Annotated in this window: 50 protein-coding genes (1 of these 50 running past the window's edge); 35 read left to right on the top strand and 15 right to left on the bottom strand. The window is 56.8% G+C overall.

The genetic code is table 11. The features are described from left to right. Nucleotides 1-247 precede the first annotated feature (247 nt). The 6 genes from fabB to IEV54_RS14905 form a co-directional block, all read right to left on the bottom strand. The gene (gene fabB, locus IEV54_RS14930; protein ID WP_150278910.1) at nucleotides 248-1,465 is read right to left on the bottom strand and encodes a beta-ketoacyl-ACP synthase I; all 1,218 of its coding nucleotides are present in this window, start codon (nucleotides 1,463-1,465) and stop codon (nucleotides 248-250) included. 11 nt (nucleotides 1,466-1,476) lie between these two features. Further along, nucleotides 1,477-1,992, bottom strand: a complete 516-nt coding sequence (gene fabA, locus IEV54_RS14925) for a 3-hydroxyacyl-[acyl-carrier-protein] dehydratase FabA (protein WP_150278911.1) — start codon at nucleotides 1,990-1,992, stop codon at nucleotides 1,477-1,479. Between the two features lie 255 nt (nucleotides 1,993-2,247). Then, nucleotides 2,248-3,816: a class I adenylate-forming enzyme family protein gene (locus IEV54_RS14920; protein WP_150278912.1), complete on the bottom strand. Its 1,569-nt coding sequence runs from the start codon at nucleotides 3,814-3,816 to the stop codon at nucleotides 2,248-2,250. A 130-nt stretch (nucleotides 3,817-3,946) separates the two neighbouring features. Beyond that, nucleotides 3,947-5,878: an ATP-binding protein gene (locus tag IEV54_RS14915; RefSeq protein ID WP_150278913.1), complete on the bottom strand. Its 1,932-nt coding sequence runs from the start codon at nucleotides 5,876-5,878 to the stop codon at nucleotides 3,947-3,949. Continuing rightward, nucleotides 5,875-6,831, bottom strand: a complete 957-nt coding sequence (locus IEV54_RS14910; protein WP_150278914.1) for a hypothetical protein — start codon at nucleotides 6,829-6,831, stop codon at nucleotides 5,875-5,877. The genes IEV54_RS14915 and IEV54_RS14910 overlap by 4 nt, the downstream gene beginning before the upstream one ends. Before the next feature lie 30 nt (nucleotides 6,832-6,861). Further along, nucleotides 6,862-9,048, bottom strand: coding sequence for a TonB-dependent receptor (locus IEV54_RS14905; protein WP_188434474.1), 2,187 nt, complete (start codon nucleotides 9,046-9,048; stop codon nucleotides 6,862-6,864). A 146-nt stretch (nucleotides 9,049-9,194) separates the two neighbouring features. On the opposite strand from IEV54_RS14905, the gene IEV54_RS14900 reads away from it, so the two are divergent. The 7 genes from IEV54_RS14900 (at nucleotide 9,195) to IEV54_RS14870 (ending at nucleotide 15,293) form a co-directional block, all read left to right on the top strand. Then, nucleotides 9,195-10,238 carry an NAD(P)H-dependent glycerol-3-phosphate dehydrogenase gene (locus tag IEV54_RS14900; RefSeq protein ID WP_150278916.1) on the top strand — a complete coding sequence of 348 codons (1,044 nt, stop codon included), beginning with the start codon at nucleotides 9,195-9,197 and terminating at the stop codon, nucleotides 10,236-10,238. Between the two features lie 2 nt (nucleotides 10,239-10,240). Next, entirely contained in the window at nucleotides 10,241-10,579 is a 339-nt protein-coding gene (locus tag IEV54_RS14895) for a DUF4389 domain-containing protein (RefSeq protein ID WP_150278917.1), read from the top strand. Next, nucleotides 10,576-11,046: a phosphohistidine phosphatase SixA gene (sixA, locus tag IEV54_RS14890; protein WP_150278918.1), complete on the top strand. Its 471-nt coding sequence runs from the start codon at nucleotides 10,576-10,578 to the stop codon at nucleotides 11,044-11,046. Before IEV54_RS14895 ends, sixA begins: the two co-directional genes overlap by 4 nt. A gap of 154 nt (nucleotides 11,047-11,200) precedes the next feature. Next, nucleotides 11,201-12,886 (top strand): AMP-binding protein, encoded by a 1,686-nt coding sequence (locus IEV54_RS14885; RefSeq protein ID WP_150278919.1) that lies wholly within the window; start codon nucleotides 11,201-11,203, stop codon nucleotides 12,884-12,886. A gap of 37 nt (nucleotides 12,887-12,923) precedes the next feature. Then, nucleotides 12,924-13,343, top strand: coding sequence for a hotdog fold thioesterase (locus IEV54_RS14880; protein ID WP_150278920.1), 420 nt, complete (start codon nucleotides 12,924-12,926; stop codon nucleotides 13,341-13,343). A gap of 177 nt (nucleotides 13,344-13,520) precedes the next feature. Beyond that, on the top strand, nucleotides 13,521-14,384 hold the full coding sequence (locus IEV54_RS14875; RefSeq protein WP_150278921.1) for an alpha/beta hydrolase: 864 nt from the start codon (nucleotides 13,521-13,523) through the stop codon (nucleotides 14,382-14,384). A gap of 63 nt (nucleotides 14,385-14,447) precedes the next feature. Then, the gene (locus IEV54_RS14870) at nucleotides 14,448-15,293 is read left to right on the top strand and encodes a DUF4892 domain-containing protein (protein ID WP_150278922.1); all 846 of its coding nucleotides are present in this window, start codon (nucleotides 14,448-14,450) and stop codon (nucleotides 15,291-15,293) included. A gap of 19 nt (nucleotides 15,294-15,312) precedes the next feature. Here the strand turns inward: IEV54_RS14870 and IEV54_RS14865 are convergent, their stop codons facing one another. Further along, nucleotides 15,313-17,760: a penicillin acylase family protein gene (locus tag IEV54_RS14865; RefSeq protein ID WP_188434473.1), complete on the bottom strand. Its 2,448-nt coding sequence runs from the start codon at nucleotides 17,758-17,760 to the stop codon at nucleotides 15,313-15,315. Nucleotides 17,761-17,860: 100 nt separating this feature from the next. On the opposite strand from IEV54_RS14865, the gene IEV54_RS14860 reads away from it, so the two are divergent. The 4 genes from IEV54_RS14860 to IEV54_RS14845 all read left to right on the top strand — a co-directional run bounded on the left by IEV54_RS14860 (nucleotide 17,861) and on the right by IEV54_RS14845 (nucleotide 21,958). Further along, a complete protein-coding gene (locus IEV54_RS14860) occupies nucleotides 17,861-18,883 on the top strand; it encodes a patatin-like phospholipase family protein (protein WP_150278924.1) in 1,023 nt (340 codons plus the stop codon). Nucleotides 18,884-18,935: 52 nt separating this feature from the next. Then, nucleotides 18,936-19,973: a selenide, water dikinase SelD gene (gene selD, locus IEV54_RS14855; protein ID WP_150278925.1), complete on the top strand. Its 1,038-nt coding sequence runs from the start codon at nucleotides 18,936-18,938 to the stop codon at nucleotides 19,971-19,973. Next, nucleotides 19,973-21,085 carry a tRNA 2-selenouridine(34) synthase MnmH gene (gene mnmH, locus IEV54_RS14850; protein WP_150278926.1) on the top strand — a complete coding sequence of 371 codons (1,113 nt, stop codon included), beginning with the start codon at nucleotides 19,973-19,975 and terminating at the stop codon, nucleotides 21,083-21,085. Before selD ends, mnmH begins: the two co-directional genes overlap by 1 nt. Nucleotides 21,086-21,196: 111 nt before the next feature. Beyond that, entirely contained in the window at nucleotides 21,197-21,958 is a 762-nt protein-coding gene (locus tag IEV54_RS14845; protein WP_150278927.1) for an SDR family oxidoreductase, read from the top strand. 19 nt (nucleotides 21,959-21,977) lie between these two features. Here the strand turns inward: IEV54_RS14845 and IEV54_RS14840 are convergent, their stop codons facing one another. Then, the gene (locus IEV54_RS14840) at nucleotides 21,978-22,550 is read right to left on the bottom strand and encodes a Smr/MutS family protein (RefSeq protein WP_150278928.1); all 573 of its coding nucleotides are present in this window, start codon (nucleotides 22,548-22,550) and stop codon (nucleotides 21,978-21,980) included. Nucleotides 22,551-22,648: 98 nt separating this feature from the next. Between IEV54_RS14840 and prmB the strand changes: the two genes are divergently transcribed. Continuing rightward, complete coding sequence (prmB, locus tag IEV54_RS14835) at nucleotides 22,649-23,587, top strand: 50S ribosomal protein L3 N(5)-glutamine methyltransferase (RefSeq protein WP_150278929.1); 939 nt, start codon at nucleotides 22,649-22,651, stop codon at nucleotides 23,585-23,587. Here prmB and IEV54_RS14830 read toward each other — a convergent pair. Both IEV54_RS14830 and IEV54_RS14825 read right to left on the bottom strand, forming a co-directional pair. Next, nucleotides 23,567-24,358 carry a hypothetical protein gene (locus tag IEV54_RS14830; protein ID WP_150278930.1) on the bottom strand — a complete coding sequence of 264 codons (792 nt, stop codon included), beginning with the start codon at nucleotides 24,356-24,358 and terminating at the stop codon, nucleotides 23,567-23,569. The genes prmB and IEV54_RS14830 overlap by 21 nt on opposite strands. A 79-nt stretch (nucleotides 24,359-24,437) precedes the next feature. After that, complete coding sequence (locus IEV54_RS14825) at nucleotides 24,438-25,205, bottom strand: sulfite exporter TauE/SafE family protein (protein WP_150278931.1); 768 nt, start codon at nucleotides 25,203-25,205, stop codon at nucleotides 24,438-24,440. Between the two features lie 114 nt (nucleotides 25,206-25,319). On the opposite strand from IEV54_RS14825, the gene aroC reads away from it, so the two are divergent. The 5 genes from aroC (at nucleotide 25,320) to IEV54_RS14800 (ending at nucleotide 29,240) form a co-directional block, all read left to right on the top strand. Continuing rightward, entirely contained in the window at nucleotides 25,320-26,411 is a 1,092-nt protein-coding gene (gene aroC, locus IEV54_RS14820) for a chorismate synthase (protein WP_150278932.1), read from the top strand. Between the two features lie 28 nt (nucleotides 26,412-26,439). Beyond that, nucleotides 26,440-27,588: an MFS transporter gene (locus IEV54_RS14815; protein ID WP_150278933.1), complete on the top strand. Its 1,149-nt coding sequence runs from the start codon at nucleotides 26,440-26,442 to the stop codon at nucleotides 27,586-27,588. A 92-nt stretch (nucleotides 27,589-27,680) separates the two neighbouring features. Then, nucleotides 27,681-28,226 (top strand): cupin domain-containing protein, encoded by a 546-nt coding sequence (locus tag IEV54_RS14810; protein ID WP_150278934.1) that lies wholly within the window; start codon nucleotides 27,681-27,683, stop codon nucleotides 28,224-28,226. A gap of 48 nt (nucleotides 28,227-28,274) precedes the next feature. Continuing rightward, nucleotides 28,275-28,466, top strand: a complete 192-nt coding sequence (locus IEV54_RS14805; protein ID WP_150278935.1) for a PLDc N-terminal domain-containing protein — start codon at nucleotides 28,275-28,277, stop codon at nucleotides 28,464-28,466. Beyond that, on the top strand, nucleotides 28,467-29,240 hold the full coding sequence (locus IEV54_RS14800; RefSeq protein WP_150278936.1) for an SDR family oxidoreductase: 774 nt from the start codon (nucleotides 28,467-28,469) through the stop codon (nucleotides 29,238-29,240). An 8-nt stretch (nucleotides 29,241-29,248) separates the two neighbouring features. Here IEV54_RS14800 and IEV54_RS14795 read toward each other — a convergent pair whose 3' ends face one another. Next, on the bottom strand, nucleotides 29,249-30,022 hold the full coding sequence (locus tag IEV54_RS14795) for a ferredoxin--NADP reductase (RefSeq protein ID WP_150278937.1): 774 nt from the start codon (nucleotides 30,020-30,022) through the stop codon (nucleotides 29,249-29,251). A gap of 98 nt (nucleotides 30,023-30,120) precedes the next feature. Between IEV54_RS14795 and IEV54_RS14790 the strand changes: the two genes are divergently transcribed. Beyond that, the gene (locus IEV54_RS14790; protein ID WP_150278938.1) at nucleotides 30,121-31,032 is read left to right on the top strand and encodes a LysR substrate-binding domain-containing protein; all 912 of its coding nucleotides are present in this window, start codon (nucleotides 30,121-30,123) and stop codon (nucleotides 31,030-31,032) included. A 29-nt stretch (nucleotides 31,033-31,061) separates the two neighbouring features. Here the strand turns inward: IEV54_RS14790 and IEV54_RS14785 are convergent, their stop codons facing one another. The 3 genes from IEV54_RS14785 to IEV54_RS14775 all read right to left on the bottom strand — a co-directional run bounded on the left by IEV54_RS14785 (nucleotide 31,062) and on the right by IEV54_RS14775 (nucleotide 35,597). Beyond that, the gene (locus IEV54_RS14785) at nucleotides 31,062-31,598 is read right to left on the bottom strand and encodes a glycine zipper 2TM domain-containing protein (RefSeq protein WP_150278939.1); all 537 of its coding nucleotides are present in this window, start codon (nucleotides 31,596-31,598) and stop codon (nucleotides 31,062-31,064) included. A 104-nt stretch (nucleotides 31,599-31,702) separates the two neighbouring features. Next, complete coding sequence (locus tag IEV54_RS14780) at nucleotides 31,703-34,630, bottom strand: bifunctional diguanylate cyclase/phosphodiesterase (RefSeq protein ID WP_188434472.1); 2,928 nt, start codon at nucleotides 34,628-34,630, stop codon at nucleotides 31,703-31,705. 55 nt (nucleotides 34,631-34,685) lie between these two features. Then, nucleotides 34,686-35,597 carry a LysR family transcriptional regulator gene (locus IEV54_RS14775; RefSeq protein ID WP_150278941.1) on the bottom strand — a complete coding sequence of 304 codons (912 nt, stop codon included), beginning with the start codon at nucleotides 35,595-35,597 and terminating at the stop codon, nucleotides 34,686-34,688. Nucleotides 35,598-35,749: 152 nt separating this feature from the next. Between IEV54_RS14775 and leuC the strand changes: the two genes are divergently transcribed. From leuC to IEV54_RS14690, 17 genes are all read left to right on the top strand, one after another. Beyond that, nucleotides 35,750-37,183: a 3-isopropylmalate dehydratase large subunit gene (leuC, locus tag IEV54_RS14770; protein WP_150278942.1), complete on the top strand. Its 1,434-nt coding sequence runs from the start codon at nucleotides 35,750-35,752 to the stop codon at nucleotides 37,181-37,183. Continuing rightward, a complete protein-coding gene (leuD, locus tag IEV54_RS14765) occupies nucleotides 37,180-37,827 on the top strand; it encodes a 3-isopropylmalate dehydratase small subunit (RefSeq protein ID WP_150278943.1) in 648 nt (215 codons plus the stop codon). The genes leuC and leuD overlap by 4 nt, the downstream gene beginning before the upstream one ends. A gap of 25 nt (nucleotides 37,828-37,852) precedes the next feature. Continuing rightward, on the top strand, nucleotides 37,853-38,935 hold the full coding sequence (gene leuB / locus IEV54_RS14760) for a 3-isopropylmalate dehydrogenase (protein WP_150278944.1): 1,083 nt from the start codon (nucleotides 37,853-37,855) through the stop codon (nucleotides 38,933-38,935). A gap of 77 nt (nucleotides 38,936-39,012) precedes the next feature. After that, nucleotides 39,013-40,125: an aspartate-semialdehyde dehydrogenase gene (gene asd / locus IEV54_RS14755; RefSeq protein WP_150278945.1), complete on the top strand. Its 1,113-nt coding sequence runs from the start codon at nucleotides 39,013-39,015 to the stop codon at nucleotides 40,123-40,125. Between the two features lie 75 nt (nucleotides 40,126-40,200). Next, on the top strand, nucleotides 40,201-41,223 hold the full coding sequence (locus IEV54_RS14750; RefSeq protein ID WP_150278946.1) for an aspartate-semialdehyde dehydrogenase: 1,023 nt from the start codon (nucleotides 40,201-40,203) through the stop codon (nucleotides 41,221-41,223). Nucleotides 41,224-41,399: 176 nt separating this feature from the next. Beyond that, nucleotides 41,400-44,240: a motility hub landmark protein FimV gene (locus IEV54_RS14745; protein ID WP_150278947.1), complete on the top strand. Its 2,841-nt coding sequence runs from the start codon at nucleotides 41,400-41,402 to the stop codon at nucleotides 44,238-44,240. Between the two features lie 3 nt (nucleotides 44,241-44,243). Beyond that, entirely contained in the window at nucleotides 44,244-45,098 is an 855-nt protein-coding gene (gene truA / locus IEV54_RS14740; protein WP_150278948.1) for a tRNA pseudouridine(38-40) synthase TruA, read from the top strand. Nucleotides 45,099-45,156: 58 nt separating this feature from the next. Next, nucleotides 45,157-45,768 carry a phosphoribosylanthranilate isomerase gene (locus IEV54_RS14735; protein WP_150278949.1) on the top strand — a complete coding sequence of 204 codons (612 nt, stop codon included), beginning with the start codon at nucleotides 45,157-45,159 and terminating at the stop codon, nucleotides 45,766-45,768. Continuing rightward, a complete protein-coding gene (gene trpB, locus IEV54_RS14730) occupies nucleotides 45,765-46,982 on the top strand; it encodes a tryptophan synthase subunit beta (protein WP_150278950.1) in 1,218 nt (405 codons plus the stop codon). The genes IEV54_RS14735 and trpB overlap by 4 nt, the downstream gene beginning before the upstream one ends. 54 nt (nucleotides 46,983-47,036) lie before the next feature. Continuing rightward, complete coding sequence (gene trpA / locus IEV54_RS14725; RefSeq protein ID WP_150278951.1) at nucleotides 47,037-47,840, top strand: tryptophan synthase subunit alpha; 804 nt, start codon at nucleotides 47,037-47,039, stop codon at nucleotides 47,838-47,840. Nucleotides 47,841-47,884: 44 nt separating this feature from the next. Continuing rightward, nucleotides 47,885-48,790 carry an acetyl-CoA carboxylase, carboxyltransferase subunit beta gene (gene accD, locus IEV54_RS14720; RefSeq protein ID WP_150278952.1) on the top strand — a complete coding sequence of 302 codons (906 nt, stop codon included), beginning with the start codon at nucleotides 47,885-47,887 and terminating at the stop codon, nucleotides 48,788-48,790. After that, nucleotides 48,790-50,079 carry a bifunctional tetrahydrofolate synthase/dihydrofolate synthase gene (gene folC, locus IEV54_RS14715; RefSeq protein WP_150278953.1) on the top strand — a complete coding sequence of 430 codons (1,290 nt, stop codon included), beginning with the start codon at nucleotides 48,790-48,792 and terminating at the stop codon, nucleotides 50,077-50,079. Before accD ends, folC begins: the two co-directional genes overlap by 1 nt. After that, nucleotides 50,072-50,647 carry an SPOR domain-containing protein gene (locus IEV54_RS14710; protein WP_150278954.1) on the top strand — a complete coding sequence of 192 codons (576 nt, stop codon included), beginning with the start codon at nucleotides 50,072-50,074 and terminating at the stop codon, nucleotides 50,645-50,647. Before folC ends, IEV54_RS14710 begins: the two co-directional genes overlap by 8 nt. A gap of 63 nt (nucleotides 50,648-50,710) precedes the next feature. Then, nucleotides 50,711-51,193: a CvpA family protein gene (locus tag IEV54_RS14705; protein ID WP_150278955.1), complete on the top strand. Its 483-nt coding sequence runs from the start codon at nucleotides 50,711-50,713 to the stop codon at nucleotides 51,191-51,193. A gap of 50 nt (nucleotides 51,194-51,243) precedes the next feature. Further along, the gene (gene purF, locus IEV54_RS14700) at nucleotides 51,244-52,749 is read left to right on the top strand and encodes an amidophosphoribosyltransferase (RefSeq protein WP_150278956.1); all 1,506 of its coding nucleotides are present in this window, start codon (nucleotides 51,244-51,246) and stop codon (nucleotides 52,747-52,749) included. Nucleotides 52,750-52,801: 52 nt separating this feature from the next. Beyond that, nucleotides 52,802-54,019: an O-succinylhomoserine sulfhydrylase gene (locus tag IEV54_RS14695; protein WP_150278957.1), complete on the top strand. Its 1,218-nt coding sequence runs from the start codon at nucleotides 52,802-52,804 to the stop codon at nucleotides 54,017-54,019. A gap of 157 nt (nucleotides 54,020-54,176) precedes the next feature. Further along, nucleotides 54,177-54,461 (top strand): ComEA family DNA-binding protein, encoded by a 285-nt coding sequence (locus IEV54_RS14690; protein ID WP_150278958.1) that lies wholly within the window; start codon nucleotides 54,177-54,179, stop codon nucleotides 54,459-54,461. Nucleotides 54,462-54,497: 36 nt separating this feature from the next. On the opposite strand, the gene IEV54_RS14685 is transcribed toward IEV54_RS14690, so the two are convergent. Then, nucleotides 54,498-55,363: the 3' portion of a methyl-accepting chemotaxis protein gene (locus tag IEV54_RS14685; RefSeq protein WP_150278959.1), read on the bottom strand. 580 nt of this gene lie beyond the right edge of the window; the window shows 866 of its 1,446 coding nt (coding positions 581-1,446); the start codon falls outside the window, past its right edge; it ends in the stop codon at nucleotides 54,498-54,500.

Below are 55,363 nucleotides of genomic sequence, written 5' to 3'. Positions count from 1 at the left end.
GGGGGGGGGGGGATGTCAGATTGATATTACCTATGTCTGCCATCAGCTTAAGCAAGGAAGATGCCAGCGCCGGGTAAGCGCTAGCGGGCATGCAATCAGCTGCGAAATAACAGCAAGGTTGTGGAGCTGCGCCATCTTCGAGCGGTAAGCGCTTAATTGGGGCGTAGCCCGATTTTCAGACACCACAACGACTTCGGGCGGCCAAGGCCGCCCGAAGGGTTACAACTGCGCTGCTGTTAACCAGAGATCAGGCGTTGGTCCAACGCTTCAGCACCAGCGTAGCGTTAGTGCCGCCAAAACCAAAGCTGTTGGACATCATCAGGTTCGCGGCCTGATCAGCCTTTTCGCGAAGAATTGGCAGGCTGCCGACGTTTTCGTCCAGCTCATCGATGTTCGCGGAGGCGGTAAGGAAATTGTCGCGCATCATCAACAGGCAGTAGATGGCTTCCTGTACACCAGCAGCACCCAGGGAGTGGCCAGTGAGACTCTTGGTCGAACTGATCTTTGGCGGCTTGTCGCCAAACACCTCACGAATAGCCTTCAGTTCTGCGACGTCGCCGACCGGAGTGGAGGTGCCGTGCGTGTTCAGATAGTCAATGTCGCCTTCCACGGTTGCCAGTGCTTGCTGCATGCAGCGTACTGCGCCTTCACCGCTGGGTGCGACCATGTCATAGCCGTCGGAGGTGGCGCCATAACCAACCACTTCAGCGTAGATTTTTGCTCCGCGCGCCAGGGCATGCTCGAGCTCCTCGACCACGACCATGCCGCCGCCACCGGCAATCACGAAACCATCCCGCTTGGAGTCATAAGCCCGTGAAGCTTTCTCCGGGGTGTCGTTGTATTGAGTAGAGAGGGCGCCCATGGCGTCGAACAGCATTGACTGGGACCAGTGCTCCTCTTCACCGCCGCCAGCAAAGACCATGTCCTGCTTGCCCATCTGAATCTGCTCCATTGCGCTGCCAATGCAGTGAGCGCTGGTAGCGCAGGCCGAGGAGATCGAGTAGTTGATGCCCTTGATCTTGAATGGTGTTGCAAGACAGGCTGATACGGTGCTGCCCATGGTGCGGGGTACGCGATAGGGTCCAATCTTCTTAACGCCTTTTTCGCGCAGAATGTCGACCGCTTCCATCTGGTTCAGGGTCGAGGCGCCGCCACTGCCGGCGATCAGCCCTATGCGAGGGTGGCTGATCTCTTCGGCAGTCAGGCCGGCATCGGCTATCGCCTGTTGCATGGACAGATAGGCAAAGCCAGCGGCGTCGCCCATGAAGCGCTTGACCTTGCGGTCAATGGCGGCATCAAGGTCAATGTCCACACTACCGGATACGTGGCTGCGTAAGCCCATTTCCGCATAGGAGGGGTTATGGCGGATACCTGATTTGCCGGATTTAAGGCTGGCGGCAACGCTTTCAAGGTCTTGACCGAGGCAGGAGATAATGCCCATTCCGGTAATGACGACACGACGCATGGTGAGAATCCTCAGAAGCTATCGGTAGAAGTAAACAGACCTACACGCAAACCTTCAGCGGTGTAGATCTCGCGGCCATCGACGGCCATGCTGCCGTCGGCAATACCGAGGGTCAGTGAGCGGTTGATAGTGCGCTTGATATGTATGGTGTAGGTGACCTTCTTGGCGCTGGGCAAAACCTGGCCGAAGAATTTCACTTCGCCGGAGCCCAGGGCGCGGCCCTTGCCTGCGTAACCCAACCAGCCGAGGTGAAAGCCTACCAGTTGCCACATGGCATCCAGGCCAAGGCAACCGGGCATGACAGGGTCGCCTTCGAAGTGGCAGGCAAAGAACCACAGGTCGGGATGTATATCGAGTTCGGCGACTATTTCGCCCTTGCCATATTTACCGCCAGTGTCGCTGATGTGGGTAATACGATCGATCATCAGCATGTTGGGGGCGGGTAGTTGTGCGTTTCCGGGTCCGAACAACTCGCCACGGCTGCACTGAAGCAGCTCTTCCCGGTTGTACGCATTCTGTTTAGACATGTTCGCTCCTGCTCATCCCCGTTCGGTGGGGCGGTATGGTTTCTGCGTAACGAGTGCAATAGCGACTCGTCAGCGTAAGCTAGACTGCCCGCCCGACTGGAAAGTCACAAAAATGCGCTACGCCGGCAGCTCAGGCGTTGAGGATACCTGCGATGACTGCTGAGAACAAAGTTTCTGTCGCGCTCGAACCGGCGTAGCTGATCTGGATCAATCCCCGCCAGCCCGACTGGAGCTGGCAGGAATGGGTTTGGTAATTCAATCGAGCTCGCCGAACTGTTCCTGGAACTGGTCGCGCAGCTCGCGTTTCAATACCTTGCCAATGGCACTGCGCGGAAGTTCGTCAGTCAGAATCAGGCGGTTCAGACGCTGGGTCTTGCCAACGCGCTGGTTGAACCACTCGCGAATGCTGTCAGCCTCGGTGTTGGTGCCGGGCTTGAGAACTGCATAGCCTACCGGTGTTTCCCCCCAGCTGCGGGACTGTACGCCGATGACGGTGACGTCCTGCAAATCCGGATGCTTGCGTAGCTCGAGTTCCAGGTCACTGGGATAGATATTGAATCCCCCTGTGATAATCATATCTTTACGGCGATCCATCAGGGTAAGGAAGCCATCTTCATCAAATCTGCCGACATCGCCAGTGCGAATAAAGCGCTTGCCTTCGGAGTCGTACCATTCGGCCTCAGCTGTTTTCTCCGGCTTGTTCAGGTATCCGGTCATCATTGCCGGGGAATGCCCCACAACTTCGCCAACCGAGCCGAGCGGCAGCTCCTTGCATTCTTCATCAATTACGCGGATATCGTGGTTCTCTAGCGGCTTGCCCACGGTGTGCAGCTTGTCGGGGAATTGGTGGGCTGCGAGCATGCAAGACCCGCCGCCTTCTGTCATACCGTAGAACTCGATGAGACCACCCGGCCAGCGCGCCAGAATGTCGGCCTTGAGTTCGGCATGGAAGGGTGCACTGGTACTGAATTTCATCTGAAAATGCGACAGGTCGTAATTATCAAAATCCTCCCGAGCCATGAGCCTCTGATATTGCACCGGTACCAGCATGGTATGTGTCACCTGATGCTGCTCTGCCAGTTTCAGATAAGCCGCACCATCAAACTTGGACATCAATACGACAGTACCGCCCAGGCCCAGCGTGGGCAGAAATGAAACCAGGGTAGTGTTGGAGTACAAAGGCGTAGAAATGAGGGTGACACAATCGGGGCCGTAGCCGAACACCAGTCCCCGCTGAATATGTGACCAGCGCATCCCGTGTGACTGCACGATGCCCTTTGGTTCGCCCGTAGTACCGGAAGAATAGATGATATTGAATGGCATCTCTGCAGTGATGTTAACCGGCTTGGGTACAGCATTGTCCAGCCAGGCACTGAAGCTTTCATCCGTCCGGCTGTCGTCCATGCTCAACAGGCGAATCTGTTTGGCGGCATCGATCGTTGCCAGTGCCTGATCAACAGCCTGATCAACAAACACCAGCCTGGCTGCCGAGTCGCGAATCATGGTCATCAGGCTTTCAGGAGTAGAAGAGGGGGCGAGCGGCGCGACCACAACGCCTGCACGCAGAGCGCCTATATACAAAAGGGCATAGGCAATCGAGTTGCTGCCACAGATGGCGATGCTGTCACCGACAACCAGCCCGTCGCGCTGCAATGCGGCGGCTACCCGGTTTGCCTGTTGATCCAGTTCGCGGAAATTGAGTTGCTTACCTTCCTGGACGAGGGCTGGGTGATCACCGCGTTCTGCGGCGTGGCGAGCGATGAGTTCCGGAAGCAGACAAAATGGAGTATCGAGGGTAACAGGCGTAATTGCTGTAGCGCTCATTGACGGTCGGCCCTGTGCTGGTTGGTATGGTATGGAGATGCCTTCAGGCATTGCGGTAACTTAATAGCCGCTTAGTATCGCTTCTCCGCACACGCTTTGACAGGCACGAAATGTCAGGCAATCAGGATCATCAATGATTGTTTTGATCAATGCGTAGCCAGGTGTCGAGGCTGCGTTGCAGGGCCTGACGCGACACCGGCTTGCTGAGAAAGTCCTGCATGCCTGCCTCGATACACAGCCGGCGGTCCTCCTCGAAGGCACTGGCGGTCAGGGCAATGCAAGGTGCTGGTCGGATACCCCGTGTCTCGCACTCTGCGAGGTAGCGCCTAAAGACGCTGATGCCGTCAATGTCGGGCAGGTGCAAGTCCATCAGAATGACAGAGAACTCCTGTACTCCTTCGCCGAGAATATCCAGCGCCTTCTGGCCGTTTTCAACTGTAATGACGCTGTGTTCCAGCGTGCGCAGCATGCCCTCGATAACCATCTGGTTCACCGGATTATCCTCGATGAGCAGCAAGGGTCGGGGGCTATACACGATTTTTTCTGGCAGGTTCTCGACTGTGACTATATCGGATCCTGCTTCGGCAAGGGGCAGAGGGATGCCGAGGGTAAAACAGGAACCTTCGCCTTCCTTACTGCTTGCAGTCAGTTGGCCGCCCATCTTCTCGGCGAATGTCCGGGCAATGGACAACCCCAGACCGGTGCCGCCAAACCGTCGTGAAGTGCTGTTGTCTGCCTGACGGAATGCATCGAACATGCTTTCCAGCTTTTGTGGGGAGATCCCTATGCCGGTGTCACTGACGTGACATTCCAGCCACAGGCTGTTGGCAGACATCCGATGCCAACTACTGGTAATTTCGATGCTGCCCTGCTCGGTAAATTTCAATGCATTGCCAATCAGGTTTACCAGAATCTGGCGGATTCTAGTGGGGTCGCCAACAACCCTGGGTGATTGCGGGTCACCGCTGCGTTGCATGGTCATTTGCAAACCCTGCTGAGCTGCCGTGTGTTCAAAGATGACTGCCGAGTGATCAATGAGGTCTGCCAGATCAAAAGGGATCTGTTCCAGCTCCAGCGCGTCGTGTTCGATACGCGAGAAATCGAGGATATCGTTGATAACACGCAACAGATGATTTGTGGACTCGCCAGCAATCTGCACATATTCGGTCTGTTCACTACTGAGGCTGGTAGTTTCAAGCAACTGAAGCATGCCGAAAACACCATTCATGGGCGTGCGCAGCTCATGACTCATCATGGCGAGAAATTCGGACTTTGCATTGTTGGCGGTCTCTGCCTCTTCCCGTGCTGCAGCCATCTCGGCCATGGTGCGGTTCTGCTCGCTGGCAGAGCGCTCCAGTGTGCTGGCAAGTGTGTTGATGTTGTGCATCAATCGACCGATTTCGTGCTGTTCGCCCTCTTCCAGTCGTACCTTCAGATTGCCTTCTTTGAGTCGCTGGACTGCTGTGCTCATGCGGGCGAGCGGCTCGGATAACGCCTTGGCCAAACGCAAGGCCAGAAATAACGCCGCGACCATTACCAGCGCTGCGAGGATAAGCGCACGGTAGAGGATTTCGTGTTGCCTGCTGCTAAATGCGCTTTCGCTCAGGCCTACGCGCACCTGGCCAAGGTAGCGGAAGCTGTCGCTGATCTGGGGTGCGCTGTCCAATAGAAAGAGATCGTTCTTGAGCGGGATCTGCTGGCGGCGGATCGCTGCGGAAAAATACCGTATGGTTTCGTCATCTGCTCCAGCTGTACCCGGCGGCAGTGCGACCAGCCGGTTGCCGTGATCATCGAAGACCTCAACACTAAGTACGTGGGGAGTATCAAGAACGCCACTGATGAGGCTCTCCAACGTACTGATATTGCCGCTGATCACGCCGTATTCGGCGGTTGGTGCCAGTTGCTCGGCGATCAGTTCCCCGGTTTCCGTAAGCTGCCGTTCGACGTCGTCGAGCCGTTCCGCAAGAAAGTAGGCAAATACCACCAAGGCAAGCAGTACCGCGGGAAAAAGTGCAATACCGATCAGCCGGTTGTGAATGCTGCCGCTTTGCCAGAGACTCATTGGGTGTCCTCCACGCGGACGAGCTCTGCGGCCAGAGCAGCATCATCTGGCGGTGCGAAGCCCATGGAGCGGGCGACTTGCTGGTTGCTGAGAACGGAAAAAAAACGCGGATATTCCAGGCGCGCATCCGAGGCGGGATTGTCCAGCAGATAATCAACGCTGCGGGCCATGTCCGCTGGCGAGCTGAATGTAGTGCTGAGGCTGCCAGCCGCGATGAAAGGAGCGCTCGGGCCAATCAATACCCGGTCGCGCGTGTAGCTTGTCAGTAGAATGGTCTTCAGGTTGTCTGCGTTGAAGATGCTTCTGTCGTCGAGCCCCATGAGTACGTCGCTTCGGTCAAGCGTGCTGACCAGGGTGCGGGCAAGGTCTTCGGGTGCAGCCAACTCCGCAATGTTCAGCTTGACGTCGTTGCTGTCAGCCGCTCTTATCCAGTGGCTGAGCTGATCCGTATCGACAGAGCTGTGCAGCAGTGCAGCTGTGCGCAAGCGCGGGATGAGCAGCTTGGCCAGGCGCAGCTGACGTTCCGGCTTGGGATTGGCCAGAATGACGCGGGCATGCCTGGGCAATTCCTTTAACGCTGATTCATTAAGGCTGCTCTGGCTGACATAAGTGGCTATGACGGGTGTGGAGCTACCTTTCGCCAGTTGCCGCTCAAGGCTTGCGACTCCCATGGTAATGATAACGTCGGCGTTGACCGCCATATTGGGTGGTTCCGTATCCAGGCTGTGCACCAGGATCTTGTCTCCAGTTCGCTCGCGTGTCAGTTCGTCGACGAACTCTTCAGTCAGGGCTGTTGGGCTTGGCACGATGACCATGAGCGTTGCAGCCTGTGAATACATGGCCAAAGAGCTCAGCCATAACAGCAAAATATGGCAGGCGAATCTCATTGCCAGCGCTCGGATACGGGCGCCCAGGTATTGTTCATGGCGACATTCCTTGTGCCTGTCTGTCATCAGTCAGTACTGCCTGCGGGTAGAGCCGCCTCAGAAATCAAGCTCGGCGCTGACGTAATAGTGGCTGCGATTCTCGTAAAGGTTCTCGGGCCAGGTGAGGCCTTCGTCATCCAGTCGATATTGCCAGGTCAGTGCCAGTTCCAGATTATTGGTGCCGGAGCCAAACCGCTTGGCAACCCGGCCATCCAGCCGTTCAAATCGACGTTCATTGAGCATGTCAGCCCCGTAATATATCAGACTGCTTTCAAAGCCTGCCGGCCACTCTCGCAGCCATGCCGCCGAACCACTGTTGCGGGCGGTCAGCCGCTGGTCAAGCCGATTCGTCGCTACAAAATCGATATAAGCATAGGTTAGCCGCACTCTGTCGCGGCGACTCATTTTCCAGTCCAACTGAGTCTCGGCACCCTGGAAGCGACTAAAGCTGTCATTGTTTGGCACGAAGTTAACAATCTGCAGCGGTTGACTGATCATGTTGCTGATCTCGTCGTAGAAGACTTTTATGTCGACCGAGAGGGCAAGATTTGAGAAGTAACCGTTGTACCCCAGCTCTCGGGACCGCATCCTTTCCTGTTCCAGATCTCCGGGACCACGGGCAAGGGCGTAGTACTTGTCGCTGCCGGAAACCGGTCCGCTCAGGTTATTTGCTGTATAGGTCCAGTTGGCATTGTTCTCATACATGTCGGGTGAGCGGACAGCTTCGGAATAAACCGCACGAAGACTATGGGTCGGACGCAGAAAATAGTGCGCTGCCAGTCTGGGCGAGAATGAAAAACCACTCAGTCTGTCTTCCTCGGCCATGGCGCCGGCATGCAATAGCCAGCGATCATGAGGCCGATACTCGAAGTTGGCGAAAAGCTGGCCAATCTGGTTGTCTACCCGGCCATCAAAAAAGGTGTCCGAACGTGCCTCGTCATAGCGAAGGCTGCCACCCAGCACTGTCCGCAACGAGTTGCTCAGTTGCAGCGTATTCTGAACCTCTACTTCGTAACGGGTCTCGCGCAGATTCTCGTTGAGATCCCAGCAGGCAGGCTGACCATCGCGGGCTGCCTGATGCTCGGCGACCAGGGCGTCCACTAATGGGAGCTTGTCTGGTGGCAGGCCATCGTAACGTACCAGGTAGTCGCTATAAAAAGCTGGGTCGCCCCAGGCGCCGCTGCGGTTGCGCAGAATGTAATTGAGGCGGCGAGGGTAAACGTTCCCCAGCTCGGCCAATTCACGCAGTAATGGCGAAAACACAATGGGTGAATCACAGGCGCGCCACTGGGCGAGGCGTTCCATATGTTGTGCGTAGGCCTTCACTTCAAGGCGGTTGGTGGGCGATAGATCGTTCTTCCAGTGCAGCTGGGCAAAGTAATCCCGTGCTGTGGTGTCTGAGTTGGGCTCGTGCTCAGCCATCTCCCGATCAAACCTGAAAGAAAGGTCGGAGGGTTCGGCCATTACCGTATAATCATTCTCCAGCTGGTTACTACCTTCCTTGGCTCCAAGTTGCCATTGCAAACTCTGGTTCGCACTCAGGGTGGTTTCCCCCAGCAGATTGAAGGCATTCAGCCTTCTGCTGTCGCGATAATCCTTACCATCGTCATCAAAGTCGAACCCCGTGTCCTCCTTGGCGAACAGGCTCAGCCGCGCGACACTGTTTTGCAAACTGAAGCCATGGCTGGCGTAGAGGTCATTAACCCCGCGATTGCCCTGGGTGATTCGTACCTGTGTCCCTTGGCGCAGTTCGGGAGGTGTTGAAATGATGTTGATGACCCCCATCAGTGCGTTGGCACCATAGGCGGCGGTATTGGGTCCGCGGAAAACCTCGATACGCTCGATATCTTCTACAGCCAGAGGTATGTCGGTCCAGTCCACCGTTGCTAGGCCAGGCCTGTAGACCGAGCGGCCATCTACCAGTACCTGCATGCGACGTGCTTCGGTGGTATTGGTACCGTGATAGTTCACGTTGCTGCGGTGTCCCAGCAGGTAGCCGACCATCATGCCAGGCACCAGGCGCAGAATTTCGGGTACATCGCGTGCCCCACTGGCTCGAATCAATTCCCTATCAATAACCGTCATGCTGCCGGGAATTTCGGCGGGGGATTGCTTCAGGCGGGTTGCGCTGAGTACAGAGGGCAGCTCAAGCGGCTGCAGAACAATATCATCCATGGCAAATGCCGGGAGGCTTAAAGCCACACCCAGCAAGGGTAACAATCTTCTTGTTGAATAAGATGCCATTATTATGCAACCAGGGTAGTCATGTGCTGCCATATTACCTGCCGTGATCACATTTACCAGTGAACTTTGTCGGATTTTGCTGTCCAAGCCCGCCTAGTTTGCGATGTGAATTATACTGGCTGCAAACCTCAGCTGAAGGAATTGGCATGACTGACAAGAAAATTTCCGTATGCGTTTTGGGCGGAGGAAGTTTCGGAACAACGCTGGCCGGGCTGATGGCTGCTCGGGGCGTCCCGGTTACACTGTGGCTACGTGATGAAAAAGTTGCCGCGGAAATTGCTGGAGAGCATGAGAACAAGCGTTATATGCCCGGTTTCAAGCTGGACGCGCGCCTTGTTGTCACAACCGATATGCATGCCGCTGTTGCAGCCGCCGATATGGTGTTCCTGGCCATCCCGAGTAGTGCCTTTCGCTCGGTCCTACACGATATTGGTCCTCAACTGGCCGGTAAGGATGTGATCAGTACCACCAAGGGTATTGAGCAGCCTGGTTTTCTGATGATGAGCGACATTGCCGGGCAGGAGGCGCCGGGTGCGCGGATCGCTGTGTTGTCCGGACCCAATCTGGCAAAGGAAATAGCTACAGGCGAGTTGACGGCTACAGTGGTGGCTAGTGAAGACCAGGCGCTCTGCAGCCGAGTACAGGCTGTGCTTGGCAGCAGGCGTTTACGGGTATATGCGAGCCAGGACAAATACGGTGTGGAGCTGGGCGGAGCCCTCAAGAACGTATATGCGATCATCTCCGGGATGGCCGCCGCTTTGGGCATGGGCGAAAACACCAAGAGCATGCTGATTACGCGCTCTCTGGCTGAAATGAGCCGCTTTGCGGTGCACATGGGTGCCAGTCCAATGACCTTTCTCGGCCTTGCTGGTGTCGGTGACCTTATAGTTACTTGCATGTCGCCACTTTCGCGCAATTACCAGGTTGGATTTGCCCTGGGGCAGGGCCATACACTCGACGAGAGCGTAGCTCAGCTTGGCCAGGTCGCGGAAGGCGTAAACACCTTGAAGGTGCTCAAGCAGAAGTCGGACGAGGAGGGGGTTTATATGCCTCTTGTGACAGGGTTGCATGCCATATTGTTCGAGCAGCAACCTCTAGATGCTGTGATCGGGCGTCTGATGAGCGCTGAACAAAAGGATGACGTGGAATTTTCTGCGTTCATGTCCTGCACACCATTGGAAAAGGAGTAGTAATGGACGCTTTCAAACGCACAGTCACCTCAGCGGATTATTGGCTGCGAGTGATTTACACGCTGCTTCTGGCCTTGGCCTGGCAGGTCACGGAGTTGCTTCTGGTCGCTGTGACGGTACTGCAATTGGTATTCAAATTATTCACTGGAGAGTCGGATTCACGACTTGCCGGCTTCGGTAACAGCCTGTCCCAATATGCATGGCAGATCGGACGTTTTGTTACTTTTGCCTCGGATCAGAAGCCCTGGCCCTTCATGGAATGGCCGGACCCTGAGACCCAGTGGGTTCCGGCAGCTCGCCACTCGAGCGAGCCGAACTCGACTGACTCCGAGCTCAAATGAAAATCTGGATTCTCCGCCATGGACAGGCTGAGCCCATGGCAGCCAGCGATCCGGAGCGCGCGCTGACCCTGCGCGGTCGTGAAGAGGTGCGCAGGGTCGCACATCTTCTCGCAGGGGAGTCACTGGATACTATTCTTGCAAGCCCTTACGTACGTGCGCAGCAGACTGCAGAACAGGTGTGCCACGAGATTTCCTATCCGCGCGCCATCGCTACTGCCGCCTGGTTGACACCTGATGACGATCCACGCCAGGCGCTTGACTTTCTAGCTGAGCGTGCCGAGCGCAACCTGCTGCTGGTCAGTCATCAGCCTCTGGTCAGTCAATTGATCTCTTTGCTTGTCGATGGCCACAGGAGTGGCCATTACCCCATGCCAACAGCGGGGCTCGCCTGCATCGAAACGGATTTTCCCGCCGCAGGAATCGGCCGGCTACTGATGCTGAAAAGTCCCGGCGAACTTCCTGCCTGATTTTGCGGTCTTCAAACTGGCAGTTTTGCTGCAACAATCCAGGCCCGTTTCGTCTTGGCAGGAAGAAGGCGGCGTGGGATAGTGAATTTTGGATAGGTAGTTTTCAACTCGCAGTCTTATCCATAAGAAAAACAAGACAGACCGAGGTGGTGTAATGGAAGATCAGGCCAAATCGACCGACGCGACGGCGCTGGCGGCGTTTTATCGGCGCGAGCGACTGCATCCGGAAAAGACTTACCTGGTTCAACCCTTGCCCGACGGTCAGGTGCAGAACTACAGCTGGGGCGAAGTAGGTGCCCAGGCCCGTCGCATTGCCAGCTACCTCCTGAGCCTCGATCTGCCGCCGCAGAGCCATATCGCATTGATATCCAAGAATTGCGCTCACTGGATCGTGACAGATTTGGCGATATGGATGGCAGGCCATATCTCCGTACCTTTATACCCCAATCTGACCGCCGACTCCGTGCGCCAGATCCTCGAGCATTCCGAGGCTCGCGCGGTGTTTGTCGGCAAGCTTGATGAGTGGGCCAGCATGCGTTCGGGGGTGCCGCAGGATATACCCAGGATAGGCTTGCCTCTGGCACCGGATGACCCTGATCTTCTCACCTGGCAAGCCCTGCTCGACGCTCACGAGCCTCTGCCGGGCACGCCCTCCCCGGAGCCTGATCAACTGGCTACGATCATTTACACGTCAGGCACCACCGGCATGCCCAAAGGGGTGATGCTCAGCTTCCAGAACATGTATTTCTCGGCCAACAATTGTCTGCGCCTGTTCAATATCAGCGATCAGGATCGTTTACTTTCCTATCTGCCGCTATGTCATGTAGCCGAGCGGCAGTTTGTCGAAATCGCCTCTCTACTGGCAGGAGAAACCATTTTCTTTGCCGACAGCCTGGATACTTTTCAGCGCGATATGCAGCGGGCCAGGCCAACAGTCTTTTTCGGCGTGCCGCGTATCTGGGTCAAATTTCACCTGGCAGTAATCAGCAGGGTCCCGCCGCGCTTACTGGATACATTGCTCAAGGTTCCGGTTCTTGGCCGGATCGTGGGACGTAGGGTGCTGGAGGGCCTGGGGCTTGATCAGATTCGTTATGCGGTGTGCGGCGCTGCGCCGGTGGCAGACAGCACAATGGCGTGGTATCAGAGCCTGGGCCTGAATATCGCGGAGGTTTATGGTATGACCGAGAACTGCGGCTACTCACATCTTGGTCGCCCCAAACGTTACAAAAAGGGTTGGATCGGCCTGCCTAATCCGGGAGTTGAGTGCCGGCTTTCCGAGGACGGGGAATTGTTGGTGCGCAGCAACGGCACCATGCAGGGGTATTACAAGGAGCCGGAAAAAACGGCTGAAACCATTACCCCGGATGGCTTCCTGCGAACGGGTGATATCGGGGAAATAGACAACGAAGGCTTTCTGCGACTCACCGGCCGGATCAAGGATATTTTCAAGACGTCAAAAGGCAAGTATGTAGCTCCTGCGCCGATCGAGAACCTCCTGTCGGCACATAGCAGGGTGGAGCAGGTGTGTGTGGTGGGCAATAACCTGCCCCAGCCGCTGGCGCTGGTCCAACTCTCCGAGGCAGGCGTTCATGAAGCAGGAGAAAATCGTCAGCAGCTTGCCCGCAGCCTGGCTGCCTTGATGGAGGAGGTCAACGCCGTTCTGGCCCGACATGAGCAATTGAGTTGCCTGGTTATTTTGGAGGATTCCTGGACTGTCGAGAACGGCTCCATGACGCCGACCCTGAAAATCAAGCGCAACGTCGTTGAAGCGACTTATCAGGACCGTTTTGAGGACTGGTCTGTCAGCGGCAAGCATGTAGTGTGGCAGGCAGAGGGTTGATAAACACAGCGTCATGAGTGGAGAGGAGGCAGGTCTGATGGGTATCTGGAAACAGGAAGTTGAGTTGGATCAGTTGCACGGTGGCCAGAGCATCAACACGCTTCTGGATATCCGTTTCGAAGATTTTGGTGATGACTGGATCAGCGCGAGCATGCCGGTGGATCACCGTACACATCAGCCCTACGGGATTCTGCATGGTGGTGCGTCGGTTGTGTTGGCTGAGACACTCGGCAGTACTGCTTCGTACTTGTGTATTGACAAGGACAAGTTCTACTGCGTTGGTCTGGAGGTTAACGCCAATCATCTCAAGGCAGTCCGTGCCGGCAGGGTCACCGCGGTAGCAAGACCGGTCCATCTGGGACGTACCACGCACGTGTGGGACATCCGCCTGCACAACGAGGAGGGTGAGGCGACCTGCATATCACGGCTGACCATGGCAGTCGTGCCCATAAAGTAACATAGACAGGACAATGCCTTGATACAGGTGCCGGGTTATAGCCGGCTATTCATGCTGGTCGCCATTACTTGTCCTGATTGGAGACTCCACATAGATTGCGCTCTAAAACCGGGCTCGATCTGACTCACTGGTCTTGTACCCTACCGGCCTTCGGCATGCCAAACAGGATAGTCTTCAATGCAAGCAAACAGTCATGAAGTGCGTTTTTCCCTGCCATCACTCGAAGTTGCGGCGAAGGTCTGGGGAGATGCAGATGGACTGCCCGTTATCGGGCTACATGGTTGGCTGGACAACGCAGCAACCTTCGATCGTCTCGCACCTCACCTGTCGGGTATTCACCTGGTAGCCCTGGACTTGCCAGGCCACGGGCTTTCAGGTCATATGCCCGCGGCAGGCTACAGTCTCTGGCAGCAGGCCGCTACCGTGCTTCAGGTGGCAGAGAGCCTGGGCTGGAAGCGCTTTGCCTTGCTGGGTCATTCCATGGGCGCGATCATCAGCGGAATTCTTGCAGGCAGCTTGCCAGACCGGGTGATGGGCGCCTGCCTTATTGATGGCCTGCTGCCTTTTACCTCCGAGGCCGAAGAAGCGCCCAGGCAGATGGCACGCTTCTTTGATGCCAGCCTTGCCCTTGCGGACAAACGTAAACCTGTTTACGACAGCGTGGCCAAAGCTGTTGATGCGCGAGCCCGTGGTGGTAATACCGCTCTAAGTCATGAGGCTGCTGCCTTGCTGGTGGAGCGGGGGCTGATGCCCGAACATGGAGGCTGGACCTGGCGAACCGACCCGCAATTGATGCTACCCTCACCCATGCGATTGACCAGCGAACATGCTGCGGCGTTCATTGAAGCTATCCAGTCACCTGTTTGTCTGGTGCTGGCCAACCAGGGTGTAATGCACAAGCACCCGCAGGTAGTAGAGCGGATCGAACGTTTTGCGCACATCACGCGCCACGACATTGATGGCGGCCATCACCTGCACCTTGAGGAGCAGGCCGAAGAAATAGCAACGATATTTGACAGTTTTTTTGCCAAACTGGCGTGATTGTCGATGCTGCACGGGAGGCATCGCGATACGCTGGTATGAAAACCACAACCAGGAGTATCGATGTCACTCACAGCTTTTAACCGCCACGTTCAGGTTTGCCTGGGGTCGCTACTTCTTGCTCCGCTGGCGCTGGCTGAGACCGTCCCGCAGGGTCTGAGCATCAATCCCTTTCCGGGCGCTCAGATAACCGACTCCAAGGTGCTACCTCAGGCCGATCACGCGGTGGTTATCGGCCTGGTGCGCAAGGTAAACAACCGTCTGCGGGCCGAGAGGGAGGTGCGTGCGACGGGCGAGCTTATCAGGGTGACATTCGAAATTCCCCGCATACACTCCCGAGCCGAAGGGTTCGAACATGTCAGGGATCAGTTGCTGGCTCGTCCACATAGCATGCTGTTCTACTGTGAGGGCAGGGAGTGCGGTGCCAGTAGCCTGTGGGCAAACGAAGTACTGGACAACTCCAGGCTCTATGGTCCGGAGGAAAACCAGGCGTACCTCTCGGTGAGACTGGAGGAAGATCCGCAGCGTCTGGTGAGTGTCTACGCCATAACTCGGGGTAACCAGCGTTCTTACGTACATGTTGATCAATTCACGCCCGAAGAGCCGATTGTCGAACCGCTTTATCCAACACCCTCGACCCTGTTGAAGTTGCTCCACGCCAATGGACGTCTGGCACTACCTGGGCTGGAGCTGGGGCTTGTAACTGAAAAACCGCGTGCGGAGGATCCCGAAGTCTGGATCAATCTGGTCAATCGCATGCTGCGCTCTGACACTCGTGTGCGAGTGGCAATCAGTGGTCAGCAGGCACCGGCAGTGATGCAGCGTCTGATCGATCTGGATATACGTTCATCGCGACTGGAAATAGGTCAGCCGTACCCGGAAACGGGCATTGTTATCGACAAGATATGAGGTCTTGTTGGCTCTGGCTTCAGTCCGGTTCGATCAACAGGCGGTCTGGCAATGCCTTGATCGCTAGCCAGTCAAACAACTGACTGCGGTATCGGCCTTCGTTGTAAAGCTCGGCCTGATCATCATAGTGAGGGTCCAGTGGGAAGCCTGACTGCCCCATTGGCAAGATGCTCAACGTACCGTTGAGGTCAGCCAGGTCAATCAGGCGCCGCGTTGAGGGACCTGCCTTGATCTCGTAGCGGTTGCCCCCGACGTCGAATGACATGCTGTTGAGGCTTTCCCGGCCGCCATCGACGGGAGTAGCTTCGCTATCGAAAAAACCGCCAAAGGGCAGGCGTTCACTCAATGGATGCCTATGTTGCAGAACGGCAAGCCTTCCCCAGGTCCACTTTTGCGTTTCCACTCCCAGATCCTGCGAGAGAGATTCGATAGTTCTTATCCAGGCCTGTTCGATCGCTGCCTGGCGGCCATCCATTATGGGTTGCTGGCGGTTGTCCCACCACGGCGAGGCGGGCTTCCAATACAGGCTGAAAAGGCTCTTCTCGGCCATGAGCGTATTGCGGAAAATGGCAAAGTTTTCTCCAAGCTCGTCGGCAAAAAGCGCTTCCAGCAGATGGTCCTGCCAACGCTGATACACGGCCGCACCTATTTCATCGCGGTTGAAGCTGCCGTCCCATTCGGCAAGCGTTGCAGCGGCTCTGGCAGCAGGCGCGCGCAGATCAGCGCTGAGCAATTGATCACTGAACAGGGGTAGAGCATCCTTGAGCACAGCCAGGGCCTGGGCACGGTGGGTGTCCAGCTGCATTGTCTTGAACTGTGAGAGGTCGAAGGTTTCCTCATTGCCGAGGAGCTCCTCGAGTCGCTTCGCCCGTTCCGAAGGAGCGTAATAGCCCGGCAGGAGCCGTCGCGGGTTGCTCTCCGGAAAGGGATTGTTCGCGCTGAATACATGGCCTTGGCCGGGATTTACCATGCGCGGATTCGCTGTAAAAGGCTGATAGCCGCGAAAGGCGTCGCCGCTGATGCTGCCATTGAGCAGGCTGAAGCCATTGTTGCTGTTCGGCCAACGTTTGATCAGTCCAATTGCCCACATGGCAATGTTGTCTTCGATATCGGCGTAGATCAGGTTGAGGCCGGGGGAGACATGCAGTGAGGCTGCCTGTTCAAACTCACCCATGCTGGCGGCGCGGGATAATCCGTAAAATGCCTTGGCAGAGTCGTTGGTGGGATCAAGAAAGGTCCAGAACAGGCTGACCGGCTGCCGGTCGCTTTCCAGGTCCCCGACCGATTGGCTTAATGGATCATTGATAATCGGCCCGTGGTGAGAGCTGCGCAGCCTTATCAGACGGTCTTCATGGCCCCGAATCTTGATCACTTCCTCGTGTATTGCCAGATCCCGCCAGCCTTTGTCAGCCTCCCAAACCTGGCTGGGATTGTCAGGATTGACCCGCTCGCGATAAAAATCGATCTCATCGTTCATGAGCATTGTCAGCCCCCAGGCGTGGCGCCGCGTCTGCCCAAGAAGGGGGAAGGGCATACCACCCAGGAAATGGCCATATACCTCGTGCTCGGGGGTCCTGATGTGGGCTTCAAACCAGACCGCAGGGGCGGCGAAACCAATGTGTGGGTCATTGGCGAGCATGGGAGCGCCGCTGCTACTGCGACTGCTGTTGACTGCCCAGGCGTTGCTGCCCAGAAACTGACCGGCGGGCAGGTGCCGCTCTACGTTGGCAACCCGGCCCAGCAGTTCATCCGCCCAACGGTTATCGTAAGTCCCTGTCACTGGTTCAGCCGGAGCGCTGCTGGGTGGGATGCTCTCTGGCCAGCCGGGAACCAGATCCTGCATATGTCGCTTTCCCAGCTTGCCCCGAACCTGGTCGGTAAGGGCATCGGTCTTGAAGGCTTCGGCAAAGGAATAGGCCATGTAGCCCATGATGTGCGCGATATCTTCGGTGGAAAAGTAGTCCGGGCGGGTCAGCAGGAGGCTGTATTCCAGCGGCTGCCCACCCTGGTCAATATACTGATTGATGCCGTCTTGGTAGGCATGGATCAACTGCACATGGGGCTGATCGCCCTGGGTCTCCAGGTAGGCGGCATAACGCTGGGCGAAGCGGTTTATGCCCAGCGAACGGAAGAATCGGTCCGTTTCGAGCGAATCGGCACCGAAAACTTCGGAGAGTCTTCCCGCGCCAATACGGCGTAACATATCCATCTGGAACAGGCGTTCCTGAGCGTGTACGTACCCCAGTGCGCGGTAAGCATCGGCGTCATGCTGCGCATCAATATGCGGTACACCCCAGGCGTCGTAGAATACCGAGACCGGTGCGCGCAGACCCGACAAGTCAAGCTGCCCGTTGCGTTTGGGCTCTGCCCTGTGCAAGCCCCAGCCAATCAGGGTGCCGATCACCGCCAGAAGCAGCAGCACGACCAGTATTATTTTCAGGCAACGAAATAGACGGGGTGTGAGCACGGAAGACCTTATGCGCCGGAGGACATCCGGGCATCATGCGCAGACCGGCTTTCGTCGTCAATCTACATCGACAATCAAGTAAACAGGGGCAATACAACCCATGACGCAAAGAGTGGCATTGGTATTGGGCAGTGGCGGTGCCCGCGGCTACGCGCATATCGGCGTGATCGAAGAAATCGAGCGCCGCGGTTACGTGATCGAGTGCATCGCCGGCTGCTCAATGGGCGCGGTTGTTGGGGGCATGCATGCGGCCGGCAAGTTGCAGGAGTACCGCGAATGGGTGTCGGGTCTTGATTATCTGGACGTGTTGAGACTGCTGGATATCGGATTTGGCAACATGGGAGCGATACGCGGCGAGCGGGTATTCGGCAAGATCCGGGAAATAGTTGGCGAGCAGCGCATCGAAGATCTGGCCATAGATTTCACTGCCGTTGCTACCGATCTTACCAACCAGCAGGAGGTATGGTTTCAGCAGGGTTGCCTGCATCAGGCCATGCGCGCTTCTGCAGCGATTCCCAGTCTGTTCTCCCCAGTGCGCCAGGGCGACCGGGTACTGGTCGATGGCGGGCTCCTCAACCCTTTACCGATTGTTCCTGTGGTGTCGTCCCATTGTGATTTGATAATCGCGGTGAATCTCAATGGCATGCGTACCAACGGCTACAGCCTTCCCGTGATCGAACGCCCGGCGCCGATGCGCCAGCAATGGGATCAATGGATGGAAACGCTGAGCATGCGCAACTGGCGTATGCGACGCGACGCTATCGGGGGCAAGGGTTTTATTGATGAAGTGGATTTTGTCGACGGGCCGGAGGAGGAGGTAGTGGTGGATGAGCCCGAGCAGGGTGGCCCTGGGTCAGCCCGTGGTAATTCTGCCACGGCTCACCCGACACCTGAGGTGCCTGCTGGGCCGGCCAGTCTCCTGGAGTTGATAAACCTGTCCTTCGAAGCAATGCAGGCGTCCCTGACCCAGTACAAGATTGCCGGGTACCCACCGGATGTCGTCATAGATGTGCCCAAGCGACTGTGTCGCTTCTTCGAGTTCCAGCGGGCGCCGGAGCTGATCGAGTTAGGTCGGATAGTGGCCAGCGACACCCTGGACCGCTACGAGAGTGGCAAACCCTGAGGCTCGCTGACGTGTTAAAGTTCGGCCTTTGTGCCCAATGCTGGAGAGCAGGATGAATGAGACAGTGCGCTTGACCGAATACAGTCATGGTGCCGGATGTGGCTGCAAGATTTCACCAAAAGTACTGGATGAGATTCTGTCGGTCGGTGACGCCGGCCCTGATTTTCCGCAGCTATGGGTGGGTAACCACAGTCGCGATGATGCCGCGGTTTTCGGCATCGACAGCGAGCAGGGCATTGTCAGCACTACCGATTTCTTCATGCCGATAGTTGATGACCCCTTTGACTTCGGCCGCATAGCTGCAACCAACGCAATCAGCGACATTTATGCGATGGGCGGCTCGCCGCTGATGGCCATTGCCATACTGGGTTGGCCGGTAAATGTTCTGCCGGCACATATCGCCGGGCAGGTGATCGCAGGAGCCCGCTCGGTATGCACCGAGGCAGGGATGCCACTGGCCGGAGGGCACTCCATCGATGCGCCCGAGCCTATTTTCGGCCTGGCGGTGACGGGACAGGTTATGCGTAGCCAGCTCAAGCGCAATGACCAGGCTCGCCCGGGGGCGCTGCTTTACCTGACCAAGCCGCTGGGTATCGGCATTTTGACCACCGCTGAGAAGCAGAAGAAGTTGCGCGCTGAAGATGCCGGTGTTGCGCGGGATCTGATGTGTCAGCTCAACACTGCGGGAGCCCGCTTTGCAAAGCTCCCCGGCGTGCAGGCAATGACCGACGTTACCGGCTTTGGGCTGCTTGGTCATCTGGCGGAAATGGCCGAGGGCTCCGGCGTCAAGGCGCAGATAGAAGAGAGCCGTGTGCCGCGCCTGTCCAGCGTTGCCTATTATCTCGCGCAGGGGTGTGTGCCCGGAGGATCGGGGCGCAATTTTGACAGTTACGGACACAAGATCGGGCCCATGCCCGAGGCCTGGCGTGATCTGCTGTGTGATCCTCAGACCAGTGGCGGACTGTTGGTGGCCGTGGATCCGGCGGCAGAGGAGGCGTTTCAGGCTGAGGCCCGGGCAGCAGGATTTGATCTGCAACCCATCGGTAAATGTGTCGAGGCCGATGGCGGGGCCTGGGTCGAGGTAACCTGATGCGCGAAAACACCGAGGATTTTCGACGGATTTTTTTGCAGTCCACGCCCATGATGGATTTGCGCGCGCCGATTGAGTTCAACAAGGGTGCGTTTCCTGGCGTCGTCAATCTGCCACTCATGACGGATGACGAACGCCAGCAGGTAGGCACCTGTTACAAGCACTCCGGTCAGGAGGCAGCCATTGCTCTGGGCCATAAACTGGTGAACGGCTCGACCAAAGAACAGCGGGTCGAAGCCTGGGCTGGCTTTGCCGCGGCCAACCCCGAGGGGTATCTCTATTGTTTTCGCGGTGGGCTGCGTTCTCAGTTGGTGCAGCAGTGGCTGGCCGAGGCGGGTATTACCTATCCGCGCATTATTGGCGGCTATAAAGCCATGCGTCGATTCCTTATTGATAGCCTCGAACACAGTGTTCAGACCCTGCCGTTGAATATTGTTGCCGGTCTTACCGGTACCGGTAAGACCGAAGTGATAAAGGCAGTGAAGAGCAGTCTGGACCTGGAGGGCCATGCCCATCATCGCGGCTCCAGCTTCGGGCGTCATGCGACCCCTCAGCCGAATCAGATCGATTTTGAAAATGCACTCGCCATAGAGGCGTTGCACGTAACAGAACAGGGCGCAGGGCAACTGGTACTGGAAGATGAAGGCCGTATGGTGGGCAGTTGCACTGTGCCACTTGAGCTCTTTCGGTTGATGCAGCAGGCACCGCTTATCTGGCTTGAAGACACCTTTGAAAACCGTGTGACGCGTATCCTTGGCGACTATGTGGTCGATATGCATGGTGAGTTTGCCGCTCTGCATCCCGATGACCCCCAGCAGGCCTTTGACCAGTTCGCCGAGCATCTCACTGGTGGTCTGTTACGAATACGCAAGCGTTTGGGCGGCGAAAAACAGCAGGCGTTGCTGGGAATAATGGAAAGCGCCCTGGCTGAACAGAAACGTACGGGCAGCGTTGATGCGCACCGGGATTGGATAGCAGGTCTTCTTACGGATTATTACGACCCCATGTATGCCTACCAGCGTAGTGGCAAGGATGAGCGTGTGGTGTTCAGCGGCGATCAGTCCTCGGTGGTTGAATACCTGAGGGACCGGACCCTTGTGTCAGTCTCTTGAGCTTGCATAGGCAAAGCGTATGAAGTGTGAACATCAAGGCTGATCTGGTCTGAATATGACGCTTGGACTGGTATCATTACTTCTGGTTGAAACTGTCAGGAGTTGGTACGCATGAGCAAGACATTCAGCGGCAAAGTCGCACTGGTTACCGGCGGCGCTGCGGGCATTGGTCAGGCGACCGCCGAAGCTTTCGCTGCTCAGGGAGCCCGGGTGGTTGTATCGGACATCGATGAAGAACGCGGCCAGTCCGTCGTCGAGGGAATCAGAGCGGCGGGCGGGGAGGCCGTTTTTGTGCAATGCAATGTGGTCAGTGCTGATGAGGTCAAGGCATTGATGGCGTCAGTGATCAGTCACTATGGCCAACTCGACTGCGCTTTCAATAATGCCGGCATCGAGATCGAGCAGGACAAGCTGGCTGATGGAAGCGAAGCGGTGTTCGACAGCATCATGGATGTCAACGTCAAGGGTGTCTGGCAGTGCATGAAATACGAAATTCCGTTGATGCTGGCCAATGGCGGTGGCGCAATCGTGAACACGGCTTCGGTAGCCGGATTGGGCGCTGCGCCGAAAATGAGCATCTACAGCGCCAGCAAGCATGCGGTTCTGGGCCTGACCCGCTCGGCCGCGGTTGAATATGGCAAGAAGGGTGTCAGGGTAAACGCGGTATGTCCTGCCGTTATCGACACCGAAATGTTTCGTCGGGCAGCTGCATTGGAGCCCCGCAAGGCCGAGTTTGCCGCAGCGATGCATCCGGTAGGCAGAATCGGCAAGGCGGAGGAGATTGCGGCTGCGGTACTCTATCTGTGTTCGGAAGGCGCCGCCTTTACTACCGGTATCGCGCTTCCAGTCGACGGCGGCTCTACCTGTATCTGAGTGGCTGGTGCTCGAGGGTCTATTCGTCCCGACCCTCGAGCATGGTGCGTTTCAACAGCACATAAACCGATCCGGTGCCGCCGTGGCGCGGAGTGCAGGAAGTAAATCCGAGTACTTTGCTGTGCTGCCTGAGCCAGGTGTTCACGTGGCTCTTGAGTATCGGGTTACGTCCGTCCTTGCGTTGTGCCTTGCCATGGGTCACACGGACGCAGCGAATTTCCATTCGGTTGGCTTCTGCCAGAAACTCCCAGAGTAACTCCCGCGCCTTTTCCACCGTCATGCCGTGTAGGTCGATCGATCCCTCGAAGGGTATCAGTCCGCCCTTGAGTTTGCGCAATTGGCTCTCCTGCACGCCATTGGCAGCCCAGGCAAGCTCCTCCTCGGGCAACACATCAATAACGAATTGATCCGAGAGTCCGTCGACTTTCAAGCGGTTGGTTGGCTGCACTGCCAGTTGCCTGGCGGCCTTGATACGCGCTCTGTCGGTTTTAGGCTTGCCGGTATCGGCCTGATCGACCTTGATCGGTCTGGCGCCTTTAATCGCCTGACGGAAGAGGTCCAGGTCATCCAGGTCTGTATGGTCTTTGCTCATCGGGAATCGATCATTTGGCAAAAATTGAAGTGTATCAGTAGTCTCCGGGCGCATGGAGGGTAGAATGCGGATCTGACAGACCATCAGGAACCAAAGCCATGCATGAACTCACTGCGCTAACCACCATCCGTGACTATGTCAGACTCGGTGTAAGCCGCTTTCACGAACAGGGGCTGTTTTTTGGCCATGGGTCGGATAATGCCTGGGACGAGGCGCGGCTACTGGTGCTGCACGCTCTGTATCTACCCTGGGAAACCCCTGAAAGCTACCTTGATTGTCACGTCAGCGAAGCTGAGCGTAACGTTATCCTCGCGTTGCTCAATCGGCGTATGGATCAACGCATACCTGCGTCCTATCTGACCGGCCACGCCCGGTTTGCCGGCTATGATTTTTTCGTCGACGAACGCGTACTGGTACCACGCTCACCCATTGCCGAGCTGATTACCAACCGATTCGAGCCCTGGCTGGAGCGCGACCCGCTTCGTATCCTGGATCTGTGTACTGGTAGCGGCTGCATCGGGATAGCCTGCGCGCACACATTCGAGCATGCCGAAGTGGTTCTGGCCGACCTCTCTGCCGACGCCCTTGCGGTTGCAGAAACCAATATAGAAGCTCACGGGCTGCAGGAGCGAGTGGAGACGCGGTGGTCGGATGGTTTCGAGGGGATGCCGGGCGAGCGATTTGACCTGATTGTCAGCAACCCGCCCTATGTGGATGCCGAGGATATGGCAGACCTGCCGGATGAGTACTTGCATGAACCCGAGATGGGCCTGAGTGCCGGCGCAGATGGCCTGGACCTGGTGCGGCGGATGCTGGCCGAGGCGGCAGACCATCTGACCGAGGATGGCGTCCTAGTGGTTGAGGTAGGCAACAGCATGGTGCATGTGGTGGCGCAATGGCCGGAGGTGAACTTTGAATGGGTGAATTTCACGCATGGCGGTCATGGCGTATTCGTGCTCAGTGCAGCCCAGTGTCGACAGTACCAATCGTTGTTTGTTGCCGGTCTTGGCGGAGCATCAGCTGAGAACCACCCATAACAACATCAGAGCCTGAAAGACGGCGAAGACTATGAGGCAGCCGATAGCGAAACGCTGCCCGGTGTCATTGCTCTGATAATGATCAATGGTGCGCTGTAGCTGAGCTGTTTGTGCTGACTGTTTGAGATTGAGGGCCTCCTGATCGCGCAGCTGCCCCAGCAGCTCTGCGACATGCAGGACCCCAATGCGCTCGCTGTTCCACTGGCTGATCAGTTCGTTGACCTTTGCAGCCCGGGCCTGTCCGACGGCGGTAGGGTCGTCAGGCTCCGAAACTTCGAAGCCGGCCCTTGTGAGTAATTTGCCGCGGACCTGGCTGGCTTCCTCGCCTGCTGTATTGGCGTCCTGCAGTTGAATCGGGGCGACTGTATAGTCACCATAGCGACGCTGGCACCACTCGATCAATTGGGCCAGCAGGAATCCGCCCATGCCGCGTTGGGCCGGTTGCATGCGCAAACCGCTTACGGGCGCAAACCGCACGCGCTGATTCTTGTGATCAACCAGCACCTCCATATGATTTGCGCCCTCCACTAAAGACTCGTTCTCCAGCTGGATCTGCAGCCGGAAAACCTCCAGGTGTGCCGCCTGATCCTGGAATACCGTTACCCGGGCAAGGCGTTCCGGCTGGGTTATTTTCCTGTTCTTGTAGATGGGCTTGAGTTGTATCCAGTAGAGATCGGCGACGCGCATCCGCGCAAAGGGATCACGTGCGGGCTTGGCCGGCAGTTCGGTCTTGGCCTGTTTATCCTTTGCATCGGAGTGGGTATCGCTCATGGTCTCTGGTTGCCTGGGCTGATGTCTTGTTCAGGATGTTATCGGCTGCCCGAGCCGATTCTGCAAGTCTCTTTTGCGATCACAGGAGATCGGCCAGTGCCTGCCAGGCCAGACGCGCCGCCAGTAGCGTCAATACCAGGTTGAATACCAGGGCAAACCGCTGATCGGATCGTCTCTTCAACAGGTGCAGACCAACCCAGGTGCCCAAGGCACCCGAGGCGATCATTGCAGCGATCAGTCCCAGCCATTCACTGAAAACAAACCCGGCCGCGCCATATACGACAGCTTTTGGAGCATGTTGCAGTGCCATTGCCGCAGCAAATGTGGCGACCGTGGGCAAACGTTGTTCCTGTTGCTGTTTGATAAATGCGGCCACCAGTGGGCCGGTAGCACCTACGAACAGGCTGACAAAACTGGTCAGCGTGGCTGCGATAAGGGTTCCTGCCGCCCCGGTTGCCACTCTCGGGATGGCGGGTCCCCAGCACAACAGCAGAATGAAGCCGGCGATGCACAGTTGAATCAGGGGCAGGGGCAGGTCAACCAGAAACAGACTGCCCAGCCAGGCACCGAGAATCACTCCCGGGGCAAACCAGCCGATAGTCACCAGGTTGATATGGCGCAGCGTCATCATGGCGCGACCGGCGTTGGAACCCAGCTGCACCACGCCATGCACCGGAATGATTGCTGTGGGTGGCAGCACTACGGCCATCAGCCCGAGCAGCAGGACCCCGCCGCCAATGCCCACCGCGGCGGTAACAGCCGAGGTAACTGCGGCGGCAATGACCAGCACAATAACCGCGACGGCGGACAGGTCCGCAGGGAGGAGGGCTTCTATCAGGACCTGCATTAATACCTGCAATCGTAAGAAAAACATAGCCTAGCGGGCCCCAGTCGGACTGTCACCTGTGCTGGCCCGGCGTTATACTGCTGAGCTTCAATTATCAGACCTCAGGTTGCGCGCATGTCCGGGAATACCATTGGCACCTTGTTTACTGTCACTACGGCTGGCGAAAGTCATGGCCCGGCACTGGTTGCCATCGTTGACGGTTGCCCGCCCGGACTCGAGTTGAGCGCTGCCGACTTGCAGCACGATCTTGACCGCCGCAAGCCGGGCACCAGCCGGCATACCACCCAGCGTCAGGAGCCCGATGAAGTCGAGATCCTGACCGGTGTATTTGAAGGTCGCACCACCGGTTGTCCGATAGGACTGCTGATCCGCAATACCGATCAGAAGTCCAAGGATTACTCGGCGATCAAGGATACGTTTCGTCCAGCCCATGCCGATTACACCTACCACCACAAGTACGGCGTGCGCGACTACCGTGGCGGTGGTCGTTCGTCTGCGCGTGAGACCGCGATGCGCGTCGCGGCTGGCGCGATTGCGCGTAAGTACCTGGCAAGCCAGGGTATTACCGTGCGCGGCTATATGAGTCAGTTGGGGCCGATCGAGATACCCTTCAAAAACTGGGAAGCGGTCCATGAGAATGCTTTCTTTAGCGCCGATCCCGGCAAGGTTCCCGAGTTGGAGGCCTACATGGATCAGTTGCGGCGCGATCAGAATTCGGTTGGTGCGCGAATTACGGTCGTGGCCGAAGGTGTGCCTCCCGGGCTTGGTGAGCCAGTATTTGACCGACTGGATGCCGAGTTGGCCTATGCGTTGATGAGCATCAATGCGGTCAAGGGTGTCGAGATTGGTGCCGGTTTTGCGTCGGTCGCCCAGCTGGGTACCGAGCACCGTGACGAACTGACACCCGAGGGCTTCACCAGCAATAACGCCGGGGGTGTGCTTGGCGGTATTTCTTCCGGTCAGCCGATCGTCGCCCACCTTGCCCTCAAGCCCACGTCCAGCATCACCACACCGGGCCGCTCGATAGATGTTGACGGCAACGCGGTCGAGGTGATCACCAAAGGTCGTCATGATCCCTGTGTGGGCATCCGTGCCACGCCCATTGCCGAGGCGATGATGGCTATTGTTCTGCTTGACCACCTGTTACGTCATCGCGGCCAGAATGCCGATGTAAAGGTCGGCACGCCGGTACTCGGTCAATTGTAGATATGCCACCTGGATCGAATTCCTTACCGTGAGTTCGGTATTGCCCTACTGGCGCCTCTCCGGCTTCTATTTCGCCTATTTCGCGTTGCTCGGCGGGGTGGCGCCATTTCTGGCGTTATATTTCGATCATCTGGGGTTCAGCGCCGCGCGCATCGGTGAGCTGATCGCGATACCCATGCTGATGCGCTGCGTGGCTCCCAATCTATGGGGTTGGTTGGGAGACGTGAGTGGCCGCCGACTGACAATCGTGCGTCTTGGCGCGCTCTTTACCGCCATTGCGTTCACCGGCATATTCTATCGCCAGGATTATCTCTGGCTCGCGCTTATCATGGCCGCGCACAGTTTCTTCTGGCATGCAGTGCTGCCGCAATTTGAGGCAATCACGCTCAGCCATCTGGGCCCCCAGTCGGCACGCTATAGCATGGTCAGACTATGGGGCTCGGTGGGGTTTATCGCCACTGTGGTGGGTTTGGGGCTGCTTCTGGAGGTCTTTACCCTCGATATCTATCCCGCTGTTATGCTCGGGATCATGTTGGCCATATTCCTCTGCAGCCTGGCCGTTCCGCCGACGCCCACACCCCCAGCCAGGCACCGGGATGTGCCGGTCGAGCGATTCGTCACAATGTTGCGAAAGCCCGGTGTGCTGGTGTTTTTCATCAGTGTGGGCCTCATGCAGCTGTCCCACGGGCCTTACTACACCTTTCTTACCCTGCACCTGGAATCGATTGGCTATAGCCGCGGCCTGATCGGTCTGCTCTGGGCCCTGGGTGTGCTGGCTGAAATCGTTCTTTTCCTGTTCATGACCCGCATACTGGCGCGGTTCAGTCTCAAGCAGTTGCTCGTTGCCAGTCTGTTGCTGGCCTCACTGCGTTGGTTCCTGCTCGGCAGCATGGCAGACAATCTGGTTACATTGCTGCTGATCCAGCTCTTGCACGCAGCCACATTTGGCAGCTTTCATGTGGCAGCCATCCACTTTATCCAGAACAGTTTCAGCGAACGCTCACAAGGGCAGGGGCAGGCCCTCTATGCCTCGCTTTCAGGCGTCGGCGGGGCCCTTGGCGCGTTGTACTCCGGCTACAGCTGGGCATCGCTGGGTGCGCAATGGACATTCGGTATTGCCGGTATTGCTGCTCTGGTGGCCGGCGTCATGCTTTATAGGGCGTTGCCTTCCAGGTAGTGTCGGTTGTTCTGTCTGGGGTAATCGGGCTGTATGCTCGCCAGACGCCACCCTATACTGGTCACGAAGCCAATTACTCTGGGAAATGTGCAATGTCGATTCTTGCGGTCTATTCCGACAGCCAGCTTCAGGTACCTGTAAAGGTGTTGACCCATCTCGAGGACATAGTGCCGATTCTGGCCGGTGCCGGCGTGTCCTTGAAAACAGTCGCGCAGAACCTGCTGAACAAGCGCATGATGACTGAGATGCAGGCCATTGAAATATCTGGCGAACTGCTGGCGATAATAGGTGTCGAAAACACTATGGCGTTTGCCCAAGTGCTTGAGTTGCAGGGGCCTCCCGGGTATGCGGACGCCCCTGCAGATCAGGGCGAAAGCGAACAAGTACTGGCTGGTGACAGCTTGTGGTTGTTTCTTGATGGTGCAGCCACACTGTGTATTCATCACGACGGCAAGCTTCTGGTGCTCAGTTGCAGGCGTGGTGATTTACTGGCATTGCCCGCAGGCAGGGCTCACTGGGCAGTGCCAGTGACGGGTAGGCAATGTCTTGTCGTGCGTCGTGGTCGCAATGCGGGCGCCCTGTTGGCCAGGCTGACAGGTGACGACATTGCCAGTCGTTACCCAGTACTTGAACTTTGACCCGTCAGCGGGTGAGCGGTAAGAAATCTATCCAACAAGGAGTTGTATATGGACGTTAATTTTGGCGGTGGCATTCTCGGCCTGGTCATTCTGATACTGGATATCTGGGCGATTATCAATATCGTGCAAAGCAGCTCGAGCAATGGTGCGAAGGTACTTTGGGTACTTCTGGTACTTCTGTTGCCGGTAGTCGGTCTGATTATCTGGTTCTTCGCAGGTCCACGGGGCAGGGCGGCCTGAGTGGTTGAAGACGATACCCCGGTAGCACTGGTAACCGGTGCTGCAAGGGGCATTGGCAAGGGAGTCGCCACCAGTCTGCTGAAAGCGGGCTGGTCGGTGGCGCTGACTGATATTGATGAAGTTGCCGGTCAGGCTGCTGCGGAGGAGTTGGCGCGGCTGTGCGGTGCATCCGGCCGGGTGGAATTCATCCTGATGGATGTGTCCGACGAATCCAGCGTGGTTGCCTGTTTGGAACAGCTGGAGGAAGATTTTGGCCGTCTTGACGGTCTGGTCAACAATGCAGGCATTGCCGATCCTGACAATGGGCCGGTTGAGCAATTGACTCTTGAAGCCTGGAACCGATTACTGGCTACCAATCTGACCGGTCCTTTTCTGGTCTCCAAGCACGCTATCGGATTACTTCGCGAATCAGGTGGAGCCATTGTCAATATAGCCTCCACCCGTGCATTGCAATCAGAAGCCAATACCGAAGCCTATGCTTCGGCCAAGGGTGGTCTGGTGGCATTGACTCATGCCCTGGCTGTGAGCCTGGGTTCTGCAGTACGGGTAAACGCCGTGAGCCCCGGCTGGATTGATACCCGAGACTCGCAGCAACAGCGTATTGACCCTCTGCGGTCGATTGACCACCAGCAACATGCGGTAGGACGTGTCGGGCAACCTGGCGATATCGGATCGCTGGTGGCCTTTCTGCTCAGCCCTGCGGCGGGTTTTATCACCGGGCAGAATCTTGTTGCCGATGGCGGCATGACTCGCCAGATGATCTACGTGGAGTAGGTCAGCGGCTACTTCTCCACAAAGGCCCGTTCAATTACATAATGCCCCAGGTCGCCGTGGCGAGCTTCCTTGAAACCGCGGCTGTCCAGAACCTGGCAAAAATCCTTGAGCATGCTGGGACTGCCACAGAGCATGAAGCGATCCTGTTCCAGATCGAATGCCGGCAGGCCGATGTCTTCGAACAGCTTGCCACTTTCCATCAGGTCCGTCAGTCGGCCTTGCGTATGGAAGGGCTCACGGGTCACGGTGGGGTAGTAGATAAGTTTCTCGCGCACGTCTTCACCCAGATACTCATGATTGGGCAGTTCCCTGGTAATCATGTCCTGATAGGCCAGTTCACGCACATGACGGCAACCGTGCGTCAGGATGACCTTGTCGTACTGCTCGTAGGTTTCCGGGTCCTGGATGATGCTGATAAAGGGGGCAAGACCGGTTCCGGTACTCAGCAGATACAGGTTGCGTCCGGGCAACAGGTGGTCGAGCACCAGGGTTCCAGTCGGCTTGCGGCTGATGATGATCTGATCCCCCTCGTTGATATTCTGCAGGCGGGAAGTCAATGGGCCGTCAGGCACCTTGATGCTGAAGAACTCCAGAGTGTCCTCATGGTTGGGACTGGCAATACTGTAGGCACGCATCAATGGTCGCCCTTCCACCTCCAGCCCGATCATGATGAAATGGCCATTCTTGAAGCGAAATCCCGGATCGCGGGTGGTGCGGAAGCTGAACAGATTGTCGGTCCAGTGATGGACACTCAGTACGCGCTCGGTATTGAAGCCTGCCATTGCCATTCCTCGGTGGTCGGATTTGCGAGCAGTGTAACGGCAAGCTAATCTATCGGTTAAACGGTTTATATAATTATATGTAATCGGAAAAATCGATAATGAAATACAGTCTCAGGCAGTTGGAAGTCTTTCTCGCTACAGCGTTCCACGAAAATCTGACCCGCGCCGCAGAAAGCCTGGCCATGTCTCAGTCCGCGGCCAGCAGTGCTCTGCGAGATCTGGAAAACCAGTTTGGCATTCAGTTGTTCGACCGGGTCGGCAAACGACTGCAGTTGAATGAACTTGGCCAGTCAATAAGGCCACGGGCACAGGCGCTGATGGAGCAGGCGGAGGGTCTGGAGTTGGCCCTGGGGCGACAGCATGCCAGCGGCAATCTCAAGGTGGGTGCAACCCTGAGTATCGGCAACTATCTGGCGGTGGAGATTATGGCCCGGTATATGCGCGAGCAGAATGGGGCCCGAGTGAAACTTGAGGTGGCCAATACTTCCAGTATCGTGCAGCGAGTGCTGAATTTCGAGCTGGATATCGGGCTGATCGAGGGAGAAGCCCACCACCCTGAGTTGGATATGCTCCCCTGGAGAGAAGATAACCTGGTGGTATTCTGCGCGCCTGATCATCCCTGGGCTGGTCGTCCCTGGTTGACTGATACAGATTTGCTCGAAGCGCAGTGGATTATCCGCGAGCCTGGTTCGGGGACCCGCCAGCATTTTGAATGGGCCATGCACGGCCTGTTTCCCCAGCTACAGATAATGCTCGAATTGCAACATACCGAAGCGATCAAGAGAGCAGTTGAAGCGGGGTTGGGAATTGGATGTCTCTCGGCTATCACGCTGGTTGAGGCTTTCGAGCGGGGAAGTCTGGTTCCCCTTCCGGTGCCCCATAGGGACTTCAGGCGTCGTTTCTATTTCGCCCTGCAACGCAATAAATTCCGCAGCACGGGAATAGAGCACTGGTTACGCCTGTGTCGTGAACAGGGCCAGAAATCCGGAGGCGGGCACCCGCGCAACTGAGCTGCGACGCAGTGCCCGTGACATCGCTATTACTGTTGGGACAATTTCAGCTCGCCGTTTTCCAGCGGTATCTTGCTGCCAGGATCAGAGCTCATACGCACTCGACCGGTTTCTTCGCCAATCCTGTAGTCGACGTTATATCCCACGATCTTGTCACTACTGTCGTATACCGTCTCGCAACGGGTTTCAGTGGTGGTGTAGGTATCATTGTTCTGCATGCGCTCCTGCGTCTTGTTGCCGGCGTACCCACCTGCCGCAGCGCCTGCCACAGTGGCGATTTTTTTACCGCTGCCACCACCAACCTGGTTGCCCAGCAAGCCACCGACAACGGCGCCTGCCACTGAGCCCAGTATCCGGTTCTCGTCCTGCACGGGCTTCTGGCGGGTGACGGCGACATCCTGGCAGACTTCACGCGGTGTCTTGATGGTTTCCTTGATCGGATCCACGTTTGTCACGTCTGCATGGGTGGGTGTCTTGTTTGCCAGGACGCTATAGCCGGCAAATGCGCCACCTGCTGTTGCTACCACTGCGCCGAGGACGATGCCGGTCAGCATTGACTTGTTCATATTTGAAACTCCAATACAGTAAGGCCGGGCTAAACCCGGTATAGGCACAAGTGTGACAGCATAGTGAGCAGAGAGTTCAATTTCTCTTTGTCGTAGTGACCTTGTCAGGACTGCGGTAGCGGGGTGTCGAGCAATGGAGCATGATTTTCCAGTAGCCGGGTAAATTGTATGGCCGGCACCGCTGGGCTGAAGAGGTAACCCTGATAGGCATGACAGGATTGCTGTTGCAGAAAGGCGAGTTGTTCAGGCGTTTCTACACCTTCGGCAATCAGGTCCAGGCTCAGGTTACGACCCATGGCGATGATGGCCCTCACGATTTCGGCATCGTTGCTGTCCTGAGTGCAGTCGCGAATAAACGATTGATCAATCTTCAACAGGTCCAGCGGGAGTTGCTTAAGGTAGCTGAGGGAAGAATAACCCGTTCCGAAATCATCAATGGCGAAGCATACACCAAGGCCTCTCAACTCATGCATCTTAGCAATGGTATCGTTGATATTCTGAATAACTATGTTCTCGGTTATCTCCAGCTTCAGGCTGCTGGCTGGTACGGCCTGCTCGGTGATGGCCTGGCGGACCTGGGCAACAAAGTCGGGATGGCGGAATTGGCGGGGACTGATGTTGATGCTCAGGCTGAATTGTTCGGGGTCAATCAATTGTCGATCGATTAATTGCGCAACAAAGGCGCAGGCATCATTGAGGATCCACTGGCCTACGGCAAGAATCATCCCGCTCTCTTCGAGCACGTGAATGAAGCTCGCCGGGCTGATCATTCCCTTGTCAGGCTGCTCCCAGCGAATCAATGCTTCGGCTCCGATGATCCGGTTGTTTCGGGAGTCTATCTGCGGTTGGTAGAACAGCCTGAACTGCCCCATGTGCAATGCAGCGCGCAGATCGGTTTCGATGGAAAGCCTTTCGCTGGCAGCCTGTTGCATTGCCTGCTCGAAAAAAGCCACACCGTTGCGGCCCGATTCCTTGACCTTGTAGAGGGCAATATCAGCCCGTTTGAGCAGATCCTCCGGATTGTTACCGTGTTCGGGAAGCAGAGCGATGCCAATACTGCAGCTGAGATGCAGGCTGTGACCCTCGACGATCATCGGTTTCGCTATTGCAGCCAGCAACGTTTCTGCATGCCGTTGCACTGCCGTTCTGACCTCGATGTCTGTCCCCTGGAATCCGCTAAGCAGGACCACGAACTCGTCCCCGCCCAGCCGGGCAACGGTGTCTTCCTTGCGTGCTCTGGCCAGGAGTCTGCGCGTCACTACCTGAAGAACGGAGTCGCCGCAGGAGTGGCCCAGCGAATCATTGATGTGTTTGAAATGATCCAGGTCGAAGAACAGCAGTGCACCATGTAGCTGGTGACGAGTCATGAGAGCCAGGATCTGGTTCAGACGGTCGGTCAGTAATAATCGGTTGGGCAGGTCTGTGAGGGCGTCATGATAGGCAAGGTGTTTCACCTTTGCCTCAATGAGTTTCTGATCGGTAATGTCGCGCGCAGTCAACACCATGCACTCGATGTTGTTGATCGTTAGTGGCTCAATGGAGATCGAAACCAGAATTTCTCGCCCTGCCTTGTTCAGAACACGCATTTCACGCTGTAGCACACGCCCTTTTTCCTCCAGCTCCTGGATGAGCGTTGCTCTTTCTTCGTAGTCGGCCCAGATGTTGAGCTCGCGGGCAGTGTGGCCAATAACTTCCTGGGGGGTATAGCCGGTCACACGGGTAAACCCTTCGTTTATTTCCAGGTGTCTGCCAGTTGCTTTTTCGGTAATGCTGATCGAGTCAGGGCTGGCTCTGAAAGCCCTGGAAAACTTCTCTTCGGAGGCACGCAGCGCGGCTTCGGCCTGCTTGCGGGCAGTCACATCCTTGAACGTGGACAGAACGCACATCTGGCGGTTGATGGTAAAAAAGCTGCTGGATACCTCACAGGTAGCCTCGCGACCATCGCTGGTCAGGAAGTTGATTTCCCTGCCTGCAAGGCGGTGGTCCTGGTGCAGATTTTCGAGAACGCTGTCGCGATCTGCTGGCGTTTTCCATAAACCTGCCTCTACGGCAGTCCTGCCGACAATCTCTTCTGCCTTGAAACCAAAAAACTCGGTGAAACTGCGGTTGATCTCGATGACGATATGCGAGCGGGCGTTTACCAGTATGTAGGGATCCGGTGCTCCCTGGAAAAGAGCTGAAAATTTGGCTTCACTCTTGATCAGGGCCTGTTCATTGCGCCGACGGTCGGTAATGTCGACCAGGGTACCGACCAACCGCTGAATTTTTCCGGTGGGAGTACGATACAGCTTGGCTGTGGCTTCAACCCAGCGGGGTAAGCCCTGAGCGGTTTGAACCCTGTATGCAAGCCGATAGCGTGGGAGCCTGTTGCGACAGATCGAGAGAAAGCTGCGGCGCAGCTGGCGCCTGTCTTCGGACTGGATGTCGCGCATATAGATTTCGAGCGGGCCACTCCAGGCCTCTGGTGAATGGCCGTGGAGCATTGCCACTCGCGCGCAGCAGTGAAGTACGCCGGTCTCCACGTTCCAGTCCCAGGTCCCCATCTGTGATGCGTCCAGAGCCAGGCTTAGCCGCTCCTGGCTTTCACGTAGCTGCGCCCCCACCGTGCCCGGCCTGTCGGGCGTGCTCATGCTCGCTTCCTGTGCGGTGGAAAGACGACATATTTTGCCGTCAACGGTTACGCTGCGCATGGAAACCCGACAGATTTTCAGGTGTCCGTCGTGACAGAGCAGGATTGCCTCGAACTGCTCAATCTTGCCGTGCAGGTCGAAAGCGGCAATGAGCTGCTGAAGCTGTTCATCACTTATCCAGAAAGGCGCTCGCGAGCCGAAGTCACTGAATATCTCGTCTCTAGACCAACCAAGCATTTCGCAGAATGCATTGTTGACATCCAGGATACGATTGCTGGTTACCTCGGTCAGCAACCCCGCCAGAGGCATTCCATGAAAGAGGATTTTAAAGGGATCGGCACTGGCAGCGGGTACGTCACGTAGATGAGTGTTGTCCGTGGGTGCGCCCGGTGGTTGGTTCATTGACCGATTCCTGGCTTGGCGCGGAAAGAAAACCTTATTCCCGCTGTGTTTATATTCACAAGGTAGTACCGGGTGAATGGGACGGCAAGTTGGCCAGCTGTGCATTGTGTTTCAGTAGGCGAATAAATGCATGTCCGGCATTGGAAAGGGTTCTGCCACTATGCCAGATTACGCCCAGCTGGCGCTCCAGATAAGCATCCGGTAACGCCAGGGCGTGCACCTGGGCGTCGAGCATACTGCGTGGTAGTACGCTCCAGGCGAGGCCGATGGATACCATCATCTTGATGGTTTCCATGTAGTTGGTGCTCATGCTGATTTGCGGCTCAATGCCCTCGCGATTGAACACCTGGCTGACGATACGCCGTGTGAAGGTATTGGGTCCGGGAAAGACGGCGGGGAACTCACCAAGACGGGCTAGCGTGATGGTCGGCACTCGTGCGAGAGGGTGATCTGGCGATACCACGAAGTCCAGCGGATCATTCCAGATTCTTTCAGCCATGATCGGTGGTTCGATATTTGGAGCGAGAGTAATCACGGCCAGTTCTATGTCGCCATGCAATACCTTTTCGTAGGCTACCTCTGAGTCAAGAAACTGGATGTCCATGGCCACTTGAGGATAGCTGCGAGTGAATTCGCGCAATACCGGTGGCAACCGGTGCAATCCGATATGGTGACTGGTAGCCATGCTGACTCGGCCCTGAACGCTGCTTGAGAGGTTGCTCAATGCTCGTCGGGTATCTTCCAGTGCGTCGATTATGTCGAGCGCCCGTGGTCGCAATGCCAGGCCCGCCTCGGTGAGGCTGATGTGTCTGCCAATGCGGTCGAAGAGTTTGCAATCCAGTTGCTGCTCCAGGCTGGCAATACGTTTGCTAATGGCAGGTTGCGTCAGGTGAAGCTGTTCGGCGGCGCGGGAAAACGAGCCGGTGGCAGCCACCGCGAGAAAGGCGGCCAGGTTCGCGGTATCCATATATATTCCTAACAGTAATTCAATGCATGAATATTATGAATTTGTGTTATCCAAGGCCAGCTCTTATTATTCTCTCTTGTTAATACCGTGCCGGCACCATCTTCCGCCAGAGAAGTCAGTTGTCTGCACTCAGCCTGCATCAGGAGTTCAGCATGTCCGCTCAAACGCTTTACGACAAGCTCTGGAATAGCCATTTGGTCAAGCAACGTGATGATGGTTCGGCGCTGCTGTATATCGACCGTCACTTATTGCATGAAGTTACCTCGCCCCAAGCCTTTGAGGGGCTGCGTCTCGCGAGCCGCAAGCCCTGGCGTATTGATGCCAACCTGGCGACCCCGGACCACAATGTGCCCACCACCAACCGGGCTGCGGGCGTATCGGGGATTGATGACCTGGTTTCGAAGCTGCAGGTCACCACGCTGGACGACAACTGTGATGATTTCGGCATCATGGAATTTCGGATGACCGACCGCCGCCAGGGTATCGTTCACGTCGTCGGCCCGGAACAGGGGGCAACATTGCCGGGTATGACCATTGTCTGTGGCGATTCGCACACCGCGACACATGGCGCCTTTGCCTCCCTGGCCCACGGTATCGGCACCTCGGAAGTCGAGCATGTGCTTGCCACCCAGTGTCTGGTGGCCAAGAAAATGAAGAATATGCTGGTCAGTGTTGAGGGCAAGCTGGGCTTTGGCGTGACCGCCAAGGACATCGTGCTGGCCGTGATCGGCAAGATCGGAACAGCTGGCGGTAATGGTCATGCCATCGAGTTCGCCGGTTCCGCGATCCGGGATCTGTCGATGGAAGGACGCATGACCATCTGCAATATGGCAATCGAAGCGGGTGCCCGCGTCGGTCTGGTTGGCTGTGATGAGAAAACCGTCGCTTACGTGAAAGATCGTCCTTACTCGCCAAACGGTGAGAATTGGGACCGGGCAGTGGTTGCCTGGAAAGAGCTGGTGTCGGACCCTGAAGCGCATTTCGACACTGTAGTAGAACTGGACGCAGCCAGTATCAAGCCCCAGGTTTCCTGGGGTACATCTCCTGAGATGGTGGTCGCGGTAGATGCCACTGTGCCTGATCCGGCGCAGGAGCAGGACGCAGTAAAGCGCAGCGGGTATCAACGGGCTTTGGTCTACATGGGCCTGGAGGCGAATCAGCCGATCACCTCGATCAAGTTGGACCGGGTATTCATCGGCTCGTGCACCAATTCGCGCATCGAGGATCTGCGTGCTGCAGCTGCGGTGGCCAAGGGCCGCAAGGTGTCTGCGACAGTCAAGCAGGCGATGGTTGTGCCCGGCTCCGGGCTGGTCAAGGAGCAGGCAGAGCTGGAAGGCCTGGACGCAATTTTCAAGGCAGCAGGCTTCGAGTGGCGCGACCCGGGTTGCTCCATGTGCCTGGCGATGAATCCCGACCGCTTGCAGGCCGGTGAACACTGCGCGTCCACCTCCAACCGTAACTTTGAGGGGCGCCAGGGCAATGGCGGCCGCACGCATCTGGTGAGCCCGGCCATGGCCGCCGCCGCTGCGATTGCCGGCCATTTTGTCGATGTACGTGAAATGCTCGAGCAGGAGATGACAGCATGAAGCCTTTTACCCAGCATACGGGTCTGGTCGCACCACTGGACCGGGCGAACGTGGATACCGACCAGATCATCCCCAAACAGTTTCTGAAGTCGATCAAGCGTACCGGCTTTGGCCAGAACCTGTTCGACGAGTGGCGTTATCTGGACGAGGGTTTGCCTGGCCAGGATGCTTCGCAACGGCCTTTGAATCCGGATTTCGTCCTCAATCAGCCCCGCTATCAAGGTGCCAGTGTATTGTTGGCGCGCAAGAATTTTGGCTGCGGCTCCAGTCGCGAACATGCGCCCTGGGCACTTGAAGAGTATGGCTTTCGAGCCATTCTGGCGCCAAGCTATGCCGATATTTTCTATAACAACAGCTTCAAGAATGGGCTGTTACCCATTGTTCTGGATGAAAAAGATATTGACGAACTCTTTGCCCAGGCCGAAGCCAGCGAAGGCTACGAGTTGACCGTGGACCTCGCTGCTCAGAACGTCACTCGTCCGGATGGCAAGAGCTACGCATTCGAGGTCGATGCCTTCCGCAAGCATTGTCTGCTAAGTGGTCTGGATGACATTGGTCTGACGCTGGAGGACGCGGATGCGATTCGCGAATTCGAGGTCGGGCACAAGCGGGATAACCCCTGGCTGTTTGGCGCGATCAGATAATATCCGGACTGGAAAAGGAAACACCATGAGCATGAATATTCTTGTACTGCCCGGCGATGGTATTGGTCCGGAAATCATGGCCGAAGCGGTCAAGGTGCTGGAGCTGGCGAATGAAAAGTTCAATCTGGGTGCAGAGCTGACCTTTGACGATCTGGGCGGCGCCGCCTATGAACGTTACGGCTCGCCTCTGGCTGATGAAACTTTGGAGCGGGCCCATCAGGCTGATGCCATTCTGCTGGGCGCGGTCGGCGGCCCGCAGTGGGACGCTATTGATCCGGCACTGCGTCCCGAGCGTGGTCTGTTGAAAATCCGTTCTGAACTGGGTCTGTTTGGTAACTTGCGCCCGGCCATTCTGTATCCGCAACTGGCTGATTCCTCAACGCTCAAGCCCGAGGTGGTGGCGGGACTGAACATACTGATCGTTCGTGAGCTGACCGGTGGAATCTACTTTGGCCAGCCGCGCGAGCGCAAAGTACTCGACAATGGCGAACGGTTCGCCTTCGACACCTTGCCCTATAGTGAAAGCGAGGTGCGCCGCATCGCCCGCGTCGGCTTTGATATGGCGATGGTGCGCGGCAAGAAACTGTGTTCGGTGGACAAGGCCAACGTGCTTGCCTCCAGCCAGCTTTGGCGTGAAGTAGTCAATGAAGTGGCGGCAGATTATCCGGATGTCGAAGTCAGCCACATGTATGTCGACAATTGCGCCATGCAGCTGGTGCGTGCGCCGAAACAGTTCGACGTCATTGTTACCGACAACCTGTTCGGCGATATTCTCTCGGATCAGGCTTCCATGCTCACTGGCTCCATCGGCATGCTGCCATCTGCCTCCCTGGACGCCAACAACAAGGGTATGTACGAGCCCTGTCACGGAAGTGCACCGGATATTGCCGGGCGGGGTATTGCCAACCCCCTGGCGACCATACTCTCGGTTTCAATGATGCTGCGTTACAGCTTCAACCGTGCGGACGCTGCTGATGCCATCGAGCAAGCAGTCAGCCAGGTGCTCGACCAGGGGCTGCGCACCGGAGACATCATGTCTGAGGGATGCGAGTCCACCGGCACCGCTGGTATGGGTGACGCCGTGGTCGCGGCGTTGAAAAACCTGTAAACTGTCCGGCTTTGTGTTGCGCCAGGCCATGCCTGCGCAACTGTCTTTGAATTTTTTACCCCCTGGGGGTTGATGTCATGAAACAGGTAGGCCTGGTTGGCTGGCGCGGTATGGTTGGTTCCGTACTGATGCAGCGCATGCTCGAAGAGAACGATTTTGCCACTATCGATCCGGTGTTTTTCACCACGTCAAACGTGGGCGGCAAGGGTCCAGAGATTGGCAAGGACATTCCACCGCTGAAAGACGCCTTTGACCTCGAATCACTCAAGCCACTGGATGTGATTATCAGCTGTCAGGGCGGTGATTACACTCAGGCGGTCTACACCAAACTGCGCACCGAAGGCTGGAAAGGCTATTGGATCGATGCTGCGTCTACCCTGCGTATGGAAGACGAAGCAGTAATTGTGCTTGATCCGGTCAACCGCCGGAACGTCGATCAGGCGTTGCGCGATGGGGTCAAGACCTACGTCGGCGGCAACTGCACCGTCAGTCTGATGTTGATGGGGCTGGGCGGATTGTTTGAGCACGGCCTGGTCGAGTGGATGAGCGCGATGACTTATCAGGCGGCCAGTGGAGCCGGTGCACAGAACATGCGGGAGCTGATTGGTCAGATGGGTGCGATCAATCAGTCGGTTGCTGCGCAGATGGCTGACCCGGCCAGCGCGATACTCGAGATCGATCGCATGGTCGCCGAGAATCTGCGCAGCGACAGCTTCCCGGTTGAGCATTTCGGTGTGCCGCTGGCCGGCAGTCTGATCCCCTGGATCGACAAGCAGCTGCCTAACGGCCAAAGCCGTGAAGAATGGAAAGCTCAGGCCGAGACCAACAAGATTATCGGTCGCAGCGGCCGTCCGATTCCGGTAGACGGTATCTGTGTGCGCATTGGTGCCATGCGCTGTCACAGCCAGGCGCTGACCATCAAGCTGAACAAGGATGTGCCGTTGGCTGATATCGAAGCCATGCTCGAGGCCCATAATCCCTGGTCGAAGGTGGTTCCCAATACCAAGGAAGATACTCTGCGTGATCTGACACCCACTTCTGTTACTGGCACGCTGTCAGTACCGGTAGGGCGACTGCGCAAACTGAACATGGGGTCGCAATACCTCTCCGCGTTCACCGTAGGCGACCAGCTGTTGTGGGGTGCCGCCGAGCCGCTGCGCCGCATGTTGCGGATCTTGCAGGAGGATTGATTTTTCAGTCCGCAATACACGAGGGCATCCCGCCAGTGGTGGGGTGCCCTTTGTTTTTTCAGTCGAGGAACAGCAATGAGCAAGTCCTGTGATGTTGCAATAGTAGGTGTAACCGGCATGATCGGGGATATTCTGATCGATGTGCTGGATGATCATGACTTCTCCATAGGCAAACTCCACCTGGTAGATGAAGAGAAGGTTGCCGGCGGCCGCCTTATGTATAAAGGACAGAGCCAACGCGTCGAGCCGTTGGAACGCTTCGATTTTTCCCAGGTGCAGGTTGTCGTGTTCCTTGGTTCGGAAACTGTCGCCGAGAAGTGGGTACCGCAGATGCTGGCAGCCGGCTGCTCGGTGATTGATGCCAGTGGTGCTTCGCGTGGTCAGACCGGCGCTCCCATGATCGTGGCTGATGCCAACCCACATGCGCTGGCTGACTTTACCGCGCCAGGGCTGGTGGCCTGCCCGGACAGTCAGGTTGTGCAGGCAGTACTTGCATTGCAACCGGTATTGAAAGAAGCCGGACTTCAGTCAGTGGCAATTGCTACTTACCAGTCAATGTCGACACTTGACCAGGAGGCGGTGGAAGGGCTGGCGTTGCAGACAGGGCGTCTGCTCAACGGACAACCCCCCGAAGCGGGCGCGCTGGCTAAACAGGCTGCGTTCAATCTTATTCCGCGAACTGGGGACCTGGACGAGCACGGCTACACCAGGGACGAGTCCCGCCTGGGCGAGGATGTACGTCGGGTTCTGGTTCAGCCCGATATTTCAGTTGCCGCCACTTGTGTGGTGGTTCCGGTGTTTTATGGCACAGCTGCGGTGCTGCAACTGCGTACACGCGAGGTGCTTGCCACCAAGAGATTGGCAACGCTGTTACGCAAGGCACCCGGGGTCAAACTGCTGGATAAGCCGGCAGATGATGGTTTTCCGACTCCCGTTACCGAAGCAACCGGTAGTGATGCGGTGTGGATTGGTAGGTTGAGGGCTGATCCTGTCGATCCTCTTGTGCTCAATATGTGGATTGTGTCTGATAATCTGCGAAAAGGTGTCGTACTTAACAGCCTTCAGACCCTCAGGTTATTGATAAAAGACTATTTGTAATCGATACTTGCTGTGGAATTCGTATTAAGCGGTTTAAGGTTCCCCTGTTAAGAGGGTTCAGTGCTGACGAGTTTTCAGATTGCGGCGTGCCGGGTTGGGGAGAAGTTTGCAGGGCGGAACGCGAGCAAGAAGTCTGTTGACGCGAGATAAAACGATAAAAGCAAAGGAACTTCGCTATGGTTCGCAAACTGGTTTTGGCTGTCGCCGCAGCAAGCGCTCTGATGTCCTCGAGTGTGGTACTTGCATTGGGAGTCGGCGACATAAACCTGCGTTCGTCGCTCAATCAACCGCTTGATGCAGAGATCGAGTTGCTCCAGGTCCGTGACTTGTCCAGTCAGGAGATCATTTCCGCACTAGCTACCCCAGATGAATTTGGGCGTGCAGGCATAGAGCGTATATTCTTTCTCAACGATCTGACTTTCACGCCGGTCATCAGAGCTGATGGAAAATCGGTGATCCGTGTGACCTCCAGTCGTCCGGTGCGCGAACCCTTTCTGAACTTCCTTATGGAAGTGCGCTGGCCGTCAGGCCGTGTGCTGCGTGAATTCACTTTGTTGCTTGATCCGCCCCTTTATGATCCGGGTCCCGTTGTGGCATCCGCGCCCGTCAGCCAGCCCCAGGTTCAACCCCGCGCTCAGCCGCAGGTTCAGCCCGCGCGTCCCAGCCAGGCCCAGCCATCAGGGGCGGGCGCTTCATCTGCCCTCGGTGCACAGCCTGCCGAGCCACTTTACCAGGCCCCTGCAGAGCAGAGCAGCGGACAGATTCGCACAGACACTTCAGACACCCTGTGGGAGATAGCCTTGCGCCATCGACCTCAGGGCTCCTCCGTTCATCAAACGATGCTGGCCATTCAGGACCTGAATCCGGATGCTTTCATAGGCGGAAATATCAACCGACTGCGAGCTGGTCAGACCTTGACGCTACCGGACGCGACCCAGACTACCGGTCGGAGTCAGTCCGAGGCGGTAGCGCAGGTAGCAGCGCAGAATGCCAGTTGGCAACAAGGGCGTCAGGCCCCAGAGCCAGCGCAGCGACAACTTGATGCCCGACGCCTGGATGAAGCAGCAGCTGCTCCACAGCGTGCCAACAATGGCGACGCCCTGCGATTGGTTGGCAGTGGCGAGGAACAGAAGGATGGCGGTGCTGATGCGGGAAGTCGTAATGGCGCCGGTGAATTACGTGATGAGCTCGATACCACCAAGGAGGAGCTCGATTCGGTCAGGCGTGAAAAAGCCGAAGCCGAGAGCCGGCTTTCCGACATGCAATCCCAGATGGAGACCTTGCAACGTCTTCTGGAACTGAAAGATGAGCAGCTGGCTGCGATGCAACAAGCCATGGGTGATTCGGACGAGTTACCTGAATCTACCACTGAGGCCTCAATTGCGAGCGTAGAAGAGTCGGCTCCGGAAGCTGTAGAAGAGGCCGGGCAAGTGGTGGGTGGGGAGTCCGCTGCTGATACTCAGCTGGCATTGCAGGCCGACCCTGATGCCCCCGACGCTGGTGATAGTACAGAAACTGCTGAAATTGCTACAACCGAAGAAGTTTCGCAGGAGGACCTGGCTCCTGCAGTCGACTCAGAGCCCGCTGCTGATGCTGAATCTGCGCCTCAAGCCCAGGAAGCTGCCGAAGAGATAGAAGAGCCGGTGGCTGCCGAGCAAGGCACCATGAGTCTGTTGCAGCGCATGATGCAGAATCAGACTTTCCTGTTGGCTGGCGGTGGTCTGGTACTTCTACTGCTGTTACTTGTTCTGATGGCTGTGGCCCGTCGCAATGCTCGCCGTGAAGAGGACATGGCAGATAATTTCATCGCGCGCGCAGCACAAAATAATGATCAGGATACTGATGATTCTGATCAGTTCAATGTCGCGCTGGCAGGCTTCCAGGAAGAGGAAACATCTGAACAGAGCCTGGCCGAAGACCCGCTGGTCGAGGCTGACGCGCTCATTGCCTATGGCAAGCTCGATAAGGCAGCAGATGTACTCGGTGCGGCAATCGACCAGGAGCCCGAGCGCACGGATCTGCGTTTGAAACTCATGGAGGTCAACGGCCTGCTCGACGATGCTCAAGGGTATGCCGAACAGGAAGACATTCTGAGACATAACGGGACTGTGGATAATCAGATTGATATGTTGAATGTTCGCTTCCCGGCAATGGCGGCGGCTCTTGCGAGCGCTGCCGTTTCTGCAGAGGAGTATCCGGAGTGGGACGAAGACTTCTTGAAGGAGTCTGAATCGGCAACCGTGGAAAACAAGCCTGCTGAATCAGATAAACCAGAAGCAGAGGCCGCAGCAGAAGAGTATGACTTCAGTGGTTTCGATGTTGAAGCCGAACCTGCAGCACGTCAGGAACCTGTAGCGGAAGAGAGTCTTGAAGACTTTGACCTGGATTTTGATCTGGATGACAGTCTGGCCGAGAGCCTAGCGCAGACCGAAACGACGGTGTCTGCCTCCAAGGAAGAAACGGAGGATGATTTCGAGTTTAATTTCAATCTTGACGAGACAACTACCGAGCCCGCCACTGTCGATACCACCCCTGCGGGTAAGACAGATGACGACGAGTTTACTCTCGATGAAGATTTTGACTTGTCCTTGACTGATGAGATGGAATCGCTCAAGGATGCTGATCTGCAGTCAGAGTCTAAGCCGGATACAGAGCTGGAGCCCATGGAAGAGGAGCAGACTGTGGCACTTTCTGACAGTGAGCTTGGCGCTTTCGACCTGGAATTGGACGCCTCCATGGACGAACCGGAAGCAGAGCTGGAAGCAGATGAGGTTCAACTTGCTGAGGCCGATGGCCCTGATACGGCCAAGGCTGCGCCTGTTGACGAAGGTGATGACGAGGATGAGTTCGATTTCCTCTCTGGCACTGATGAGTCGGCCACCAAACTGGATCTGGCGCGTGCTTACATCGACATGGGCGACAGTGAGGGTGCAAGGGATATTCTCACCGAGGTCCTGGAGGAAGGAAACGAGCAGCAGCAACAGGAAGCTCGCGAAATGATGGAGCAACTTGACTGATCAATGAGCCGTTCAGACGTTGAAGCGGCCGCCCCTGAGGCGGCCGCTGTTGTTTCCAGGGTTGCTGCCTGTGTCGAGTACAGAGGCACAGCTTATCGCGGCTGGCAACGCCAGCAGCCGGGCGTGCGAAGTGTTCAGGAGGAGGTGGAAAAGGCGCTCGGGCGAGTGGCCAACCATCCTGTCAACCTCCACTGCGCGGGACGTACGGACGCAGGCGTGCATGCCTCCTGCCAGATTATTCACTGGGACACAGATGCAGTGCGTGAGCCGGCCAACTGGTTTCACGGTGCCAACGCGAATCTGCCAGCGGATATCAGCCTGTGCTGGGCCAAGGTTATGCCCGATGACTTCCACGCCCGGTTTTCCGCAATGGCCCGGCGTTATCGCTATGTCATCTACAACGATCCTGTAAGGCCTGCACACCTGGCCCATGAAGTGACCTGGAATTACCGGCCTCTGGATCTCCAGCGCATGCAGTTCGCCGCGCAGGCGCTGGTCGGTGAGCACGACTTCACCTCCTACCGCGCACTGGCATGCCAGGCCAAGTCGCCGATCAAGACAATTCATCATCTGAGATTGCAGCGTTTCGGCCAGTTCATTGTGCTGGACATCCGTGCTAATGCCTTTCTACATCATATGGTGCGAAATATTGCCGGGGTTCTGATGCAGATCGGCTGTGGCGAAAGGTCTATTGAATGGGCTGGAGAGGTTCTGGCTGCGACAGACCGAGCAAAAGGCGGGCTGACTGCGCCAGCTTACGGGCTGTACCTCGTCGATGTTACCTACCCTGAACGCTTTGAACTGCCCAGGCGCTATATGGGACCGCATTTCCTGTCGGCTCTGAACCAGCCCGACTGACGCTCCAGAGCTGATCTGTTAATATCATCCGACATTTGATTCAGGTGCGGGCAGGTTTATGGTGCGAGTAAAAGTGTGCGGTATAACCCGGCCAGAGGACGCTCTGGCGGCCGCAGAAGCCGGTGCTGACGCTATCGGTCTGGTGTTTTACTCACCCAGTCCGCGGGCTGTAGATAGCGACTCAGCTCGAGCCATAATCGAGTGTCTGCCGCCTTTTATTACTTCAGTCGGTCTGTTTGTGGATGCTGCGCCGGAATACGTACGTGAGGTGCTGTCGAAGGTGCCTCTGGATCTCCTGCAGTTCCACGGCGATGAAACGGACGCATACTGCCAGCTGTTTTCCCGGCCTTACATGAAAGCGCTGAGGGTCAGGTCCGGTGATGACCTGAACGCTCTCGCAGCCAGATGGCCGGGTGCTTGCGGTATTCTGCTGGACAGCTTCAAACAGGGCGTACCCGGTGGAACGGGAGAGGTTTTTGACTGGTCGATGATTCCGGTCAACCGCACATGGAACCTGATACTGGCCGGTGGGCTGGATGCGGACAATGTAGCCGGGGCCGTGGCCCTCTGTCAGCCCTGGGCTGTAGACGTGAGTGGCGGCGTGGAAAAGAGCAAGGGCATCAAGGATGCCGCGAAGATCACCCGTTTCGTACATGAGGTAAAAGCGTGACTGAATCAAGCAAAGTGGATTACACAGCCATACCCGACGCACGGGGCCATTTTGGACCCTATGGAGGTCGGTTCGTGTCTGAAACCCTCATGGACGCCCTGGAAGAGCTCGAAAATCTGTATGAGCGACTTTCCGTCGATCCGGATTTTCAAGCCGAATTCGACCATGATCTGGCGCATTACGTGGGACGCCCGTCGCCTCTGTATCTGGCGGAAAGACTGACTGCCCGGGTTGGTGGCGCCCAGATCTATCTCAAGCGTGAAGATCTCAATCACACAGGTGCACACAAGGTTAACAACACCATTGGTCAGGCGCTCCTGGCCAAACATATGGGCAAGCCTCGGGTCATTGCTGAAACGGGTGCAGGTCAACACGGTGTTGCTACCGCCACGGTCGCAGCCAGGCTTGGACTGAAATGCCAGGTCTACATGGGCGCCGATGACGTTAAGCGCCAGTCGCTCAATGTTTACCGCATGAAGCTGCTGGGCGCTGAGGTCATTCCGGTTACTTCTGGCTCGCGGACTCTAAAGGATGCGATGAACGAGGCCATGCGTGACTGGGTCACCAACATTGATGATACTTTCTATATCATTGGTACCGTGGCGGGGCCGCATCCCTATCCGAAACTGGTGCGCGATTTTCAGTGCGTGATCGGTCGTGAAGCTAGAGCTCAATGTCTTGCGCAATACGGCAAACTGCCCGATGCGCTGGTTGCCTGTGTTGGCGGCGGTTCCAATGCCATCGGATTGTTTCATCCGTTTCTCGAAGATGATTCCGTGGCAATGTATGGCGTTGAGGCCGGAGGGCTTGGTCTGGACACCGGCAAACATGCCGCGCCCCTTGCGGCCGGCCGTCCCGGCGTACTGCATGGTAATCGTACCTATCTGATGGAAGATGAGGGTGGGCAGATAATTGAGACCCATTCGGTTTCCGCAGGCCTGGATTACCCCGGAGTTGGTCCTGAGCACAGCTGGTTGAAGGATCTGGGGCGAGTCAACTATGTCAGTGCCACGGATGACGAGGCCTTGACAGCTTTCCGTGAGTTGACCCGAATCGAAGGTATCATGCCCGCGCTGGAGTCAGCCCATGCGGTTGCCTACGCCATGAAGCTGGCTGCGACCATGCGCCCTGACCAGACCATCGTGGTCAACCTGTCCGGTCGGGGTGACAAGGACATTCACACGGTGGCCGAAATTGATGGTATCGGTATCTGATACCAGCCAGATGCGGCGTTTGAATGCGCGCAGAGACGCTAAGAAGAGAGTCCAATGAGTCGAATACAGCAATGTTTTGTGCAATTGCGCAGTGCCGGCCGCAAGGCGCTGATCCCCTATGTGACGGCCGGCGATCCGGAGCCTGGCATGACTGTGCCTTTGATGCACGACCTCGTCGAGGCGGGAGCCGATATCATCGAGCTGGGCGTGCCGTTCTCGGACCCCATGGCAGACGGTCCCGTTATCCAGCTGGCGATGGAAAGAGCGCTGGTTCATCATGTTCGCCTCGCCGATGTTCTGGATATGGTCAGGTGTTTTCGTGACACGAACAAGACAACCCCCGTTGTGCTGATGGGGTATCTGAACCCGATAGAGCGCATGGGTTACGAGACCTTTGCCGAAGCCGCAAAAGCGGCGGGTGTCGACGGTGTGCTGACGGTAGATCTGCCTCCGGAAGAGGCTGATGATGTTGTGAACCTTTTCCAGGGTTGCGGGCTGGATACCATTTATCTTCTGTCACCGACCACCACGCTGGACCGGGCGGCCAAGATCTGCAAGCGTGCCAGCGGCTATGTCTATTATGTTTCGCTCAAGGGTGTGACCGGATCCAGTGCGCTGGACGTCAATGCAGTAGCAACCAAGCTCGAGAGCTTGCGCACAGTAACCGATCTACCCATAGGTGTTGGCTTTGGCATCCGAGACGGAGCAACCGCAGCTGCGGTTGCTTCGGTTGCTGACGGCGTCGTGGTAGGCTCGGTTCTGGTCAACAAGATCGCAGAGCATGCAAATCAACCCGAGGAGGGTCGGCAGGCTGTCAGCAAGGTGATTCGCGAGATGCGCACTGCGATGGACGCCTGAACAGGCGCAACCCTATTGGTCAAGAAAACAGATAAGGATTGGCAATGAGCAACTGGCTGGTGGACAAACTGATTCCCTCTATCGTGCGCTCTGAAGCACAAAAGAGCAGCGTGCCCGAAGGGCTCTGGCGCAAGTGTCCGTCCTGTGACGCGGTGCTCTATCGCCCGGAGCTGGAAAAGAATCTGGATGTGTGCCCCAAGTGTGCGCACCACCTGCGGATCAACGCGCGTCGCCGCCTGGATATTTTTCTTGATGAAGAAGGTCGCAGCGAGATAGCGGGCGAACTCGCCCCTGTTGATCGTCTGAAGTTTCGCGACAGCAAGAAATACAAGGATCGACTGACCGCCGCACAGAAGGATACTGGCGAGAAGGACGCACTGGTGGTAATGCAGGGTACGCTCAAGGGCAGTCCTATTGTCGCCAGCGCATTCGAGTTCAACTTCATGGGTGGCTCCATGGGCAGCGTCGTTGGAGCGCGCTTCGTGCGGGGGGCCGAGACCGCATTGCGTGAGCGCATCCCCTATGTCTGTTTCTCTGCTTCCGGTGGGGCGCGCATGCAGGAAGCATTGTTTTCGCTGATGCAGATGGCCAAAACCAGTGCAGCCCTGGCAAAGATGAAGGAGGAGGGGATTCCCTTTATCTCGGTCATGACGGACCCGGTTTATGGCGGTGTGTCGGCCAGCCTGGCAATGCTCGGAGACCTGAACGTTGCAGAGCCCAACGCGCTGATTGGTTTCGCGGGTCCGCGGGTTATCGAACAGACGGTTCGCGAGAAACTGCCACCCGGATTTCAGCGCAGCGAATTTCTTCTGGCCCATGGCGCGCTGGACATGATTGTGCCTCGCGGCGAGCTGCGTGATCGGTTGGCCAGTATCCTGAGTATTCTCACAGATAAGCCGGCACCGGTTTCACAACTGGAGTTGGACGAGACCGAAGCCGGGACCGCTTGATGCTGGCTGCAGATCTGGCGGGCTGGCTGGCCCGTCTGGAAAAGCTGCATCCCACTGATATTGAAATGGGTCTGGAACGGGTTGCCGAAGTGGCTCGGCGCACGGGTATCCGGCAACCCGGCTCACGGGTTTTTACCATTACCGGCACCAACGGCAAGGGCTCAACCTGCGCTGCGCTCGATAGCCTGCTACGCCGGTCGGGCTTGAGAACAGGTGTTTATACCTCCCCTCATTTGCTCACCTACAATGAGCGCGTCTGTGTCGACGGCCAACCTGTCTCCGACCATCAATTATGCGATGCATTTGCCGCAATAGATCTGGCCCGCGCCGAGATCTCTCTTACCTATTTCGAGTTCGGCACTCTGGCGGCAATGTACTTGTTTCAACTCGCCGAGCTGGATGCCTGGGTGCTCGAGGTCGGGCTCGGCGGTCGACTCGATGCGGTGAACATCATTGATCCGGATGTGGCGATAGTCACCAGTATTGGCCTGGATCATCAGGAGTATCTCGGCAATACCCGGGAGGCAGTGGGTTTCGAGAAAGCAGGCATACTGCGTACCGGTAAACCTCTGGTTTGCAGTGAAACGGACCTTCCTCAAACCTTCGCTGCTGCGGTGGCAAGGCTGCAGGTACCTGTTCAACAAAGGGGGATCGGCTATGGCTGGGAATCCAGCGATAGTGGATGGTCAATATGGGGCGTTGGTCCCAAGTTGACTCCCCGGCGTGTGAATCACCTGCCGCCTGTGCATCTTCCCCGTGATAATCTCTGCAGCGCTCTGCAGGCTTTCTGGGCAGCAGGTCTGGATCTGCCGGATAACCAGATCATTGAAGCGCTTGACGCGGCCCGGGTGCCCGGCCGTCTTGAGCAGCGCACAATCAGCTGGCACGGCCAGCCTCGCAGACTGTTGCTGGATGTGGGGCACAACCCCCATGCCGCGGGTTTTCTTGCCCAGCAGCTGCGTGCTCGACCCCTTGATCGTCATGCGGTCTTCGGTTTGCTCGCAGATAAGGATCTCGCCGGTGTCGTACATCCCTTGTTGGGAGTGTTCGACGGCTGGGCGGTGGCGCCTCTGGATAGCCCGCGGACCCGCCCGAATATCGAGCTGGTAACCCATTTGACAGCGTTGAGTGAGCGCGTCGAAGCCTTCGAATCAGTACCCGCGGCTCTCGAACAGGTGTTGGAAAATACGCCAGCAAGTACCGAAATTGTGATATTCGGGTCGTTTTTCTGCGTTTCAGCCGCCATACTCTGGCTGGATGAACAGACACGGGAAGTGAGCAATGGATGACAAATTGAAGCAGCGTCTGATAGGTGCACTGGTGCTGATCATAGCGGCAGTGGTCTTTCTGCCGATGCTCCTGTCCGGGCAGGATGAAACGGTGCGGGTAGAGGTGGAAGTACCCGAGGCGCCGGTTATGGATGAAACCGAGATAAGAACTGCGGCGCCAATAGAGATGCCCGAGCCGGAGCCTGTTCCGGACATTCCTCCTCCCGGTGAAATAGTCGAGAATCCCGAACAGCCCGTTACATCTCCGGCACAGGTCGAGACCAAGCCTGTCCCCGAGCCGCCCGAGCCCGAAGTGGCAGCCCCGGCCATTGCCGAAGGTAGCTGGGTCGTACAGCTGGGTAGTTTCAGTGGCGCCGCCAATGCAGAAGCGTTGCGCGATACTCTGGTTTCCCAGGGCTACAACGCCTATACCCTGTCTGCCAGGGTGGATGGCAGCGACATTACCCGTGTATTTGTCGGCCCACTGATTGACCGGGCCGGTGCCACAAAACTTCGCGACGAGTTGGCAAAAAGACACGGCATGCAAGGACTGGTTACAGCCTATGACGTCGGTACAGGCAAGAGATAGCGGTTCCGAAGCGGGCAGGGGCTCTGTTAGAATATCGGCCTGTTCTTTTTCGGGTGGTACGTCGTGACGCTAGGCTGGATCGATTGGGCCATTATTGCCATCATTGCCGTGTCGGCCCTGATCAGCCTGGCCAGAGGTTTCGTCAAGGAAGCGCTGTCCCTGCTGACATGGGTTATTGCCGGGCTCATTGCCTGGATGTTCGGTGGGGCCTTGGCAGGTCATCTCTCGCCCTTCATCGAGACTCCGTCCATCCGCGTTATTGTTGCCTGCAGTATCCTCTTTATTTTGACGCTGTTACTCGGCGGCCTGATCAACTATCTGATCGGCCAGTTGGTCCGTGTGACAGGGCTGAGCGGCACGGATCGCTTTCTCGGCATGATTTTTGGCGCCGCACGCGGCGCGCTATTGATTGTCGTCGCAGTGGGCCTGCTCAGCCTTGCCCCTGTCGAAGGTGATGTGTGGTGGCGGCAGTCCGAACTGATCCCCCATTTTCTTCTGGTGGCCGACTGGTCCAAGAATATGATTCTCGGTTTTTTCGGTCGCTGATTCTTGCGCTTATCAGCAGAAAGCGTAGTACGCAAAAGAGGTATTGAGGCATGTGTGGCATTGTTGGCATAGTGGGCAAGTCGAACGTCAATCAGTCACTGTATGACGCTCTGACCGTGCTGCAACATCGTGGCCAGGACGCCGCCGGCATCGTAACCTGTGATCGGGGCCGGCTCCATTTGCGCAAGGATAACGGGCTCGTCCGGGACGTCTTTCATCAGCGGCATATGCAGCGGCTGGTGGGCACCATGGGCATAGGTCACGTGCGCTACCCGACCGCCGGATCCTCGAGTTCGGCCGAAGCTCAGCCGTTTTATGTGAATTCCCCATACGGTATTACTCTGGCTCACAACGGCAACCTGACCAACGTCGAACAGTTGTCGCGGGAAATTTACGAGTCGGATCTGCGTCATGTGAACACTAATTCCGATTCGGAAGTACTACTAAACGTGTTTGCCCACGAACTGGCTCGCGGGGGCAAACTGCAGCCAGGCAAAGAAGATATCTTCAATGCAGTGCGCGCCGTTCATGCCCGCTGTACCGGCGGCTATGCGGCCATCGCAATGGTGACCGGCTATGGCGTGGTCGGGTTCCGTGATCCCCATGCGATTCGCCCCATCGTCTTCGGCAAGCGTGAAACCGAAAACGGTACCGAGTACATGATCGCTTCTGAAAGTGTGTCGCTGGACGTGCTTGGCTTTGACCTGATAAGGGATCTTGAGCCGGGCGAGGCGGTATATATCACCGACAAGGGCGAGCTGCATACTGCCCAGTGCGCTGAAAACCCCAGTTACTCGCCTTGCATCTTCGAGCATGTCTATCTGGCTCGTCCCGATTCCATGATAGACAACGTGCTGGTCTATAAAGCACGACTGCGCATGGGTGAAAAACTGGCGGAGAAGATACTTCGTGAGAAACCGGATCACGGTATCGATGTTGTGATCCCGATTCCCGATACCAGTCGCACCTCAGCCGTAGAGCTGGCTAATCATCTGGGCGTGAAATTCCGCGAGGGATTCGTCAAGAACCGTTATATCGGTCGCACCTTCATCATGCCCGGACAGGCTGCACGGAAGAAATCCGTGCGTCAGAAGCTGAATGCCATCGAGCTCGAATTTCGTGGCAAGAACGTCTTGCTGGTTGACGATTCGATTGTGCGCGGTACTACCTGCAAGCAAATCATCCAGATGGCCCGCGAGGCGGGCGCTGCCAAGGTGTATTTCTGTTCTGCGGCACCTGCGGTGCGCTTTCCGAACGTATATGGCATTGATATGCCTAGTGCCCATGAGCTTATCGCTCACGGCCGTACTACCGACGAAGTTGCTGAACTGATTGGCGCAGACTGGCTGATTTATCAGGATCTGCCAGATCTGATCGATGCGGTAAGCGAGGGTAATCCTAAGCTCACCCGTTTCGATTGCTCGGTATTCGACGGTGATTATGTGACCGGGGACGTGAACGAGGCATATCTTGGCAAGATCGAACAGGCGCGTAACGACGCAGCCATGTCGACCAGCGAAATGGGCAGCGCGGTGATCGAGCTGCACAATAACTAGACCAAGGACTCGGTACCAATCAACAGGCACCGACAGCACAAGTGAGTCTGATATGACTGAAGAATGGGATGCTGGTCGACTCGACAGTGACCTTGAAAATGCCGGATTCGACACGCTCGCGGTGCGGGCGGGTCAGCGCCGGGGGCCCGAGGCGGAGCACGGCGAAGCACTGTTTCTGACCTCAAGCTATGTGTTTCGTAGCGCTGCTGACGCCGCTGCATGTTTTGCTGGCGAGGCTAAGGGCAATGTCTATTCACGCTATATGAACCCGACCGTGCGTACCTTCGAGGAGCGTATGGCCGCACTTGAGGGCGCCGAGCAGGCGGTGGCGACCGCCTCCGGCATGGCCGCCATAATGGCCATGATCATGAGTCTGTGCTCTGCCGGCGATCATGTGCTCGTTTCACGGAGCGTTTTTGGCGCCACAGTCAGCCTGTTTGACAAGTACTTCAAGCGTTTCGGTCTGGAATATGGCTATGTGGAATTGACTGACCTGGGGGGGTGGAAAGCGGCGTGCAAGCCCAATACGCGTTTGTTTTTTGTCGAGTCCCCCTCCAATCCTCTGGCTCAGCTGGTTGATATCCGTGGCCTTGCCGGGATTGCCAGAGAGCAGGGTGCACTGTTGGCGGTGGACAACTGTTTCTGTACCCCGGCCCTGCAAAAACCGCTGGAACTGGGTGCAGACCTGATCATTCATTCTGCTACCAAATACATCGATGGTCAGGGTAGGTGTCTGGGCGGACTTGTTGCTGGCCGACGAGAGCACATGCAGGAAGTCGTGGGTTTTTTGCGCACGGCAGGGCCGACGCTGAGCCCGTTTAACGCCTGGGTATTTCTCAAGGGTCTGGAAACCTTGCGCCTGCGCATGCAGGCACACTGTGCGAGCGCCCAGTATCTGGCGGAGTGGCTGGAGGCTCAGCCGGAAGTAGAACATGTGTATTACGCCGGTTTGCCTAGCCACCCCCAGCATGAGCTTGCCCGAACTCAACAGAAGGCATTCGGTGCCGTCGTGAGTTTCGAAGTGCGCGGTGATCGCGCTGCGGCATGGCGTTTTATCGATGCAACGCGCCTCATGTCTATTACTGCCAACCTGGGCGACAGCAAAACGACTATTACCCATCCTGCTACCACTACCCATGGACGACTTTCTCCAGAAACCCGCGCCACCGCGGGAATCAAGGAAAACCTGATCAGGCTTGCCATCGGTCTGGAAGAGGTGGAGGACCTGCAGGTTGATCTGCAGCGAGGGCTGTCAGCTCTTTCATTGTAATTATCAGGTATGTTTTGCCAAACGTTTCACATTAGTGCGAAAAAGATATTTGTATTGTGATGATGCTGTTTTAAGTTGGTCGAGCCGCAGGGAAGCGGGTCAAGCCTGCCATGCAGTACCCGGCAGTGCGGCATCAAACTCACAAGGAGAATATCCAATGAAAAATATCTTTCTGGCACTGTGCCTTTCCCTTTCTGCTCTTTTGACCTTGCCAGCTATGGCAGAGCCCGCAGAAACTTCTATGGTCAGCGTGAACATCAACCAGGCCAGTGCTGCCGAGATGGCTGAAGTGTTGCAGGGAGTAGGTGAGTCCAAGGCGCAGGCGATTGTCGATTACCGGGAAGAAAACGGTAACTTCGCGGCTGTCGGTGACCTGGCCCAGGTCAATGGAATCGGGCCCGCTACCATCAAGAAAAATGAAGCGCGCATCGCTCTGGAGTAACTACAGGCGCCGAACTCGCCACCCAGGGTGGTGAGTTCAGGTCCTTAATCGGCTCACCGAATCACTCAATTGATGGGCCAGTCCCGCCAGCTGTTCGCTGGTAGAGGCGCTTAACAAGGTCTGCTCGACCGTTCTCTCGGTTACATCCCGAATATGTACGATGCTTTGAGTAATAGCTTCTGCCGCCTGACTTTGCTGCTCAACGGCGGAAGCGATCTCACTATTGCCATCCCGAATCTGGCTTACGGCCGTGGTAATAACTGCCAGAGATTGTCCCGCCTCGTTGCTCTGCTCCACGGACTCCCTTGTAAGGCCTGCGCTGGCTTGCATATCCTGCACTGCATCTGTTGTGCCGCCCTGCAGGGCCTCGATCATTCTCTGGATTTCGTCGGTAGAGCTCTGCACACGCTGAGCCAGTGCCCTCACCTCGTCGGCCACGACAGCAAAGCCGCGCCCCGACTCGCCGGCGCGGGCAGCTTCGATCGCAGCGTTGAGCGCCAGCAGGTTGGTTTGCTCGGCGATGCTGCGAATCACGTTTACCACCCCGCTTATTTCTTGACTGTGGCCCTGTAGGGTTTCCATATGCCGGGTACAGCGCTCGATACTGGTTGCCAGGCCCGCGATCGTGCTGCTGACCCGCGCAACCTGGTCGCGTCCGTTACGTGCCAGGTCATCAGCCTGCAGGGACTGGTCCCGGGTCTTCGAGCTGTTGGAGGCGATGTCCTGCACCGTTGCACTCATCTCGTTTACCGCAGCGGCGACCATGTCTGTTTCACCCTGCTGGCTTATCATGCCGTCGCGCACGCGACTCATTACCTGGGCCAGCTCGGAGGCGCCTTGATCGAGTTGCTCTGCGGCCTTGCGTACAGCGCCCACTACCTGTTGCTGGGATGCCTGCATCG

The sequence above is a fragment of the Halopseudomonas salina genome, from assembly GCF_014637955.1.
In the GTDB taxonomy this organism is placed as follows: domain Bacteria; phylum Pseudomonadota; class Gammaproteobacteria; order Pseudomonadales; family Pseudomonadaceae; genus Halopseudomonas; species Halopseudomonas salina.
This window is presented reverse-complemented; position numbering and strand designations above follow the sequence as displayed.

Coding starts and splice junctions, on each gene's coding strand:
- fabB (WP_150278910.1), bottom strand. CDS start 1,465: ATGCGTCGTGTCGTCATTACCGGAATGGGCATTATCTCCTGCCTCGGT.
- fabA (WP_150278911.1), bottom strand. CDS start 1,992: ATGTCTAAACAGAATGCGTACAACCGGGAAGAGCTGCTTCAGTGCAGC.
- IEV54_RS14920 (WP_150278912.1), bottom strand. CDS start 3,816: ATGAGCGCTACAGCAATTACGCCTGTTACCCTCGATACTCCATTTTGT.
- IEV54_RS14915 (WP_150278913.1), bottom strand. CDS start 5,878: ATGAGTCTCTGGCAAAGCGGCAGCATTCACAACCGGCTGATCGGTATT.
- IEV54_RS14910 (WP_150278914.1), bottom strand. CDS start 6,831: ATGACAGACAGGCACAAGGAATGTCGCCATGAACAATACCTGGGCGCC.
- IEV54_RS14905 (WP_188434474.1), bottom strand. CDS start 9,048: ATGGCATCTTATTCAACAAGAAGATTGTTACCCTTGCTGGGTGTGGCT.
- IEV54_RS14900 (WP_150278916.1), top strand. CDS start 9,195: ATGACTGACAAGAAAATTTCCGTATGCGTTTTGGGCGGAGGAAGTTTC.
- IEV54_RS14895 (WP_150278917.1), top strand. CDS start 10,241: ATGGACGCTTTCAAACGCACAGTCACCTCAGCGGATTATTGGCTGCGA.
- sixA (WP_150278918.1), top strand. CDS start 10,576: ATGAAAATCTGGATTCTCCGCCATGGACAGGCTGAGCCCATGGCAGCC.
- IEV54_RS14885 (WP_150278919.1), top strand. CDS start 11,201: ATGGAAGATCAGGCCAAATCGACCGACGCGACGGCGCTGGCGGCGTTT.
- IEV54_RS14880 (WP_150278920.1), top strand. CDS start 12,924: ATGGGTATCTGGAAACAGGAAGTTGAGTTGGATCAGTTGCACGGTGGC.
- IEV54_RS14875 (WP_150278921.1), top strand. CDS start 13,521: ATGCAAGCAAACAGTCATGAAGTGCGTTTTTCCCTGCCATCACTCGAA.
- IEV54_RS14870 (WP_150278922.1), top strand. CDS start 14,448: ATGTCACTCACAGCTTTTAACCGCCACGTTCAGGTTTGCCTGGGGTCG.
- IEV54_RS14860 (WP_150278924.1), top strand. CDS start 17,861: ATGACGCAAAGAGTGGCATTGGTATTGGGCAGTGGCGGTGCCCGCGGC.
- selD (WP_150278925.1), top strand. CDS start 18,936: ATGAATGAGACAGTGCGCTTGACCGAATACAGTCATGGTGCCGGATGT.
- mnmH (WP_150278926.1), top strand. CDS start 19,973: ATGCGCGAAAACACCGAGGATTTTCGACGGATTTTTTTGCAGTCCACG.
- IEV54_RS14845 (WP_150278927.1), top strand. CDS start 21,197: ATGAGCAAGACATTCAGCGGCAAAGTCGCACTGGTTACCGGCGGCGCT.
- IEV54_RS14840 (WP_150278928.1), bottom strand. CDS start 22,550: ATGAGCAAAGACCATACAGACCTGGATGACCTGGACCTCTTCCGTCAG.
- prmB (WP_150278929.1), top strand. CDS start 22,649: ATGCATGAACTCACTGCGCTAACCACCATCCGTGACTATGTCAGACTC.
- IEV54_RS14830 (WP_150278930.1), bottom strand. CDS start 24,358: ATGAGCGATACCCACTCCGATGCAAAGGATAAACAGGCCAAGACCGAA.
- IEV54_RS14825 (WP_150278931.1), bottom strand. CDS start 25,205: ATGCAGGTCCTGATAGAAGCCCTCCTCCCTGCGGACCTGTCCGCCGTC.
- aroC (WP_150278932.1), top strand. CDS start 25,320: ATGTCCGGGAATACCATTGGCACCTTGTTTACTGTCACTACGGCTGGC.
- IEV54_RS14810 (WP_150278934.1), top strand. CDS start 27,681: ATGTCGATTCTTGCGGTCTATTCCGACAGCCAGCTTCAGGTACCTGTA.
- IEV54_RS14805 (WP_150278935.1), top strand. CDS start 28,275: ATGGACGTTAATTTTGGCGGTGGCATTCTCGGCCTGGTCATTCTGATA.
- IEV54_RS14795 (WP_150278937.1), bottom strand. CDS start 30,022: ATGGCAGGCTTCAATACCGAGCGCGTACTGAGTGTCCATCACTGGACC.
- IEV54_RS14790 (WP_150278938.1), top strand. CDS start 30,121: ATGAAATACAGTCTCAGGCAGTTGGAAGTCTTTCTCGCTACAGCGTTC.
- IEV54_RS14785 (WP_150278939.1), bottom strand. CDS start 31,598: ATGAACAAGTCAATGCTGACCGGCATCGTCCTCGGCGCAGTGGTAGCA.
- IEV54_RS14780 (WP_188434472.1), bottom strand. CDS start 34,630: ATGAACCAACCACCGGGCGCACCCACGGACAACACTCATCTACGTGAC.
- IEV54_RS14775 (WP_150278941.1), bottom strand. CDS start 35,597: ATGGATACCGCGAACCTGGCCGCCTTTCTCGCGGTGGCTGCCACCGGC.
- leuC (WP_150278942.1), top strand. CDS start 35,750: ATGTCCGCTCAAACGCTTTACGACAAGCTCTGGAATAGCCATTTGGTC.
- leuD (WP_150278943.1), top strand. CDS start 37,180: ATGAAGCCTTTTACCCAGCATACGGGTCTGGTCGCACCACTGGACCGG.
- leuB (WP_150278944.1), top strand. CDS start 37,853: ATGAGCATGAATATTCTTGTACTGCCCGGCGATGGTATTGGTCCGGAA.
- asd (WP_150278945.1), top strand. CDS start 39,013: ATGAAACAGGTAGGCCTGGTTGGCTGGCGCGGTATGGTTGGTTCCGTA.
- IEV54_RS14750 (WP_150278946.1), top strand. CDS start 40,201: ATGAGCAAGTCCTGTGATGTTGCAATAGTAGGTGTAACCGGCATGATC.
- IEV54_RS14745 (WP_150278947.1), top strand. CDS start 41,400: ATGGTTCGCAAACTGGTTTTGGCTGTCGCCGCAGCAAGCGCTCTGATG.
- truA (WP_150278948.1), top strand. CDS start 44,244: ATGAGCCGTTCAGACGTTGAAGCGGCCGCCCCTGAGGCGGCCGCTGTT.
- IEV54_RS14735 (WP_150278949.1), top strand. CDS start 45,157: ATGGTGCGAGTAAAAGTGTGCGGTATAACCCGGCCAGAGGACGCTCTG.
- trpA (WP_150278951.1), top strand. CDS start 47,037: ATGAGTCGAATACAGCAATGTTTTGTGCAATTGCGCAGTGCCGGCCGC.
- accD (WP_150278952.1), top strand. CDS start 47,885: ATGAGCAACTGGCTGGTGGACAAACTGATTCCCTCTATCGTGCGCTCT.
- folC (WP_150278953.1), top strand. CDS start 48,790: ATGCTGGCTGCAGATCTGGCGGGCTGGCTGGCCCGTCTGGAAAAGCTG.
- IEV54_RS14710 (WP_150278954.1), top strand. CDS start 50,072: ATGGATGACAAATTGAAGCAGCGTCTGATAGGTGCACTGGTGCTGATC.
- purF (WP_150278956.1), top strand. CDS start 51,244: ATGTGTGGCATTGTTGGCATAGTGGGCAAGTCGAACGTCAATCAGTCA.
- IEV54_RS14695 (WP_150278957.1), top strand. CDS start 52,802: ATGACTGAAGAATGGGATGCTGGTCGACTCGACAGTGACCTTGAAAAT.
- IEV54_RS14690 (WP_150278958.1), top strand. CDS start 54,177: ATGAAAAATATCTTTCTGGCACTGTGCCTTTCCCTTTCTGCTCTTTTG.